Source organism: Sporosarcina highlanderae (assembly GCF_030433715.1).
GTDB classification, from domain to species: domain Bacteria; phylum Bacillota; class Bacilli; order Bacillales_A; family Planococcaceae; genus Sporosarcina; species Sporosarcina highlanderae.
Genome location: NZ_JAROCC010000004.1, coordinates 230686 through 279656 on the forward strand (window position 1 = coordinate 230686; position 48971 = coordinate 279656).

Annotated in this window: 46 protein-coding genes (1 of these 46 running past the window's edge); 9 read left to right on the forward strand and 37 right to left on the reverse strand. The window is 41.1% G+C overall.

The annotated features are described in order from the left end of the window. The 3 genes from P5G49_RS07160 to P5G49_RS07170 form a co-directional block, all read left to right on the forward strand. Positions 1 to 412, forward strand: partial view of a polysaccharide deacetylase family protein gene (locus P5G49_RS07160; protein ID WP_301242802.1) — the 3' end only. 1100 nt of this gene lie to the left of the window's left edge; 412 of the gene's 1512 nt are visible here — the last part of the coding sequence; the start codon falls outside the window, past its left edge; it ends in the stop codon at positions 410 to 412. A 73-nt stretch (positions 413 to 485) separates the two neighbouring features. Beyond that, positions 486 to 881 carry a GntR family transcriptional regulator gene (locus P5G49_RS07165; protein WP_363322163.1) on the forward strand — a complete coding sequence of 132 codons (396 nt, stop codon included), beginning with the start codon at positions 486 to 488 and terminating at the stop codon, positions 879 to 881. Further along, positions 878 to 1984 carry a DUF1648 domain-containing protein gene (locus tag P5G49_RS07170; RefSeq protein ID WP_301242804.1) on the forward strand — a complete coding sequence of 369 codons (1107 nt, stop codon included), beginning with the start codon at positions 878 to 880 and terminating at the stop codon, positions 1982 to 1984. The genes P5G49_RS07165 and P5G49_RS07170 overlap by 4 nt, the downstream gene beginning before the upstream one ends. Before the next feature lie 37 nt (positions 1985 to 2021). Here the strand turns inward: P5G49_RS07170 and P5G49_RS07175 are convergent, their stop codons facing one another. Together P5G49_RS07175 and P5G49_RS07180 are read right to left on the reverse strand one after the other, a co-directional pair. Continuing rightward, positions 2022 to 3005, reverse strand: a complete 984-nt coding sequence (locus P5G49_RS07175; protein ID WP_301242805.1) for an NAD(P)/FAD-dependent oxidoreductase — start codon at positions 3003 to 3005, stop codon at positions 2022 to 2024. 119 nt (positions 3006 to 3124) lie between these two features. Continuing rightward, positions 3125 to 3415 (reverse strand): DUF6509 family protein, encoded by a 291-nt coding sequence (locus tag P5G49_RS07180; RefSeq protein ID WP_301242806.1) that lies wholly within the window; start codon positions 3413 to 3415, stop codon positions 3125 to 3127. Positions 3416 to 3598: 183 nt separating this feature from the next. Here P5G49_RS07180 and P5G49_RS07185 point away from each other — a divergent pair, with 183 nt between their 5' ends. Then, positions 3599 to 5296: a M3 family oligoendopeptidase gene (locus P5G49_RS07185; protein ID WP_301242807.1), complete on the forward strand. Its 1698-nt coding sequence runs from the start codon at positions 3599 to 3601 to the stop codon at positions 5294 to 5296. Between the two features lie 49 nt (positions 5297 to 5345). On the opposite strand, the gene P5G49_RS07190 is transcribed toward P5G49_RS07185, so the two are convergent. The 4 genes from P5G49_RS07190 to P5G49_RS07205 all read right to left on the reverse strand — a co-directional run bounded on the left by P5G49_RS07190 (position 5346) and on the right by P5G49_RS07205 (position 9154). Beyond that, complete coding sequence (locus tag P5G49_RS07190) at positions 5346 to 7025, reverse strand: formate--tetrahydrofolate ligase (protein WP_301242808.1); 1680 nt, start codon at positions 7023 to 7025, stop codon at positions 5346 to 5348. Between the two features lie 200 nt (positions 7026 to 7225). Further along, a complete protein-coding gene (locus P5G49_RS07195; RefSeq protein WP_301242809.1) occupies positions 7226 to 7960 on the reverse strand; it encodes a metallophosphoesterase in 735 nt (244 codons plus the stop codon). Between the two features lie 129 nt (positions 7961 to 8089). Further along, the gene (locus P5G49_RS07200; RefSeq protein ID WP_301242810.1) at positions 8090 to 8584 is read right to left on the reverse strand and encodes a helix-turn-helix domain-containing protein; all 495 of its coding nucleotides are present in this window, start codon (positions 8582 to 8584) and stop codon (positions 8090 to 8092) included. A gap of 84 nt (positions 8585 to 8668) precedes the next feature. After that, a complete protein-coding gene (locus P5G49_RS07205) occupies positions 8669 to 9154 on the reverse strand; it encodes a dUTP diphosphatase (protein ID WP_301242811.1) in 486 nt (161 codons plus the stop codon). 93 nt (positions 9155 to 9247) lie between these two features. Between P5G49_RS07205 and P5G49_RS07210 the strand changes: the two genes are divergently transcribed. Further along, a complete protein-coding gene (locus P5G49_RS07210) occupies positions 9248 to 9631 on the forward strand; it encodes a sigma-w pathway protein ysdB (protein ID WP_301242812.1) in 384 nt (127 codons plus the stop codon). A 26-nt stretch (positions 9632 to 9657) separates the two neighbouring features. Here P5G49_RS07210 and P5G49_RS07215 read toward each other — a convergent pair whose 3' ends face one another. From P5G49_RS07215 to citZ, 20 genes are all read right to left on the reverse strand, one after another. Beyond that, positions 9658 to 9957 (reverse strand): DUF1294 domain-containing protein, encoded by a 300-nt coding sequence (locus P5G49_RS07215; protein ID WP_301242813.1) that lies wholly within the window; start codon positions 9955 to 9957, stop codon positions 9658 to 9660. 175 nt (positions 9958 to 10132) lie between these two features. Next, positions 10133 to 10492: a 50S ribosomal protein L20 gene (gene rplT, locus P5G49_RS07220; RefSeq protein WP_301242814.1), complete on the reverse strand. Its 360-nt coding sequence runs from the start codon at positions 10490 to 10492 to the stop codon at positions 10133 to 10135. A gap of 49 nt (positions 10493 to 10541) precedes the next feature. Next, on the reverse strand, positions 10542 to 10742 hold the full coding sequence (gene rpmI, locus P5G49_RS07225; protein WP_041075504.1) for a 50S ribosomal protein L35: 201 nt from the start codon (positions 10740 to 10742) through the stop codon (positions 10542 to 10544). A gap of 26 nt (positions 10743 to 10768) precedes the next feature. Beyond that, positions 10769 to 11275: a translation initiation factor IF-3 gene (gene infC / locus P5G49_RS07230; protein WP_301242853.1), complete on the reverse strand. Its 507-nt coding sequence runs from the start codon at positions 11273 to 11275 to the stop codon at positions 10769 to 10771. Between the two features lie 653 nt (positions 11276 to 11928). Next, positions 11929 to 13866: a threonine--tRNA ligase gene (gene thrS, locus P5G49_RS07235; RefSeq protein ID WP_301242815.1), complete on the reverse strand. Its 1938-nt coding sequence runs from the start codon at positions 13864 to 13866 to the stop codon at positions 11929 to 11931. Positions 13867 to 14214: 348 nt separating this feature from the next. Further along, the gene (gene dnaI, locus P5G49_RS07240) at positions 14215 to 15159 is read right to left on the reverse strand and encodes a primosomal protein DnaI (RefSeq protein ID WP_301242816.1); all 945 of its coding nucleotides are present in this window, start codon (positions 15157 to 15159) and stop codon (positions 14215 to 14217) included. 2 nt (positions 15160 to 15161) lie between these two features. Then, positions 15162 to 16520 carry a replication initiation and membrane attachment family protein gene (locus P5G49_RS07245; RefSeq protein WP_301242817.1) on the reverse strand — a complete coding sequence of 453 codons (1359 nt, stop codon included), beginning with the start codon at positions 16518 to 16520 and terminating at the stop codon, positions 15162 to 15164. A 32-nt stretch (positions 16521 to 16552) separates the two neighbouring features. Further along, on the reverse strand, positions 16553 to 17017 hold the full coding sequence (gene nrdR / locus P5G49_RS07250; RefSeq protein ID WP_301242818.1) for a transcriptional regulator NrdR: 465 nt from the start codon (positions 17015 to 17017) through the stop codon (positions 16553 to 16555). 174 nt (positions 17018 to 17191) lie between these two features. Continuing rightward, positions 17192 to 18202, reverse strand: coding sequence for a glyceraldehyde-3-phosphate dehydrogenase (locus P5G49_RS07255; RefSeq protein WP_301242819.1), 1011 nt, complete (start codon positions 18200 to 18202; stop codon positions 17192 to 17194). A gap of 126 nt (positions 18203 to 18328) precedes the next feature. Further along, positions 18329 to 18934, reverse strand: a complete 606-nt coding sequence (gene coaE / locus P5G49_RS07260) for a dephospho-CoA kinase (RefSeq protein ID WP_363322164.1) — start codon at positions 18932 to 18934, stop codon at positions 18329 to 18331. A gap of 6 nt (positions 18935 to 18940) precedes the next feature. Next, entirely contained in the window at positions 18941 to 19813 is an 873-nt protein-coding gene (gene mutM / locus P5G49_RS07265; RefSeq protein ID WP_301242820.1) for a bifunctional DNA-formamidopyrimidine glycosylase/DNA-(apurinic or apyrimidinic site) lyase, read from the reverse strand. Positions 19814 to 19822: 9 nt separating this feature from the next. Continuing rightward, positions 19823 to 22447, reverse strand: coding sequence for a DNA polymerase I (polA, locus tag P5G49_RS07270; RefSeq protein ID WP_301242821.1), 2625 nt, complete (start codon positions 22445 to 22447; stop codon positions 19823 to 19825). 83 nt (positions 22448 to 22530) lie between these two features. Then, the gene (hflC, locus tag P5G49_RS07275; protein WP_301242822.1) at positions 22531 to 23532 is read right to left on the reverse strand and encodes a protease modulator HflC; all 1002 of its coding nucleotides are present in this window, start codon (positions 23530 to 23532) and stop codon (positions 22531 to 22533) included. Beyond that, a complete protein-coding gene (gene hflK, locus P5G49_RS07280; RefSeq protein ID WP_301242823.1) occupies positions 23532 to 24500 on the reverse strand; it encodes an FtsH protease activity modulator HflK in 969 nt (322 codons plus the stop codon). The genes hflC and hflK overlap by 1 nt, the downstream gene beginning before the upstream one ends. A gap of 84 nt (positions 24501 to 24584) precedes the next feature. Beyond that, positions 24585 to 25985 (reverse strand): two-component system histidine kinase PnpS, encoded by a 1401-nt coding sequence (gene pnpS, locus P5G49_RS07285; protein ID WP_301242824.1) that lies wholly within the window; start codon positions 25983 to 25985, stop codon positions 24585 to 24587. Next, on the reverse strand, positions 25985 to 26689 hold the full coding sequence (locus P5G49_RS07290) for a response regulator transcription factor (RefSeq protein ID WP_301242855.1): 705 nt from the start codon (positions 26687 to 26689) through the stop codon (positions 25985 to 25987). Before P5G49_RS07290 ends, pnpS begins: the two co-directional genes overlap by 1 nt. Before the next feature lie 43 nt (positions 26690 to 26732). After that, positions 26733 to 27206 carry a MaoC/PaaZ C-terminal domain-containing protein gene (locus P5G49_RS07295; protein WP_301242856.1) on the reverse strand — a complete coding sequence of 158 codons (474 nt, stop codon included), beginning with the start codon at positions 27204 to 27206 and terminating at the stop codon, positions 26733 to 26735. 542 nt (positions 27207 to 27748) lie between these two features. Continuing rightward, complete coding sequence (locus tag P5G49_RS07300; protein WP_301242825.1) at positions 27749 to 28375, reverse strand: SMI1/KNR4 family protein; 627 nt, start codon at positions 28373 to 28375, stop codon at positions 27749 to 27751. Between the two features lie 1151 nt (positions 28376 to 29526). Further along, the gene (icd, locus tag P5G49_RS07305; protein ID WP_301242826.1) at positions 29527 to 30786 is read right to left on the reverse strand and encodes an NADP-dependent isocitrate dehydrogenase; all 1260 of its coding nucleotides are present in this window, start codon (positions 30784 to 30786) and stop codon (positions 29527 to 29529) included. Positions 30787 to 30894: 108 nt separating this feature from the next. Beyond that, positions 30895 to 32010, reverse strand: a complete 1116-nt coding sequence (citZ, locus tag P5G49_RS07310; protein ID WP_301242827.1) for a citrate synthase — start codon at positions 32008 to 32010, stop codon at positions 30895 to 30897. A gap of 184 nt (positions 32011 to 32194) precedes the next feature. On the opposite strand from citZ, the gene P5G49_RS07315 reads away from it, so the two are divergent. Next, the gene (locus P5G49_RS07315) at positions 32195 to 33166 is read left to right on the forward strand and encodes an AI-2E family transporter (protein WP_301242828.1); all 972 of its coding nucleotides are present in this window, start codon (positions 32195 to 32197) and stop codon (positions 33164 to 33166) included. Here P5G49_RS07315 and P5G49_RS07320 read toward each other — a convergent pair. From P5G49_RS07320 to P5G49_RS07355, 8 genes are all read right to left on the reverse strand, one after another. Then, a complete protein-coding gene (locus P5G49_RS07320; RefSeq protein WP_301242829.1) occupies positions 33156 to 33542 on the reverse strand; it encodes an FxsA family protein in 387 nt (128 codons plus the stop codon). The two genes, P5G49_RS07315 and P5G49_RS07320, sit on opposite strands and share 11 nt — an antisense overlap. 68 nt (positions 33543 to 33610) lie before the next feature. Beyond that, complete coding sequence (gene pyk, locus P5G49_RS07325; protein ID WP_301242830.1) at positions 33611 to 35371, reverse strand: pyruvate kinase; 1761 nt, start codon at positions 35369 to 35371, stop codon at positions 33611 to 33613. A gap of 28 nt (positions 35372 to 35399) precedes the next feature. Then, a complete protein-coding gene (pfkA, locus tag P5G49_RS07330) occupies positions 35400 to 36362 on the reverse strand; it encodes a 6-phosphofructokinase (protein WP_301242831.1) in 963 nt (320 codons plus the stop codon). Positions 36363 to 36432: 70 nt separating this feature from the next. Then, complete coding sequence (locus tag P5G49_RS07335; protein WP_301242832.1) at positions 36433 to 37386, reverse strand: acetyl-CoA carboxylase carboxyltransferase subunit alpha; 954 nt, start codon at positions 37384 to 37386, stop codon at positions 36433 to 36435. Further along, the gene (gene accD, locus P5G49_RS07340) at positions 37379 to 38251 is read right to left on the reverse strand and encodes an acetyl-CoA carboxylase, carboxyltransferase subunit beta (RefSeq protein WP_301242833.1); all 873 of its coding nucleotides are present in this window, start codon (positions 38249 to 38251) and stop codon (positions 37379 to 37381) included. The genes P5G49_RS07335 and accD overlap by 8 nt, the downstream gene beginning before the upstream one ends. Continuing rightward, entirely contained in the window at positions 38251 to 38895 is a 645-nt protein-coding gene (locus P5G49_RS07345; protein WP_301242834.1) for a FadR/GntR family transcriptional regulator, read from the reverse strand. Before P5G49_RS07345 ends, accD begins: the two co-directional genes overlap by 1 nt. 175 nt (positions 38896 to 39070) lie before the next feature. Next, a complete protein-coding gene (locus P5G49_RS07350; RefSeq protein ID WP_435877195.1) occupies positions 39071 to 42148 on the reverse strand; it encodes a DNA polymerase III subunit alpha in 3078 nt (1025 codons plus the stop codon). A gap of 10 nt (positions 42149 to 42158) precedes the next feature. Further along, the gene (locus P5G49_RS07355) at positions 42159 to 43100 is read right to left on the reverse strand and encodes a DHH family phosphoesterase (RefSeq protein ID WP_301242836.1); all 942 of its coding nucleotides are present in this window, start codon (positions 43098 to 43100) and stop codon (positions 42159 to 42161) included. A 91-nt stretch (positions 43101 to 43191) separates the two neighbouring features. Here P5G49_RS07355 and P5G49_RS07360 point away from each other — a divergent pair, with 91 nt between their 5' ends. Then, positions 43192 to 43512 carry a YtpI family protein gene (locus tag P5G49_RS07360; protein ID WP_301242837.1) on the forward strand — a complete coding sequence of 107 codons (321 nt, stop codon included), beginning with the start codon at positions 43192 to 43194 and terminating at the stop codon, positions 43510 to 43512. Positions 43513 to 43585: 73 nt separating this feature from the next. Here P5G49_RS07360 and P5G49_RS07365 read toward each other — a convergent pair whose 3' ends face one another. Continuing rightward, positions 43586 to 44893 (reverse strand): DRTGG domain-containing protein, encoded by a 1308-nt coding sequence (locus tag P5G49_RS07365; RefSeq protein WP_301242838.1) that lies wholly within the window; start codon positions 44891 to 44893, stop codon positions 43586 to 43588. A gap of 175 nt (positions 44894 to 45068) precedes the next feature. Then, positions 45069 to 45749: a metal-dependent hydrolase gene (locus P5G49_RS07370; RefSeq protein WP_301242839.1), complete on the reverse strand. Its 681-nt coding sequence runs from the start codon at positions 45747 to 45749 to the stop codon at positions 45069 to 45071. A gap of 104 nt (positions 45750 to 45853) precedes the next feature. Here P5G49_RS07370 and P5G49_RS07375 point away from each other — a divergent pair, with 104 nt between their 5' ends. After that, on the forward strand, positions 45854 to 46951 hold the full coding sequence (locus tag P5G49_RS07375; RefSeq protein ID WP_301242840.1) for a M24 family metallopeptidase: 1098 nt from the start codon (positions 45854 to 45856) through the stop codon (positions 46949 to 46951). Between the two features lie 38 nt (positions 46952 to 46989). Here the strand turns inward: P5G49_RS07375 and ald are convergent, their stop codons facing one another. Next, positions 46990 to 48102, reverse strand: a complete 1113-nt coding sequence (gene ald / locus P5G49_RS07380) for an alanine dehydrogenase (protein WP_301242841.1) — start codon at positions 48100 to 48102, stop codon at positions 46990 to 46992. A 263-nt stretch (positions 48103 to 48365) separates the two neighbouring features. Here ald and P5G49_RS07385 point away from each other — a divergent pair, with 263 nt between their 5' ends. Next, a complete protein-coding gene (locus P5G49_RS07385) occupies positions 48366 to 48812 on the forward strand; it encodes a universal stress protein (protein WP_301242842.1) in 447 nt (148 codons plus the stop codon). Positions 48813 to 48971: the final 159 nt, after the last annotated feature.

Below are 48971 nucleotides of genomic sequence, written 5' to 3' on the forward strand. Positions count from 1 at the left end.
AGTGCACGACGCAGGTCATGAATTGGCAGGCCATACATGGAATCATGCTGATTTGACCAAATTGACTCCTGAACGGATTGCAAAAGAAATTAACGATACTTCTGCAATCATCGAACAAGTGACAGGCGCAAAAGTCAATGCATACAGACCGCCATATGGTGCAGTGAATGAAAAAGTCCGTAAGTTTGCTAATCTACCTACTGTTTTATGGGATGTTGACACACGTGACTGGGAGCATCGTGATTCACAAAAACTAATTCAGAATGTTAAACAACACACTAAAGATGGCAGCATCATTCTTATGCACGACATTCATCAGTCGACTGCTGACGGTCTGGACGCTGTACTCACTTTTTTGGAGAATGAAGGCTATCAATTCGTCACTGTCTCGGATTTAAATACTAACCCTTGAACAAATCGTTCAAGGGTTTTTCTATCTTTTTCGTAACACACCTGTTATAATAAAGTTAGAACAGATTGGAGGGATGATATTGTTCATTCAAATCGAACCGACATCGGAAATCCCGATATATACTCAATTGGCTAATCAATTAATAGAATTGATAGCAACAGGAACATTGCAAACTTCCGAAGCATTGCCATCTGTCCGTTCCCTGGCAGCAGATCTTGGCGTTAACATGCATACAGTGAACAAGGCATATCATGAACTTGAAAAGAAAAACATAATTCAAATCATTCCTAAGTCAGGTGCAGTAGTTAATGAAATTTCAAGCACTGGGCCAAGTGATTCGCAAATCGAGCATATTAAACAAGTCATGAAGCCATTAATTGCAGAATCTATTGTCTATGGAATGGATAAGAAACAAATTTTATCAATTGCAACATCACTCATTTCAGGAATTCGGAGGGATGAAGAATGACAGTATCCATATTTTTGGCAAACATTGTTTTCTTAACACTGATTCAAGCCGCAATTCCACGATTGCTTAAAAAATCAATAGTTTTCGGTGTCACGATTCCGGAAGTAAATGTTGAAGATCAGAAACTCTCCACCTATAAAAAAATCTATTCGGCTATTACTCTTTTAGTTGGATTGATTGGTATACTTCTATTTGCTTTTTTGGGATTAGGAAAACAATTACAGGAAGAAAAAATCGTCATCACTGGACTCATTGTTCAGTTTAGCATTCTTTTTGTAAGCATGATTCTGTATTTATATTTCCATATTCAAACGACTAAAAGAAAACGTAAGATGAAATGGGGAGAAAATCTTAAAAAGGTTAGAGTTGCTGATTTAGCCAGACGCTCCAATGATGAAATGCTTCCTTCAATTATCTTTGCCTTGCCAATGGCGATTACTATCGGGCTAATCGTATATACCATTAGCCAATATTCAGCAATGCCAGACATGATTCCTACCCATTGGGGACCAAATGGTCAACCTGATGCTTTCACTGAAAAAAATCCTTTTTCCGTCATTGCTCTGTTACTAATTTTACTTGTCATGCAAGGGATGATGGTAGCGATCAATACGTTCACAAAGAAATCAGGTGTGAAGTTAAACGCTACAAAAAGAAATACATCCCGTATCCAACAATTATCCTTTAGGAAGTATACAAGCTGGTTCATGTTTTTAACGACTATTTTATTAACAATCCTATTCGGTTTCTTTCAACTGACTACAATCCATGGTGAATTTGCAGGCTCAATGATGATGATGGTATTGCCATTAGCCTTCCTTCTCGTCATCTTACTTGCAACAGCGCTATACGCTTTCAAAGTCGGCCAGGGAGGTTCCCGAATCCGTACAGAAGTCATCGATGAGGAAACAACAGGTATAACAGATTTGGATGACGACCAATACTGGAAAGCCGGTGTATTCTATGTAAATAAAAATGACCCTTCCATCTTTGTTGAGAAGAGGTTCGGGGTCGGCTGGACAATCAATTTCGGTAATCCAATTGGATATTTAATCCTTATCGGTCCATTATTGATCATATTTGTAATTTCATTTTTATTATAATTTTTTCCAAACAAAAAACCGGCATTTGGCCGGTTTTTTAGTTGAATACGCTCGTGCTATGCAATGGTTGAAGTCTTGCTTTCGGGTCGATGAACGCTTTGGCGTGGTTGACGGCAGTTGGCGCTTCCCCTAATCCGACAGCAATTAGTTTCACTTTTCCATCGTAGCTTGTTACGTCACCAGCAGCGTAGATTCCTTCAATATTCGTTTCCATTCTCGAGTTGACAAGGATGGAATTCCGATCCATATCAAGTCCCCACTCTTTGATTGCACCAAGTGAGGAGATATTTCCGTAATTGACGATTACATGATCGACCGTCAATGTTTCTTCCTGACCATCCTTTTGAGCAAGTATTACTTCCTTTACATTACCGTTTTCTCCAACGATGGATTTGACTGCACGGGAAGTAAGTACATTCACTTTTGAAGACATCAGTTGGTTGACGCTCGTTTCATGAGCGGTAAACCGTTCACGTCTATGGACAAGCGACACATTCGAAGCGATATCTTCAAGCATTAACGCCCAATCCACCGCTGAATCCCCGCCGCCGCAAATAAGTACTTCTTTATCTTTGAAGATAGATAGGTCTTTGATGCCGTAATGCAATGTGCTGCCCTCAAAGTCACTTTCTTCCGGCAAACCGATTTTACGCGGTTGGAAAGCGCCAATCCCGGCTGTTAGAAGAATTGTACGAGTTAAATGAGTGCCTTTATCTGTCTTAAGGATGAAATGATCTCCATCACGTGTGGCGGAAATCGCAGTTTCTCCAAGAAGAATTTCAGGCTTAGCATAATGCGCTTGTGTGACAAGATTCGCTACAAGGTCCTTGGCTAAGATTTTTGGAAAACCACCGACATCATAAATATATTTGTCCGGATAAAGTTCGACAAGCTGTCCACCAAGTTGAGGAAGGCTATCGATGATTTTAACGGACATTTCCCGCATGCCAGCATAAAATGAAGCAAATAGTCCCGTAGGTCCCCCGCCTATGATTGTAATATCGACAATTTCATTGTTCATCTATAAACACTCCAATTTTCTTTGACTTAGGATGATTACGAAAACGGTTTATGGTGTATCCCTCACTTATCTACTCTACACATTATCTACTATTTTTCAAATAAATTCACGTAATGTGTTTAGTATTCTTCCGTCAGATGCTCTTCACAGAAGGTGGCAATTACGTCTTCTTCATCCTCTTCAAGTGCAAAGTCAAGTACCTCATCAGTTGCACGATTAAACAGATTATAGGAAACAACTTTTCCTTGATCTCCCTCTGTTGCATAGATGACCCTTATACCAGTACCCTGCTCTGAATACAGCTCATCTTCCTCATCGAATTTAACATAGATGCGGAACTCAAAACGTTTTCCCGATAGTATCCCTGTAGGATCAATCAGTTCTCCCATACTGTATTCAATTATTTCCATCTCGCTCACCCTTACATTTTATTTATGCTCTTATTTTACAACAAACTGGAAGGAAGAGTTCATTTATTGTCTTTTCAATTAAAAAATCCTTGGTTAACAATTTTTCTTTTGCATTTTCTGATTGATTGATGAACAATGAAGATAGTGAATAAATTTTCACATTAAACAGACGGGGGTATGATGATGCTGAAATTTGAAGAGTACCAATACACAAGGCCAGACATGCAAAGGATTAAAAGTGAATTCAATGAGTTGCTTGAACATTTCCGTTCTGCAAATTCATTTGAAGAACAAAATGAAGTTATTGAAAAGCTAAATGCAATTGGAAGTAATTATTCAACGCACGCTAACCTAGCGTATATTCGCTCATCCATCAACACGAATGATGAATTCTATCAAAAGGAACGCGAATTTTTCGATGAAATCGGACCGGAATTCCAGGAGCTTGGGACTGCCTTCTACAAAGAATTGGTCGTCACACCTTTTCGTAAGCAACTTGAAGAGAAATGGGGCTCGCAATTATTTGCATTGGCAGATAATGCAATCAAATCCTTCTCGCCTGAAGTCCTTCCATTACTTCAAAAAGAAAATAAGCTGACTACTGAATATGCCAAACTTGTTGCGTCTGCTCAAATTGAGTTCGACGGCAAAACTTTGACGCTTGCACAGATGGGTCCTTACGCTGAATCCACTGATCGCGATGTAAGGAAAAAAGCAATGACCGCTTCCTATTCTTTCTACTCTGAAAATGGCGAAGCGTTTGACCGTATTTACGATGATCTCGTTAAAGTCAGACATGAAATCGCGACGAAACTTGGATTCGATAACTTTGTAGAATTAGGGTATGCGCGCATGAACAGGATTGGTTATAATGCCGAAATGGTAAAGAATTTCCGCGACCAAGTCCGTGATTATATCGTTCCTCTTGCTACAATATTATACAAACGCCAAGCGGAGCGCATTGGTGTAGAAGAATTGAAGTTTTACGATCAATCCCTAAACTTCCTCAGTGGAAACGCTACACCTAAAGGAACACCCGAGTGGATTATTGAAAACGGTAAAAAAATGTATGAAGAGCTTTCACCTGAAACAAATGAATTTTTCAAGTATATGACAGACAAGCATCTTCTTGACCTTGAAGCGAAGAAAGGGAAAGAAACGGGCGGCTACTGCACATTCATCGACGACTATGATTCGCCATTTATCTTTTCGAATTTTAATGGAACATCAGGTGACATCGATGTGCTGACTCATGAAGCGGGACATGCTTTCCAAGTATATTCCAGCCGAAATATTGGTATTCCGGAATACGTTTGGCCGACACATGAAGGTGCCGAAATCCATTCAATGAGTATGGAATTCTTCACATGGCCTTGGATGGAATTGTTCTTTGAAGATGAAACGGAAAAGTACAAGTTCGCTCACTTAAGCAGCGGATTGCTATTTTTACCGTACGGAGTCGCAGTAGACGAATTCCAGCATCTTGTTTATGAAAACCCTGAAATGACACCTGAAGAGCGCAATGCTGCATGGAAAAAGCTTGAGAAAACGTACTTGCCAATGCGGGATTATGATGGCAATCCATATCTTGAAGCTGGATCCATATGGCAACGCCAATCGCATATTTACGAAGCACCATTCTATTACATCGATTATACATTGGCCCAAATCTGCGCGTTCCAATTTTGGAAGCGTTCGTTTGAGAACCGTGAAGAAGCGTGGAATGATTACTTGCACCTTTGCAAATTGGGTGGATCGAAAAAGTTCACTGAGCTTGTAGCGGAAGCTAACCTCATTTCACCGTTTGAAGATGGCTGTGTTGAATCGGTAGTAGGCTCTATCGAAGCTTGGCTCAACTCGGTTGATGACAAAGCATTATAAATGAAGACAACAAAGGGCTGCCTTTTTACTTGGCAGCCCTTTAAGTTTTTTACATTAATCCCACTGCATTCCCGTTTTCATCGATATCCATATGAAGTGCGGCAGGTGTTTTCGGTAAGCCAGGCATTGTCATAATATCGCCTGTTAAGCAAACAAGGAATCCGGCTCCTAATTTTGGAATGATTTCACGAATCGTAATCGTGAAGTCTTCAGGTCTTCCAAGTTTTTTAGGATCATCCGAAAATGAGTATTGAGTTTTCGCCATGCAAACAGGAAGGATATCCCAACCGTTTTGCTCGATTTGTAAAAGATCCTTTCTTGCCTTATCCGTCAAGACAATTCCTTTACCGCCGTAAACTTTTGTAACGATTGTCGTGATTTTCTCAATGACAGATTGTTCAACATCGTAAAGTGGTGCAAAGTCATTTGGCTCATCTAACAGCTCCAAAACTTGCTTCGCTAAGTCTAATCCGCCTTCGCCTCCACGGCCCCATACATCTGTCAATGCCGCACGGACACCATTTTCCTTACACCATTTCAGTACATAATCAAGTTCAGCTGATGAATCTGTTATGAACCGATTCAAAGCGACTACTGGATGAACACCGAAAGCCCTGACTGTTTCCAAATGCTTCTCCAAGTTGACGATTCCATCCATGACAGCTTGGACATTTTCTGCACCAAGATCCGTTTTCTTCACTCCGCCATGCATTTTCAATGCACGGATTGTTGTTACAACTACGACAGCATCCGGTGCAAATCCGCCTTTTCGTGCTTTGATGTCCATAAACTTCTCAGCACCTAAATCGGATCCGAAGCCCGCTTCTGTTACAACAACATCTGCAAGCTTCCTTGCTGTGTTTGTAGCCATCAATGAGTTACAACCATGTGCAATATTCGCAAATGGCCCTCCGTGGATTAAGGCAGGTGTTCCTTCGATTGTTTGGACGAGATTCGGTTTGAATGCTTCCTTCAACAACAACGTAAGAGCACCCTCTATTCCAAGGTCCCTTACCGTTACTGCCTCTTTTTCATACGTATATCCAATCACCATTTGCGAGAGACGTTCTTTCAAATCCTGCAGGCTCGTAGCCAAACAGAATACAGCCATAATTTCAGAAGCTACTGTAATATCAAATCCGTCTTCCCTCGGAATTCCTTGACCGGGACCGCCGAGGCCAATTGTAATATGTCTCAATGCACGATCATTCATATCCAGTGCGCGTTTCCAAGTGATCCTTCTTGGATCTATCCCTAAGACATTCCCTTGGTGAATGTGATTATCTATCATTGCACTAAGCGCATTATTTGCTGTTGTAATCGCATGGATATCCCCATTGAAATGTAGGTTAATTTCCTCCATTGGCAAAACTTGAGCATACCCGCCCCCTGCGGCGCCGCCTTTTACCCCCATGACAGGTCCAAGTGATGGCTCCCGCAAAGCAATCATTGACTTCTCACCCAATCTTGACAATGCATCAGCTAAGCCTACAGTCACAGTGGATTTTCCTTCTCCCGCTGGTGTCGGACTTGTTGCCGTCACTAGAACAACCTTTCCATATGATTGGGAAACAGGCAATTTGCTCACATCAATTTTCGCTTTATAGCGGCCATAAGGTTCTACTGCCTCTTCAGGAATACCCGCATTTTGCGCAATTTCTAAAATAGGTTTCATGACTGCTGCGTTTGCTATTGCTAAATCTGTTAATGGTTTTGCTTTTTCCGTCAAAATGACCCCAACCCTTCCCTTTTACTCTCAGTATAGTTTAAAAGACGAACAATGACCCTCAAAAAAATCAACTTAATCATGACAATTGAAATATATTCTATTTATTTAATTGTCTGCAATTCTATCATACAACATTACTGTAATATTTTCATTCGGATAATAAAAAACGCAAAGATGATTCTTTGCGTTTTAGTGTATGCTTATTTAGTTGAAAGTGACTTGAGCGTAACTACCACTATTTCAGGTTGATTGAATATCCTTATTGGGACAATACTATTCCCAAGACCTCGGCTAATGACCAGATGACTTCCACTCTTCTCATGAACGCCTGAAGTATATTCGGGAAACCATCCTTGACCCGGAGCAACAAGGCCACCAAGCCCTGGGATTCTTATCTGACCGCCATGAGCATGGCCGCTAAAAACGAGATCGATATTTCGCTCTACATATCTATCCAATTCATACGGACGGTGCGCCAAGAGTAGTTTATACATTTCATTCGGGACATTCTTAAAAGCCTTACCTAAGGCCTCTTCTACAAACTGATCCTCGGGTAAAACACTGGATAACGGATCCTCTATGCCTCCAATGGCAATTTTTTCTTCGTCGCCAATAAGTAGTGATTCATTTGATAAAACGTGTACGCCTAACTGGATTAGTTCTGACTTTATTAACTCGACATCATTCGTAGAAACTTCATGATTGCCTGTAACATAGAAAAAGGGTGCGACAAACTGAAGCTGTTTAATAATATTTAGGCTCTGTTCAAGATCATACCGATTTCCATCGATAAAATCTCCCGTGATAAATATTGCGTTTGGGGAAAGTAACTTAACTTTATTCACAAGTTCCGAGTTGTTATCTCCGAAAACCGAATCGTGAATATCCGATAATTGTACAATCCGATAATTATCAAAGTACTTTGGTATCCTCAAAGACTCTATTTCCAAAAAGGTGACCCCGATTGAGGAGTTTTCTTTATAAATATATAGGCCAACTAACATTATAAGTATAATAATAAGTAGAATTCCTTTTAATTTCCGGTGGCCCCTGTTCATTAATCATTAAATCCAACGTTTCTTTATTTTAGCGAGTTCCAGTAATTCTAATACATCCTTTTTAGGTAACTCCGTCAAAATTGTAAGTAGTTCACGCTCAGCCAAGCGTCTTCCCCTACCACTGCGGTATCGATCTTTATTCATCGCGTCAACTGAACTGTATAATTCTGTTAACTTTCCATCCTGTTCCTCTACACCATTACCAATACTTAAATTTTCACGTAATCGTTCATAGAGCATATCCACATTCGAAGAACTATTTGTCGTAAATGCACGGGATGTATTCGGGTCCCCTAAAATCAGTTCATCGGTTGAAATATTAAACCTGTCTGAAATCTTAGCAATCCAGGCGGCCGAGGGGGCATTCTTTCCTTTCTCCCAATCTTTAATTCTACTCGCTGAAGTACCTATTGCCGCGCCAAAGGCCATCATCGATAAGCCTCTTTGCTCCCTTAGAGTCTTTAGTCTTATACCAAAGTCTTCTTTACTCCAATCATTCACGGTAATGCCTCCTCCTATATACTTATCTCTATGATATTTTCCAAGAGTCCCCATGTCAATATTAATTATTTTTCTATTAAATCTTTAATAACCTGTACGCTGACGTGTATAATTTTTTTCATTCTTTTCTATATATGCATTAATTATTTCAGAATAAGAAAAACCGATTCTTGAAGCTATTGACCCATAGTGAATCCATATACTTTTATAGTTTTCCATGGTCGGATCAAAGATGAAAGTTTGGATCGATGTAATCGTTTCGATAAAAATCTCCGTCAGTTCGCCATTCACTTTGCCCTCTGGCCATTCATTCAGAACGTCGAAACCTTTTTCGATGCCAATTGATAAAATAAAATGGATTGAATCCACATATTCCTCTAAGATGACATCTCTTTCGGATGGACCTTTTGTGCTCCAGAATTTAAAACATCTTGTTTCGTTCGCTAATTCTGCAAGTTCCACTACAAGGGCAAGGCCTTTTTCTCGAAATACGTCTTTTTCTATTGCTTGATTTGTCTGTATGAAGTTATCTAATTCTCGTTGCATCGTAAACAAGGTTGAAAAGTTCATTTAAATCCTCCAAAAATAAATTATCTTGAAACCAAACTGAATCTCATCCGTATAGGTATGAGACTATATCTAAATTTGTGAGGGGATGCTAGTATGGCTTTGATAATACGTTTTGTCATCATTGCATTCATCGTCTATCTATTCTACAGAGGCATTCGATATTTGATTGACCCTAAACGGAAACTGGACGAGGCGTATGAACAAGAACAATATTATTTTTATGATGATGTTAAAAATGTAAGGAAGAATTTCTTTATCACATATAAAGGTGCCCTCTTTGAAGGAGAAAAGTATTTAGGGACAACGGAAGATTCCTTTGAAGTCGTTTCAATCTTTGTCTGGGTGAAGGATGAAACAAAGCTACAAGGATTCTCTAAGGATGACTTCCACTTCTTATCTTCTGAAATCAATTCAAATTATCCAAATGCTGTCATCAGCTGGAAAAATCCAATTGAAAAGTTAATGAAGGCCCGTTAAGTATTGACGGGCTTTTTTTCATTATTTCAAGAGAATTTACTTCGTCCTATTCCAAATAGATCGATGCCCAAGCTGTAAACGATGATGCTTATGTAGATAATCGCTAATACTAGAAATCCGATGCGAAATGTTGTATGTCTTGTTTTGTGATTAAATACCATCATCCCAATATACGCACCAATGCCTCCCCCGACAAATGCCAACAGCCAAAGGTTCTTCTCTGGAATTCTTCTTCCTTTTCTTTTCGCCTGCCTCTTATCATAACCCATTGCTGCAAATGTCCATATGGATAGGAAGACAATCCAACTAATTATCACTGTTTGCATCGATTCTCAACTCCCCTACCCCTATTCTACACTTTATTGAATAGACAAAGAAAGAAGAACTATAATTACTTTTATTTTTATTTTTCTATTACTTTTTGGTACTGTTCATTACTTTTCTATGTAAAAAAACCTCGCATCCGAAAATTCGGCACGAGGCTTTGTAAGAATACATCGCTTATTTTGCGACAGAGTTTTTAGCTGTTTCTGCAAGTTTTGCAAATGCTTGAGCATCTGTTACTGCAAGGTCAGCAAGCATTTTGCGGTTCACTTCGATGCCAGCCACTTTAAGACCGTGCATCAATGTGCTGTATGAAAGACCATTCATACGTGCTGCCGCGTTGATACGTGTGATCCATAGTTTACGGAAATCACGTTTTTTCTGACGGCGGTCACGGTATGCATAGTTGAATGATTTCATGACCTGTTGGTTTGCTACTTTGTAAAGTCTATGTTTTGAACCAAAATAACCTTTGGCTAATTTCAATACTCGATTACGGCGCTTGCGCGTCACTGTTCCACCTTTTACGCGTGGCATAGTTCATTACCTCCTGCTATTCCTAAAGAATGTTTTAATTGTTCAAAGCTTATTTCATGTATGTGATCATTTCACGGATACGTTTGTAGTCGCCTGAAGAAACAAGTGAAGCTTTGCGCAAGTGGCGTTTCGCTTTTGTAGACTTGTTGGCAAAAAGGTGACTTGTGTAAGCACGGCCGCGTTTCACTTTACCAGTCGCAGTTTTTTTGAAACGTTTCGCGGATCCGCGGTGAGTTTTCATTTTTGGCATGATCTGTTCCTCCTAAATCGTTCGCGTTACTTTTTTTCGGCAGTCGGGGCAAGTATTAGGAACATGCTCCGGCCTTCCATTTTCGGCTTAACTTCAACCGTTGAGACTTCCTTGCATTCTTCTGCAAAACGGTCCAAAACACGTTGCCCGATTTCCTTGTGCGTAATTGCACGACCACGGAATCGGATGGACGCTTTAACTTTGTCCCCTGCTTGCAGAAATTTGATACCGTTGCGAAGTTTTGTTTGAAAATCATGCTCGTCAATTGTCGGGCTTAGGCGCACTTCTTTGACGTTGATGATTTTCTGGTTCTTTCTCACTTCACGTTCTTTCTTTTGTTGCTCAAACTTGAATTTACCGTAGTCCATTACACGGGCTACTGGTGGCTTTGCTGTTGGTGCGACTAGGACAAGGTCCAAATTTGCACGCGCTGCGATTTCAAGTGCCTCGTTGCGTGATTTGATTCCAAGCTGGTCACCATTGTGGTCAATAAGGCGAAGCTCGCGGGCACGGATGCCCTCGTTTACGTACATGTCTTTGCTAATAGTAATCCACCTCCGAATGTTGTCTCGCGAATACTCGGTTTGGGTACACCGTCCAGCATTCCGACGGTCCCATAGTTCATTCGTTTTATAAGAGCCGGACAATAAAAAAAGTAGACAAAAGTGACTTTTGTCTACCCGCTTATGTGTACGCGCAAATGTAAGCGCGGCACGTTCACTCATGTGCTGACCTGTCAACAACGTAATGCGTCGATCAGGTGAGAAGCGGGCAGCTCCTTCTTATACCACAAACTGTATTCATTAACCTTAATAAGTCTATCATCTTATTTATTCATTGTCAACAAGAAAATTAAACTGTTGATTTCCGCTACGGGCGGACGCTTTCCGGGGGGCGGGCGGTGAGCCTCCTCGGTCGCTGCGCGACACTGCGGGGTCTCACCTGTCCCGCTAATCCCCTCGGAGTCGCCGCCCTGCGCTTCAATCAACGGAAAGTATTAATATTTAGTATCTCTGTTTATAAAAAAGCTACCGAAAAACGCATAATACGATTAAAAAGCTTATAAATCGTTGTAGAGACGCATAAATGCTACTTTAATAATAATTTTTAAGTGCTTTTATTTGTTTAAGGGCATTTAGCGCGATTTTGGGTATTGATTTACTTTTCACTTGCCTGCGTCCACGGATTATTGTTCGTGGGAAACGTCTGCTTGTATTAGTTTTAAGAAGTCTGCGAATGGCATGCTTTCGGATTTTTGTTCGCCGTATTTTCTTACGTTTACTTCACCGGATTCGACTTCTTTGTCACCAAGGACTAACATATACGGGATTTTTTGAACTTGGGCTTCACGAATTTTATATCCGATTTTTTCGTCGCGGCTGTCAAGGTCAACACGGAAACCTGATGCTACTAGTTTCTCACGTACTTCATTTGCATAGTCGAAGTGGGCTTCAGGTGAGACCGGGATGACTTCAACTTGGACTGGTGCAAGCCATGTCGGGAATGCCCCTTTGTATTCTTCGATCAGGAATGCTACGAAACGTTCCATCGTTGATACTACGCCTCTGTGGATAACGACAGGGCGATGTTGTTTGCCGTCCTCTCCGACGTATGTGAGGTCGAAACGTTCAGGAAGAAGGAAGTCGAGTTGGACAGTCGATAATGTCTCTTCCATACCAATTGCAGTTTTCACTTGTACATCAAGTTTTGGACCGTAGAATGCAGCTTCTCCGTCGGCTTCTACGTATGGAAGACCAGATTCGTCCATTGTTTCTTTCAACATGCTTTGTGCGCGTTCCCACATTTCGTCATCGTCAAAGTATTTTTCAGTGTCTTCCGGATCTCTATAGGAAAGACGGAAGGAATAATCCTTAATACCGAAATCTTTATAAACATCGATGATGAGTTGAACTACACGTTTGAACTCTTCCTTGATTTGGTCAGGACGGACGAAAATGTGAGCATCATTAAGAGTCATTCCACGGACACGTTGTAGCCCGGAAAGTGCTCCTGACATTTCATAGCGGTGCATAGTGCCTAACTCAGCGATACGAATCGGTAAGTTCCTGTAGGAGTGAATACCGTTTTTGTAAATCATCATATGGTGCGGGCAGTTCATCGGACGAAGTACCAGGTCTTCATTGTCCATGCTCATTACCGGGAACATGCCGTCTTGATAGTGGCCCCAGTGTCCTGAAGTTTTATAAAGATCTACACTTCCCAATACTGGTGTGTAAACATGGTCATAACCAAGTTTCACTTCTTTGTCTACGATATATCTTTCGATGATGCGGCGAATTGTAGCACCCTTTGGCAACCAAAGTGGAAGTCCTTGGCCTACTTTTTGGGAGTTTGTGAATAAATTCAGCTCTTTCCCGATTTTACGGTGGTCACGTTCTTTCGCTTCTTCCAACATACGAAGATGCTCTTGAAGCTCTTCCTTTTTAAAGAATGCTGTTCCGTATATACGTTGCAACATTTTATTTTTGGAATCCCCGCGCCAATATGCACCTGCGATGCTTAGAAGTTTGAATTCCTTCAGCTTGCCTGTTGATGGGACGTGTACGCCACGGCATAGGTCGAAAAATTCGCCTTGCTCATAGATAGATACTTGCTCGCCTTCAGGGATTGCTTCCAAAAGCTCGATTTTATACGGGTCTTCAATTTCATTGAAACGTTTTTCTGCTTCTTCGCGGGATACTTCGACACGCGTTACTGGTAGGTTTTCACCGATGATGCGTTTCATCTCTTTCTCAAGTTCAGGCAAATCCTCAGCTGTGATTGGTGTCGGTGAATCGATATCATAGTAGAAACCGCTGTCGATTACTGGACCAATTCCTAATTTCGCGTCAGGGAATTTACGTTTGACTGCCTGTGCAAGTAAATGGGCTGTACTGTGACGTAGAATTTCGAGTGCTTCTGGAGATTGTGGTGTGATGATTGCAATATCTCCATCTTCATTAATCGGTGTTTTCAGATCGATTAACTTGTCGCCGATTTTACCTGCTAATGCGCTTTTACGTAGTCCTGGACTGATAGAGCCTGCTACTTCTTCAGTTGTTGTGCCTGTTGGAAATTCCTTTATCGCACCATCTGGAAATTTAAGTTGAATATTTTCTGCCATTGCCAACACTCCTCAATTTATTTTTTTACACAAAAAAGCCCCATCCCAATAAAGGGACGAGGCTGTTGCTCGTGGTTCCACCCTTCTTCCTTCTATCCAGTCATACAAAAATAACTGGAAAGATGAAGCTCGAAACGGCTAACGGGCCGGGTCCGTCATCGGTTACTTGAAGGTTCGCCGATGCTGCTCCAAGGTGGTAAACCGATCATCTTCACTTCAGGGCTTCCAGCCAAACGACCCTGTTCTCTGGTAGTGGATTAATCGATTCATGTCCTCTTCTACACATTTCGAATATAATATCCATTAGTATAAGGAATGTTTAAGAAATTTGCAAGTGGATAAATCATCTTACATGTTTCTTCTATTTTTCCCTTTCAACTGGATAGGTTTGGAAACTGTTTTAATGCGTTCCATAATACGTGCTGCTTTGACCTCTTCCTGCTCGCCACGTTGAGTGTACGTCAAATGGTGCTGCAGTTCATCGTAGTTGAAATTGGATGTGAAGAATGTCGGTAGTTTTTCCGCCATACGGTATTGTAAGATCGCTCCTAACACTTCATCACGCGCCCAAGCGGACATTGATTCCGCCCCAAAATCGTCCAACATAAGGACGTTTGCTTTTTTCACAAAGTCAATTTTTTCATTTAACGTCTGATCCTGGATTGATTGCTTCATTTCCCTTAGGAATTCAGGGAGATAGACGACAACAGTCCGTATGCGAAGATTGGCAAGCTCATTTGCGATCGCGCCTAAAATAAAGGACTTTCCTGTCCCGAAAGGACCGTGAATGTAAAGGCCCCTTTCGGGTAACTTTCCCGTTTCGCTAATTTCGCCAAAGAATTGTGCTGCGGCCTCAGCAACAATATACCTGCTTCTATCGTGTTCGAGATCCACATTATTCAGTCGTGCTTCCATGACATCCTTCGGCATGTACATACTATCGATCATGTTGGATACATTTCGACGTTCATCGTCGACAAGTTTATTCGGACATTTTACGTAGTCGAGATCGATGTATCCTTGACTCATTACAAGTTTCGGCTCGAAGCCTTTCATTACATTGACACACCCTTCGATATTCGGGCATTTCTCGCAATGATGGGAAGCCGTTGTATATTCATATAACTTCCCTAAACTTTTATCAACGACTGCCTTGTCGATTTGATTCGAATGATCGGAGATGAACTGTTGGACGCCTGGGGACTCCATTACTTCATTCCTTAATTGTTCATATCTCGCTGTTAGGCCCGAAGCGTTGAACACACGCTTCATTGTATTTCCGATTCTCTCCAACTTTATTTCACCCCGCTTGATATTGCATTAAGTCTCTCCTGCAGCAGTCGCTTGCGTTCTTCGTCAATTGAAGGATCAACATCAGATGCCGGTTGCTGATCGTTTTCTTCATCTTTTTGATAAAACCATTCTGGAACTTTCTCAATCCTTGTCGGTTTCCTTGATGGTGATTTCTTACTTCCTTCATTTTGCCATTTAATGTACTGGTCATGTTCTTTCCGCGAAATTTCCATCGCTTCTTTTGCCGTTCCAATTTTCTTATTTGCCCAATGAGATGCGATTCTTTCCGCATAATTCTTTGTGATTTTGCCGTCATTGCGAATAATTATATAGTGCAGTAACACATTTACTACACCAACTGGGAATCCGTGGACGGTAACAAGTCTTTCGGCAAGTTCCACGTCTACAGGTAGCGGTTCATTTCCAGTGTAGTCTTTCAGCATTTCTCGAGGAGCCGTATTTTCCATATAGAAAATGAATTTATCTTCACGTGATTTCGGCTCCTTGCTTGGTACAGCTATTTCTTTCGTAAAGACTTTTTCAATCGTTGGAACAGTTTGTGAAATATTCGTCTTATAATAATCCACAGCGGCTTTTCGGACTCTGCTTTCAGGTAGCCTTAAGTTTTCGTCTAACGCCATCATGACAACTTTTTGCATATCAATCGGTGTTAGGGAGTAGAGAAAAGCCAACTTCTGTATCAATTCCTTAGGTACTGATGCAAGAGAAGATTTCGGCACCATCTGTTCCGAGAGACCGGCATGCAGCAGATTAAAATCGAAATCGGAATAGGCGAATTGAATTCCAGTCGATTCATTCCGTCCTTGAATTTCGCTATTCTCATCTGTCTGTTCTATTGCTCCAGGACGTATAGGTTTGTAAACATCTAGGAAGGTCCGGGATACTTCTTTATAATTATCATCTAATAAATTTTCGTTCAAAAAACGATTCCTCAATCCACGGTATGCTTGTTCCCCAATTTTACTGAAGAGGAAAGTTGATAATAGTGGATCATCGAAGAAAGATTTTGCATCCATTGGTGCTAGTAGTTCGTACACGAAAGAGCGGTCATCGCCTTCTTGCTTGCAGTATGTACGCAGCAATCCGATCGCTTCGAGTGAGATTCTTGCTTCAAAAACTTGTCCCAATGGCATTGTTAATAAATTCATTAAATAATAGTGGTTGAATTCCGTTTCTTTTTCTCGTTCAGCATCTGCCCAAAAAGACATGAAGAGACTCATTGCATGCGGACCGATCAACGGTTGGTAGAACAATGTGAGGAGTTGCCGGTCATAATCCGAAAACGGACTTGCCATCTTTAGTTTGAATGTGTCTACTGGTTGAAGTTCTTGATAAAGCATATTGGCGGAACCCCCCCTTTCATCCTTTTAGATCAATTTCCATCTTTTTTATTTTGTAGATTTTGCAGTTCTTCTATAAAAACTGTTATGTCCTTATATTGGCGGTAGACAGATGCGAATCGAACATATGCGACTTCATCAACATCGGCCAATTTCCCCATCACCATTTCACCGACGTCCTCGGAATTGATCTCAACAACCCCAGAACTTCTTAATTCTTTTTCTATTAAATAAACAATATTTTTTAACGCTTCTAATTCGACAGGTCTTTTTTCACAAGCTCTAATTAGCCCTCTAAGCAGTTTTTCTCCATTGAACTCTTCCCGCGTCCCATCTTTTTTTACGACGATAAGCGGCATTTCCTCCACTTTCTCAAAAGTCGTGAACCGAAAAGCGCATTTTTCGCATTCACGGCGTCTTCGAATGGATCGATTCTCCTCAGCCGGTCTGGAATCGATTACCCGTGTGCCATTGTAATGACAAGCTGGACATATCATTTCGTTTTCCTCCGAATTTCCGTATAGTATATTGATTATAACAGAAGTTTGTCGAAAAAATCGAAAGGGAATCGAAAGAAATTGCTGATATGACGTTTTCACCATTAAGAAGGAAAAAAGCCGCTCAAGTCATGCATTGACTTGAGCGGCTTTTCATTACATTTATTAATTTAATTAAGCGTTAAGTGCATTAGCAACTTTTTGAGTTAATTCGACAACACGTGCAGAATAACCCCATTCGTTGTCGTACCATGCAAGAACTTTCACCTTGCGGTCACCCATGACGATTGTAGACAATCCATCAATTGTTGCAGATTCAGTCGTTGTATTGAAGTCAACGGAGACTAAAGGTTCAGTAGTAAAACGAAGAATTCCTGCAAGTGCGCCGTTTGCCGCCTCTTTGAATGCTTCATTCACTTCTTCAACGGTTACGTCTCTCTGTACATCTACAACTAAGTCGACTAACGAAACGTTAGGAGTAGGAACTCGAAGTGCCATACCGTGGATTTTCCCTTCAAGCTCAGGCAATACGAGCGATAACGCTTTTGCAGCACCTGTTGAAGTTGGGATAATCGACTGAGCACATGCACGTGCACGGCGAAGATCCTTATGCGGATTATCCAAATTCTTTTGGTCATTCGTGTAAGCATGTACAGTTGTCATCAATCCGTTTTCAATACCAAACGTATCATTGAGAACTTTCGCAACAGGAGCAAGACAGTTTGTCGTGCAGCTTGCATTCGAAATGACATCGTGCTTCTCAATATCAAGCTTATCGTCATTCACACCCAAAACAATGGTGATATCTTCATTTTTACCAGGTGCTGTTAAAATTACTTTTTTAGCACCTGCTTCAAGATGAAGGGCTGCTTTCTTACGTGAGTTAAAAACTCCAGTTGCTTCAATTACGATATCGACACCAAGGTCTTTCCATGGCAATTTAGATGGGTCGCGTTCTGCTATTAATTGGACACGTTTACCATTAACAATCAGAGCATCTTCCTCTACAATGACTTCCCCGTCAAATATTCCATGATTTGTGTCATACTTAATCAGATGGGCCAAGGTTTCAGCCGGATACGATGCGTTTACTGCAACTACATTCACGTCGTCCTTCGAGATAATTTGGCGGAAAACCATACGTCCAATTCTCCCAAATCCATTTATCGCTATAGAAGTAGTCATGTACTATATCCCCCTGCTTAATGTTATACTTTATATCTTTTATCCGTTAATTAGTATAGCACATTTTACATGGGTGAAAAGAGTTTGTGAACCAATTGACAATGTTCCACTTTTCAGAGAATACAATCACGGCAATGCATGCCATTTCGCTAATATTACATCAAGTTGTCGTTCCGTTTCTTCGAGAGTATCGTTATTATTAATTACCGCGTCCGCACCTTCTTCTTTTTCAGTGATTGGGAGTTGGGAATTGATTCGCGCATCTGCTTCCTCACCGGAAAGACTATTTCTTGCGATTAAACGCTCTCGTTGAATGGCAGGTGTTGCAGTAACGACAATGATCTTTTCGACATAGGATTCAAGCTTACTTTCAAATAGTAAGGGAATATCCATAATAACAGTATTAAACCCTTTCTCCAGCCATGATTCCTTTTGCCGGATCATTTCTTGGCGAACAGCCGGGTGCATGATTTCATTAAGTTTTTTGCGTTGGCTTTTATCTTTGAATATAAGGCTTCCTAACTTTTCACGGTTCAGCCTTCCATTCTGATCAATAACATCTTCTCCGAAAACATCAGCTATTTTATCTAAAACAATACTTCCCGGTTCTACAACCTGTCTCGATATCTCATCCGCATCGACGACCGGGTAGCCTTTTTCTTTCAACATACGCGAAACGGTGCTTTTACCGGTAGCAATGCTTCCTGTCAAACCGATGATCATCGGAGTCATCCTTTCTCACCTTTGGCATTTTGGACAATAGACGGAAGTTCTTCCGGCTATCTTCATGCTTTTTGTTGAACTTCCACAATGACTACAAACTTTTTTCCCATACATTTTAAGACGAGTTTGCATCGTTCCAGCTTCACCATTAATGTTTCGATAATCAGAAATGGAGCTTCCGCCTGCATCAATGCTTTCCTGCAGAACATTAACAATTACGTTAAATAATTCCCTTTTCCTTTTTTCGCTTATCCGTTCGGTTGTTCTATTGGGATGTATTTTCATTTTGAAAAGGGCCTCGGTGGCGTAAATATTTCCGCACCCTGATATAATATGCCCGTCCATAATTACTTCTTTGATAGGTTTCCGGGCATATTTCGGTGTTGAAGCCATTGCGAGAAAATGATCGATCGCCTCTCTTGAGAAAGGCTCTGGTGCCATTTTCAATAATGGAGAGTAGTCCTCTTCCTTACCTAACAGACGTAATTCTCCAAACCTGCGTATATCTGAATAGACAAGCATACCGCCATCATCCATCGTAAAAATGACATGGATATGGTTTTTGAACTTCCGTTCTACCACTTCATCCAATGAATTTACGACAAACCATGCTCCTGACATTCCCAAATGGCTGACTAACAAATGGGGCTGACCTGCTTTTTCCAAATGGAAATAAATATATTTACTTCTTCTTGTAACATCAATAATCGTCATATCCGAAAGTTCTTCAATAAAATCCTCAAGTGTTTTTCCTTTGACAATGGCTTCTTTACCCAATTCCTTTGAACTTCTAATCACTTCAGAAACCTTCACTTCAGAAATGGTACGACCTTTTGACGCAGGTGCCAATTCACGAACAACACCTTCAACTTCAGGTAGTTCCGGCATACAAATTCCTCACTTCGTTTCATACCAGGATAGTCCGTATGCCCACTCGACTTTCAGTGGAACGTCAAGTGTTAATGCGGATTCCATCACTTCAGGTACAATTTGCTTCAATTTTTCTATTTCATCTTCAGGAGCTTCAAATATCAATTCGTCATGTACTTGTAGCAGCATTCGTGTTTGAAGACCTTCTTCTTTCAATCTTGCATCCATGTCAATCATTGCTTTTTTTATGATGTCTGCGGCTGTTCCTTGTATCGGTGTATTCATCGCCGTTCTTTCAGCAAAACTTCTTAGATTAAAATTGGAGCTTGTTATGTCAGGTAAATACCTTCTTCTGTTCATCATTGTAACGACATAACCTTTCAATTTTGCATCCGATACAATGTCTTCCATGTATTGTTTAACGCCAGGGAACGTCGCCAAATACGTATCGATGAATTTCCCTGCTTCTTTACGGGTTATATTCAGACTTTGAGATAGGCCATAGTCACTTATTCCATAGACAATACCAAAATTGACTGCCTTCGCCGTCCTTCGCATATCCGAAGAAACTCCGTCCTTGTCGACACCAAACACGTCCATTGCTGTTTTTGTATGAATATCCTCATCTTCCCGGAACGCGGAAATCATTTTCTCGTCTTGCGACATATGGGCTAACACTCGTAGTTCGATTTGCGAGTAATCCGCTGCAAACATTACCCACCCCGGTTCGGATGGAACGAATGCCGCCCTTATTTTCCGCCCTTCCTCCAAACGGATTGGGATATTTTGCAGATTTGGGTTGATTGAGCTCAACCGACCTGTTTGGGTCAAAGCCTGCTGAAAACGAGTATGAATTTTACCATCTTCATGTATTTCCTTCGTAAGTCCTTCAATATAAGTCGAATTCAATTTTCCAAGCTGTCTATACGTCAGGATAAAACTTATGATTTCGTGTTCGCTTTCAAGTTTCTCCAACACGTCTGCAGCAGTGGAATAACCTGTCTTCGTTTTCTTGATTGGCGTTAAACCAATTTTTTCGAACAAAATCTCACCAAGTTGCTTCGGTGAATTAATGTTGAACTTTTGTCCCGCCATTTCATAGATAATCGATTCCAATTCTAAAAGCCTTGCGGATAATTCAATTCCAATTTGCCTTAAAATGCCTAAATCCGTCTTGACTCCCGTAGTTTCCATCTTTCCAAGGATTTGAGCTAAAGGCATTTCAAGCTCCCGGTACAACCCGAACTGTTCATTATCACGTAACTTGCCTTCCAATGCAGGCTTTAATTTCCATACGGCTTGTGCTTTCCTGCCTGCATGGTCCGCAAGTATTTTTTCTTCCGGCAATGCTTTTTTAGCGCCTTTTCCATAAATGACTTCGTCGGATTGAATGTCGGAGTAGTTGAATTCCTTCGCAACTGAAGCGACATCCGTGTACGTCGAAGAAGGGTTTGCAATATAGGTCGCCAGTAATAGGTCAAATTCGATGCCATTCACTTCAATGCCATGCCGAAGCAGAGAAGCATACGATGCCTTGGAATCAGTTGTGAACTTCTTCTTCTGTTCATCCTGCAACCAGTTTTTCAATTTATCCGATTTGATGACAACTTCAAACGGGATAAAAATGATGTTGTCACCGTCGGTCATGCCGATACCAGAAATCTCCGATGCTAAATAATTCTCATCCATCATTTCGACATGTAGTGCCATTTCCTCCGCAAGTTCAATGGATTCAGGATCATTTATGATCCGAACATCGATTTCCTCAATAGGTCTACTGTCAGTTTCCGGTGACATTTTTTCAAGCAACGTTTTGAATTGTAATTCTTCATAAATAGCTTTCACATTTTCCTCAGAAGGTCCAGGATAACTCAAATTACCAATCGAAATCGTGATTGGAGCATCTACATCAATCGTAGCAAGTTTTTTACTCATGTACGCTAGCTCTTCATTTTCCGTCAAATTCTCTTTCAGTTTTTTTCCGGAAACCTTATCCAATGATTCATAAACTTTTTCGACTGAACCGTATTCCTTTAATAGTTTAATCGCAGTTTTTTCTCCAACGCCTGGGACTCCGGGAATATTGTCTGAAGGGTCTCCCATAAGACCTTTCATATCAATGATTTGAGATGGTGTAAGTCCATACTTGTCCATAACATGAGCAGGTGTATACTTTTCAAGGTCAGTTATCCCTTTTCGTGTAATGCATACTGTTGTTTTATCGCTTGCAAGTTGTGTTAAGTCCTTATCACCCGAAATGACGACAACTTCCATGCCTTCTGCGTCCCCTGTCTTGCTCAATGTTCCGATAATGTCATCGGCTTCGTACTGATCAAGTTCGTATTGCGAGATTTGAAATGCATCAAGTAATTTCCGTAAATACGGGAATTGCTCAGATAGTTCAGGTGGTGTCTTTTGGCGACCGCCTTTATATTCGCTGAATGTTGAATGCCTGAACGTTGTTTTACCTGCATCCCAAGCGACAAGTATATGTGTCGGTTTTTCTTCTTCCAAAATGTTTTGCAGCATCATTGTGAATCCATAGATAGCGTTTGTATGGATTCCCGTATCATTTGTTAATAATGGCAAAGCAAAAAATGCCCGATATGCCAAGCTATTCCCGTCCAAAAGCACAATTTTCTCTTTCGACAAATCCGCTCACTCCCTTGATAAAAAAACGTCATCTTCCTTTATTCTACCATGATGGTTCGAATAAATGAAAATGACGTCTTCTGTTATTCCAAGTATCCTGTCAATATCTTCGCGTATGGCGAGTTAGCAGGCATGATGATCATTGTGTCGTTGCCGATCGTGCGGGAATACGACTGTAGAGTTCGGTAGAGATTGTAGAACTCGGGATCCTTGGAGAAGGCATCGTTGTAGATTCTTGCCGCCTCTGCCTCTCCCTCAGCATGGATGATTGCTGCTTCTTTTTGAGCTGTCGCCAATAATTCTTGTACTTCGCGGTCCGTTTCCGCTTCAATCTTTTGCTTTTCTGCATCTCCCTCAGATAAGTAGGCCTGTGCAGTCGATTCCCGTTCGGAGATCATCCTTGTGTAGATAGAATGCTCGTTTTCTTCCGGCAGATCGATTCGTTTCATCCGGACATCAATTACTTCAATTCCGTAATTCCCTTCGTCAAGGAACTGATTCACTTTTTCTGCGACACGGTCATTTAAACTTCCTCGCTCTGAGTTCTCATCATTAACAACATCAACGTAATTCAACTGACCCATTTCATTACGGATAACGGAGTAGATGAACTCTTCCATTCTGGATTCTGCATTGATGATATTACGAGCGTTGGAAATCATTTTTCTTGCATCCGTAATTTTCCAAACGGCATAGTTATCGATAATGATCCGTTTTTTGTCTTTTGTAGTGATTTCAGCCTCAGAGACGTTATAGATCATTTGGTTTTTCGGTAATGTCGATACAGTTTGAATGAATGGGATTTTCATATTTAGCCCTGGATCTTTAATGATTCTTGTAATCTCTCCAAATTGCCGTACAACCCGGTATTCGTCTTCCTTCACGATAAAAGTGTTCGCTATAAGGATGACAGCAATCGCGAAGATTATTGTAATACCAATTGCTGACTTTACATATTTCTTCGTATTGAATGGGCGTTTCGGTTTGATGACATTAGTCGGTTCAGGCCCTTTGTTCTGTTTAGCCCGTTGTCGTTCCATAAACTTCTCTTCTATGCTTTTAAATGGATTATTTTCATTTGACATCAGTTTCCGCCCCCTTCCGTATTCTGACTAACCGGTGGTGGTGTTTGATTTTCCAGTTGTTGCAATGGCAGATACTTCAACGTTTCTCCATCGTCATTCATAATATAGATTTTAGCCTTTGGTAATACTTGTTCTAACGTTTCGATGATTAAACGTTGGCGGGTAATCGCTACATTTTTCGAGTATTCTGCATGAAGATCGTTAAAGAGAGCGACATCTCCAAGGGCCTGCTCAATACGGGCTGTTTTTTGACCCAAGGCACGTGATTGAATCGCATTCTTTTCCCCAATTGCTTCGTTTTCTCGTTTGTTTTTATACTTTTGAGCTTCGTTAATTTTCGTGTTTTTAGTTTCCCTTGCGTCTGTTACGGCAGTAAAAGCAGCCCTAACTTCAGCGTTTGGAAGCTCAACATCTTGCAATTTGACACCTTGAATTGCAATTCCAATGTCATAATTTCCAACAAGAGTAGTTAGCAATTCCCGTGTTTTCCCTTCTATTTCTGCCTTCCCATCCGTTAACGCGGCATCAATTGTCGAACTTCCGATTACGGAACGAATTGAAGCAGAAGTAGCATCATGCAGGATTTGCTCCGGTTTTTGGGAATTAAATAAGAACTTTTGTGGATCCGTAATTTTCCATTGAACTACGAGATCCGCTAGGACGATATATTCATCCCCCGTGATCATTTTCGTTTCTTTGTCAAAAGAGACAAGTTCCCCACTTGCATCTTGTTTGTATCCAAACTGAAGACTGAAGGTTTCTTTTGAAAGCTTTTCTACATGCTGGATTGGCCACGGAAGTTTAAAATGCAATCCTGATTCGGTTACGGGTGTATCCGCCTTTCCGAAAGTAATAACAACAGCTTGCTCGGACTCATCCACAGTATACCAAGTAGTAAAAGCGATAACGACTAGTAAAATTCCTGCGATAATTAAGCCTGCAGCTATCGATGCTCGGCGTGTGCTCATATTTGTAATTCCCCTTTCTCTTATGTATCTACTAATCATACGGACTTGTTTGCAATAAGTTTCAAAAAAAAAAAAGAAACCGCGTTATGCGGCTCTTTTAGGAAGTGTAACTGTAAATTCTGTACCAACGCCCAATTCACTTTTTACCGCAACTTTCCCACCATGTGCTTCAATCAGATGTTTAACAATGGCTAAACCAAGTCCAGTACCACCCGACTCCCTACTCCGTGCACGGTCAACTCTGTAAAAACGTTCAAACAGTCTTGATAGTTTATCTTGCTCGATTCCAATTCCTTCGTCCTTAACTTGAATAATGACATGATCATTCGTCTCCGATGTCGTAACATAAATTTTAGTCCGTTCTTTGGAATAATTAATGGAATTTGCCAACAAATTAACCATTACCTGGATAAGACGATCTTTATCAGCTTCTAAACTGATCCCTGTCTGACCTTGTAGAATGATATCCATTCCCTTGTTCTCAAGTGGACCAGAGATAATTTTCAATGCATCATTAACTACATCTGAAATGGACACTAACCTATTTTGTAATTGAAAGCCCACTCTTTCAATTTGCGACAGTTCCAATAAGTCATCGATCAGCAATTTAAGTCGATCACTTTCCTTATGAATGATTTCTAGAAAATCCTTTGATATTCGCGGATCATTCATAGCACCATCCAACAATGTTTCCGCAAAGCCTTTAATGGAAGTGATGGGGGTTCGTAATTCATGTGATACATTCGCAACGAAATCTTTGCGAATTTCTTCAAGTTGCACTAACTTCGTTATATCATGGAGTACTACGATAATACCAAGCCAATTGCCATGTCGACCGATAACTGGTGCTCCATACCCATTGAAAAATGCCCCGCCGCTCCTTATTTGACGTTCCGTAACTTTTTCAGTCAGGAACACATCCTCTATCAAGTTTTTGATTTCGTCGGGAATATTTATTTCTTTTACAGTCTTTCCAATCAAACTATCGCTTGGCAAACCAAATGTCTTTTCAAATACGCCATTCAGCATATTAACTGTACCTTCCCGGCCGAAAATCAAGAGTCCGCTCCCCATACTCTCAATTAAGGTTTTTAATCGTTCTTTTTCCATCGTCCGTAAAATCGATGTTTCCTGCAAGTTCCTGGCAATTTGATTTAAAGCAACACCTAACTCATTGTCGCTCCCAAGTTCCTCAATTGAAGTCCTTGCCAAATAATCCCCTTTAGCTAGTTTTAACGCTGTTCTCGTAACTAAGTCAATTGGATTCGTGTATTGGCGAATGACACGGGACGCTATAAAAATGGCAATGAAAAATATAATTGAAAGGATAACAGCAAGGAAAAGCCAATACTTTCGCTCAACTTCTGATGTGATTTGCTGATCAATCAGATTAAAAAACTGGCCAAGGACAATCCCCAGACCAGTCAATAAAATAAAGAAAATGACGGCGAAGGCAACTAAAAGTCGATAATAATAGGTTTTCATTAGACTTTTTGCTCCTCGAATTTATACCCGATTCCTCTAACCGTTTTAATGAAAACAGGTTTTCTTGTATTTTCTTCAATTTTTTCTCTTAGGTGACTAACATGCACATCAACAATCCGTGTATCTCCCACAAAGTCATAATTCCAAACTGCGCTTAATAATTGCTCGCGAGTAAGTACACGGTTTTTATTTTGCATGAAGTAGAGAAGCAGTTCAAATTCTTTCGGAGTAAACTCCAATGCTTGGTCACCCAGATAAACCTCATACTGCACGGGATGGACGGTTAGTGGACCCGACTTGATGATCTCGTCATCAACCATCTCCACTTCTGTTCTTTCTTGACTTCGACGCAGGACAGCCTTCACACGCGCAATAACCTCGCGAGGACTAAACGGCTTTGTCATATAATCATCTGCACCGATTTCCAAGCCTAAAACCTTATCTGGCTCCTCACCTTTCGCCGTGAGCATAATAATCGGAGTATTGATATTACGATGTCTAAGGGTTTTGCAAACTTCAATGCCATCCATCTTCGGCAACATAATATCAAGTAATATCAAATCAGGTTTTTCCTCTTCAACTTTCAAGATAGCTTCGGCTCCATCCACCGCCATAATGGTTTCAAAATTGGATTGTTTAAGATTATATTCGAGCAACGTACGAATTGGCTGCTCGTCATCTACAATCAGTATCTTGCTTACGATACTCGTCTCCCCCTAACAAATTTTTATTTGCTCATCATGAAATTTAAAAATTATCCATAGCCCGAGCAGTGAGATTTTTCTCTTGGGAAGGAGGTATCACTGTTACAGTTCCGGAAATAACTGTTTGCTCATTCTCATTTGTAGCTACTATCTTAATAATTATTGAATTTTTTTCGTTTTCAACTTGTATTACTTCGAAAAGGAATTCAATCGTTTCATAATGAAACACAGGGTATGGGAATAGTAAATGCTGTTCTGTTATATGGGAGCCCGGTCCTGGCAAGTATTTCGATATTGCAGAAGTGACGAAACCGGTTAACATGATCGATGGAACTACTGGTTTTTCGAATTTTGTTTGTGAAGCGTAATCATGTTGTATGTATAGCGGGTTTGCGTCATTCGTTAAGCCAAGGTAGAGGAGAAGATCTTTGTCTTCTATTTTCTCGGTTAGCTTCAGTTTCTCACCAACGTCTATTTTGTCGATTTCCCTACCGATACGCCTCTTTTTCCCTAATATCAACCTTTTTTCCTCCTTCATTTATAGAGCAATGATAGTTGTTATAGAAAGTGTATCAATTTTCACTTGGAAAGGGCAAGCGACTTGGCTAAAGCACACACGGCAAACTGTTGCTTTCCGTTTCAGGCGGACGCTTTCCGCGGGCATGGCTTCAGTCTCCTCACTTCGCTACGCTTCGTTGCGGGGTCTTCAGCTCATGCTATTCCCGCAGGAGTCGCCGCCTTCCACTTCAAGCAACGGAGTCACAATTAAATATAGTATTCTATTTCACGTATTAACAATGAAAAGATCGTGAACTGTGCCTACTTCTACGTATCATCCTTACAATCCGCAAGATAAAACCAGCGGAGAATTTACAGCAATGTCCCTGGTTTTTGAAGATCTGAACAGCAAATAAGCGACGGCATTATAGAAACGGGTTCGGTTGATGGAGAAAAAAATTAAAACGTAACACAATTAACAACCGAATTAGCGTATGATTCGCCACAGAATTGAGGGTAGAAAAAGCAAGAATAGGATTTGACCCATTCTCGCATTTTATTCTAATCATCATAAAAGCATAAATTAACCAGCTTTTCCCGCTCCCAATGATCAGGGACAAGTATTTGGAAGGTCGATACCATCATTTCATCTTCTTTGTCTTTGTTACCTTCCCAGAATATCTCTAACCACTTCTCGAAACTTTCAACTACTTTTACAATCTTAAGAGCGGATTGTGCAACATAGCCTAACCTGTAATCGATTGCATTTTCCTCACATATAAAAACCCAATGATCATTACTTATATCGCCTTGATCACACATAGTAAGAGAAATGAGTCGATTCGATTCTACAAATTCATATTCATCACTATCTAAAACCTGTACATGATTAGGAATGTTTGGGATAATCCTCTCCACTTTGCCAATCTGTCCAGGGAGGACATCTGGACCAACTCCTCCAATGGGTTCCCAACCTAAAAGAATAATCCCATTAGAAAATTCCATTAAAAATCCCTTGAAAGAAGGTGGGAATCGAAAGCCAAGTTTTTCTTCGTGAGCGCTAATCATCTCTTCTGTTGCTACCTCACGCCGATCACCATATGCAAATCTACCTCCGAAACGTTCACTGCTGAACTCTTTGTTAGGATATCGTTCTTTGTATTCCTTAATGAACTCTTTGACTTTCATATTCTAACTCCATCCATTATTAATAATATTTTCTCGGTATAGCTGCACTGGGCCAATTAAAAAAAGGTGGCGATCACCACCCCTTTAATTATTTTTTCCACAATCGCGCCCGTTGACGATATAGTGTGTAACACGTTGATTTGCGCTCTATACGGTACGCTTTCCGAAGGGCGTGCCACCAAAAAGTGATTTTTCGCGGGTGGACTCCATAGTCGAAAAGTCACAAAACAACGATAACTCCGGTTATTTGATCGATAACTTTGTGAGTTTGACCGATAACTTGCGGAGATTGACCGATAAACTTGTGAATTTGACCGATAACACTTCGAAAGTGACCGATAACTCGCGGACGCGGCTATGCATTCTCTCCAAAAAACCACCCAACCGCGTCAAATGCTTTTGGCTAGGAACTCGTACGCCTGGAACAGAAAGCAACAGTTTAATTATGCCATTAAATGGCCCGTTAATTGAATAAGCCGATTTCTTATATCTCAATTTTAGCACAAAACCATTTGTTCCTTTCTACGTTTTCAGTTATTTTCAAAAAGCTCTTCAACCTCTTGTGAACAAACTTATTAGCAGTGAAATTAGCAAAGGCACACAAATTTATGTGCTGCTGTTAATTAGTTTCCCAATTGTATTGTTATTTCTATTGAAAATTGCTTTAAGCATTGATAAAACAACAAATCTTTTAACAGCCTAAACTAATTAGATATAGGTAACTCTAACGGCAGAACCCCGTTTACGTATCAGACAGACGGTCTTGAATCTATAGATAGTATCTCCATCTGTTTTAGTTGATTTGATTGTCATCTTATCCATCACCTCATCCATTTAATAGGAAACACCGTTGATTGTAGCTGAAGGCGGCGACTCCTGGGGAGCAGCGGGACAGGTGAGACCCCGCAGTGAAAGCCGTTACGAAGAACGGCTTTTGCGAGTAAAAGCGCAGCGTTACGAGCACCTGGGGTAGGATGCCTTAATTTCTGCAAAAACGCAGAAATTAAGGCAAATCGAACCCTTCGCTGTTCGATTGGCTCACCGCCCGCCCCCCCGGAAAGCGTCCGCCTGAAGCGGAAATCAATTTATTACTCTCTATAGATAATATAAAAACCGGGAAGCGTGGAAGCTTCCCGGTTTGTTTGGTTAAATTATAGGTTTTTGATTAGTTCATCTGCAAATTCAGATGTTTTTACTTCTGTTGCTCCGTCCATTAGACGTGCAAAGTCATACGTTACGACTTTAGAAGCGATTGTTTTTTCGATGGAAGCTGTGATCATATTCGCAGCTTCGTTCCAGCCCATATGCTCAAGCATCATAACACCGGAAAGCAATACGGAAGAAGGGTTTACCTTATCAAGGCCAGCATATTTTGGTGCTGTACCGTGAGTTGCTTCGAAAATTGCGTGGCCAGTCACATAGTTGATGTTCGCTCCTGGAGCAATTCCGATTCCGCCTACTTGTGCAGCAAGTGCATCAGAAATGTAGTCGCCGTTCAAGTTCATAGTTGCAACAACGTCAAACTCTTTCGGGCGAGTCAAGATTTGTTGTAGGAAGATATCAGCAATGGAATCTTTTACGATGATTTTACCAGCTGCTTCTGCGTCAGCTTGTGCTTTGTTTGCAGCGTCTGTGCCTTCAGCTTCTTTAATTTGATCGTATTGGTTCCATGTGAATACTTTGTCGCCGAATTCTTGTTCAGCCACTTCGTAACCCCAGTTTTTGAAAGCTCCTTCTGTAAACTTCATGATGTTGCCCTTATGGACAAGTGTCAAAGATTTACGGCCTTCTTTGATAGCGAAGTTTAGCGCACCACGTACAAGGCGTTTTGTGCCTTCTTCAGAAACTGGTTTGATTCCGATTCCTGAAGTTTCAGGGAAGCGGATGTTTTTAACGCCCATTTCATCTTGAAGGAATGCGATCAATTTATTAACTTCTTCTGTACCTTCTTTGTACTCGATACCAGCATAGATATCTTCTGTATTTTCACGGAAAATGACCATGTCACAATCTTCAGGTCGTTTAACCGGTGAAGGCACACCTTCGAAGTAACGTACTGGACGTAGGCAAGTATATAGATCCAATTCTTGACGAAGAGCAACGTTCAATGAACGGAATCCACCACCGATTGGTGTAGTTAATGGACCTTTAATCGCGATTAGGTACTCATCGATTGTGTCAAGAGTTTCTTGAGGTAGCCATTCGCCAGTTTCATTGAATGCTTTTTCTCCAGCAAGAACTTCTTTCCATTCGATTTCCTTTTTGCCATCGTATGCTTTTTCAACAGCCGCTTCAAGTACTCGTGAAGCTGCATGCCAAATATCAGGACCTGTACCGTCACCAATGATGAAAGGGATTGTTGCTTTGTCTGGAACGTTTAGAACGCCGTCAGTTACTGTGATTTTTGCCATTTTGTTATTCCTCCGTTTCATGATGAGAGGGCTGGTATAGATCTATACCGCCCCGTGTATTACATGTTCAACTGTCCGATAGAATATCTATCAAGGAATTTTTAAAAGTTATCGCTCATTGATCGGTACATATTTTTGCATACCTGGTCCGACATATTCCGCACGTGGACGAATCAGCCTGTTATTGGAGTATTGCTCCAAAATATGCGCTGTCCAACCGGACATACGGGAGACCGCAAAAATCGGTGTGAATAAATCATGATCGATACCAAGTGAATGATATACCGAAGCTGAATAGAAATCAACGTTCGGAGGCAAATTCTTCTCGCCTGTCACAATTGACTCGATTTTTTCAGACATGTTATACCACTTTTCTTCACCGCGTAGTGCTGTCAACTTCTTCGACATTGCACGAAGGTGTTTTGCACGCGGGTCACCTTTTCTATAGACACGGTGGCCAAAGCCCATGATTTTTTCTTTATTATCAAGTTTTTCTCTAATATATGATTCTACATTTTCTTCAGATCCTATTTCCATCAGCATCTTCATAACTTGCTCATTCGCTCCACCATGAAGTGGGCCTTTTAGAGCTCCGATAGCTGCCGTCACGCCCGAATAAATGTCGGAAAGAGTAGCTACACAAACACGTGCAGTGAATGTGGAAGCGTTTAACTCGTGGTCAGCGTGGAGAACTAAAGCTTTGTCGAATGCCTCGATAGCAATTTCTTCCGGCTCTTCGCCTGTTAACATATAAAGGAAATTTGCTGCGTAACCAAGCTCTGCTTTAGGCGCAACAGGCTCTTGTCCTTTGCGGATACGGGAAAATGCAGTAACAACAGTTGCAACTTTCGCTTGTAATTTAATAGCTTTTTCATAGTTTGCCTCATCGGACATATCTTCAGCTTTTTCGTCGTATAATCCAAGAAGTGAGATTGCAGATCGCAATGCAGCCATTGGGTGCACATCACCTATTGGATATGTTTTAAAATGATTAAGTACTTCTTGAGGAATTGACATATTGTCTGCAAGTTGCTTCTTCAATTCAGCAAGCTCGTCCTCTTTCGGTAAACGTTGGTGCCATAAGAGATAAACAACTTCTTCAAAACTTGCATTTTCTGCGAGGTCATCGACATCGTAACCAACGTATGTAAGGGAGTCATCAATAATGGAACTGATGGCGGACTGTGTAGCTACGATTCCTTCCAAACCTTTTGATGCTGTCATTTAAATCGCTCCTTCAGTCAATTTTGCCTACTATCTACAACAAAATCTTGTGAATCTAGGCAAATCTACTTTTTATTTAGTACTGCCTGAAACGCTTACATGACCATTATAAGCAAATAGTACAGCTTTGTGAATGGAAACGCTTGTTTTCGCAGAAAAATAATTTATGAAGGATGAAACATTGTTGAAAAACCGCATTAAACAGCAACCTTTCCAATCATTGGCATTGCAATGGATTCCTGCAATTATCGCCGCCATCTTACTCTTTATGGTTCCTCCAGTCGGCGTGGCAATTATTATCGCTTACTTTACCGCTCCCATCTTAACGGCCATAAGAACTATGACACGCCTTCCTTTAACGTTAGCCACACTCTTTGTTATGCTTTCAATCCTATTCATTTTCAGTACGTTTTCATTTATCGCTTTACAAGGCTTGATGGATACAATTCCACTTGTAGAGCAACATCTTGCTCAGTACACTGGGAAGACTGATTTAACGGGAAAAGTTTTTTCATTTCTTGAAGAAAAGTTTGTCGAATATGGACATGCATTGTTAGAATATGCCATCTCATTTACGGCGTCATTGTTCCAGAGAATATTCAGTCTCTTTATTTTTCTTGTTGCCTATTTCTTTGCTTTACGTGAATCAGGTAAGAATCGGTTTTGGTTTTTAATTTATTTCCCAAATCGGATGCGCGCTTCCGCCAAGAGAATATTCACAAAATCAGGTGAATTGATTGGCACGTTCTTTTTTGTAGAGGCAAGGCTGTTCCTACTAACGTTTATTGTTCTATGTGTCGGGTTTTCTTTCCTTGGCTTTGAATCTCCTATCGGAAGCGCATTCCTTGTCTCGCTCGTTGACAGTCTGCCTCTATTAGGAATCGGACTGTTTTTAATCCCGATGTCTGCGTTCTTTCTCTATTCAAACCAATTATTCATCGGAATTTCCTTAATCCTTCTCTATATTTTCGTAATCACGACAAGACAATTGGCTGAATCTTATATGTGGGCCTCTGCTTTTCGAGTAAAACCCATACACGCGTTCTTTATAACGGTCTGCTCATTTTATCTTTTCGGGCTCGCTGGCATACTATTAACACCGTTTCTTCTTTTTGCAGCCCTTAAACTGAAAAAAAACCCGTATTTCACCGGATAATAATCTGTCCGTTTTTCATTTTTTTGTAAATCCATTTGACGATAAAAGGACGTATCATATTTCTTGGCCATTTCAATAGAAGCAATAACCCCACTATATCTGTGATGAAGCCAGGCATGATCAAAAGTATTCCACCAATGAATATACAAACGCCATCAATAACAGCATTACCCGGTGTCTCCATCGCAGCCATTCGATCACGTAAATCTTTCCAAGCTTTAAGTCCTTGTCTTTTAGCCAAGTAGGCCCCTCCGACTCCTGTTGCAATGATCAGGAATATCGTTGGTCCAACCCCAAGAGTCTTACCTGAGTAGAGGAGCAATGCAATTTCAGCCGTAGGTATGAGAATAAAAGCAAAAATTAGCCATCTCATCATTAAAACAACTCCATTCCTAAAAAGGCTGCCTTCGAGAGGAATCGAAAGTCAGCCTTTTTGATTGAGAATTATAATACTCTTGCATGTCCATTGTAGATTACACCAGACTCAGCATCCATAGTAATCTCTTGTCCGCTGTTAATTACTTCGGTCGCTTTTTCAACACCTACTATGACAGGGATTCCGAGACTCAAGCCAACTACAGCCGCATGACTCGTCAGTCCAGCTTCTTCAGTAATCAATCCTGCACATTTTTCAATCGCAGGCATCATATCCCGATCAGATGAATTGGTGACAAGAATTTTACCTTCCATGTTATGAATCAATGCTTCTTTTGCATTTCTTGCAACGACTGCTTCACCAAACGCAACAGATTTTCCAATCCCCTGACCTCGGGCAAGCATATCGCCGATAACATGGATTTTCATAAGATTCGTAGTACCTGCCTCACCAACAGGAACACCTGCCGTTATAATTACGACATCACCATGAGTAACATATTGATGCTTAACACTCTCTTCGACAGACTCTTGTAAAATCTCGTCGATGGAATGGACTCTCTCCCCAATAATTGGATAAATTCCCCAAACGAGAGTTAACTTTCTGGAGCATTCCTCAGAGGCGGTAATTGCGATTACGGGACAACCTGGTCGGTATTTAGCGATCATTTTTGCGGTTTGTCCACTTTCGGTTGGTGCTAATACCGCTTTTACATTTAGATTGATAGCTGTATAGGCAGCCGCTTGACCTATTGACTCTGTCATATTTCCTTGCTTTTCACGACGACGCGTCGATACGACCGAACGATAATCGACAGCTCCCTCTGCAGTGCGTGCAATGCGATCCATCGTACGGACTGATTCTACAGGATAAAGACCCGCCGCTGTCTCACCCGAAAGCATGATTGCATCCGAACCATCCAAAATAGCGTTTGCGACGTCGCTTGCCTCTGCTCTTGTTGGTCGCGGATTACGTTGCATCGAATCTAACATTTGTGTAGCAGTAATGACCGGTTTTCCAACTTGATTACATTTTTCTATCATGTTTTTTTGTACAAGTGGAACTTCTTCGGCAGGAATTTCAACGCCAAGGTCTCCCCTTGCAACCATTAGACCGTCCGAGACATTCAAGATTTCATCTAAATTATCGACACCTTCTTGGTTTTCGATTTTAGGAATAATATGAATAGATGCACCGCCGTTTGTTTCAAGTAACTCCCGGATTTCCATAACATCCGAAGCGCGACGTACGAAGGATGCTGCTATAAAATCCACACCTTCTTCAATACCGAATAAGATGTCCTCTTGATCTTTTTCAGTGATACCAGGTAGTTGTACGGATACGCCTGGAACATTGACACCTTTTTTATCTTTCAAAATACCAGAGTTTACAACAATCGTACGAATCAGCCCATTTTCCTTATCCAAACCAACAACTTCAAGCTGGATCAGTCCATCATCCAAAAGTATGACTGAACCTTTGTCAACGTCTTCAATCAATTTATCATATGTAACAGAAAAGGCTTCGTCCGTCCCTTCCACTTCTGTCATCGAGATATCGATATGTTGCCCCGTTATCAATTCGACTTGTCCATTTTTCATGGAATGTGTACGAATTTCAGGCCCTTTCGTATCTAACAAAATCCCCACAACTTTTCCGGTTTTCCTCGATGCTTCCCGGATAGCCGAAATTCGGGCTCTGTGCTCTTCATGTGATCCGTGAGAAAAGTTCAACCGTGCTACGTTCATTCCTGCCTCGATCAGTTGCTCAAGTATTTCTGGTGATTCACTAGCTGGTCCAATGGTACAAACAATCTTTGTCTTTCTCATTACAATACGCCCTTTCATATTGTTCTTCTTAAATCGACAATTCTTTTGACAATTTGTATAATTCCATATCTAAGGAGTGGTCTGTTGGTTTAAATACCACTTCTAAATCATAGTCTACCACCACATTGTTTTGCATACCAATTGCAACACTACCTCGCCCTTCATGCAATACTTCTACAGCCCTTGCCCCATACTGACTTGCAATGACCCGATCCCTTGCAGATGGCGAACCTCCACGTTGAATATGCCCTAAAACGGAAACCCTTGTTTCGATCCCAGCTTTTTCTGATAATAATTCTGACAAGCCCGAGCCTGACATGACCCCTTCAGCAACAATGATAATACTATGCTTTTTCCCACGACCTGTACCGCTTTGTAACCGTTTTATGATCTCATCCATATTAAAACCTGCTTCTGGAATGAGAATTGTTTCTGCCCCTCCAGCCAATCCAGCCCAGAGTGCAAGGTCTCCAGCATCTCTGCCCATCACTTCTATGATGAAAGTACGTTCATGAGAAGTCGCTGTATCTCGGATTTTATCAATGGCGTCAATGACAGTATTTAATGCCGAATCAAACCCGATTGTGAATTGGGTTCCATTAATGTCGTTATCAATAGTAGCTGGTACACATGCACATGGAATACCTAATTTAACCAATTCATATGCTCCCCTGAATGATCCATCGCCACCGATAACAACAAGCCCATCAATTCCGTGCAATTTCAATTGACGAACCGCTTTGATACGACCTTCCTCAGTCATAAACTCCTCCGAACGGGCAGATCTTAGCATTGTTCCTCCACGTTGAATAATATCACCGACGGAACCTAATTGTAGTTGTTCGATCTTCCCTTGAATCAGCCCTTGATATCCGTTGAATATACCACAGACCTCAAGACCATCATGGATGGCCTTACGAACAACAGCACGAACTGCAGCATTCATGCCCGGTGCGTCTCCTCCGCTTGTTAAAACGCCGATTTTTTTCAACAAGAACACCCCTTGGTATGTATTTCATAAAAGGCGAAAAAGATGCGAAAACAATCGCATCCTTCCTTATTCATTCGGTAAATACGCCTAAGTTTCTATATTTGGAGTACCGATCCTCTATCAAGCTTTCTCCATCCATTCCCTCAAACGCAGCCAAAGAATTTCTAAGAGCCTCTCGTATAAATTCAGACTGTTTTTTAGGATCGCGATGGGCTCCTCCCATCACTTCAGGGATGATATCATCAATTATACCCATTTCTTTAAGATGTGGTGCAGTGATTTTCATCGCTTCGGCCATCTGCTTTGCAAGTGAGGCATCTCTCCAAAGAATAGAAGCTGCCCCTTCAGGTGAAATAACCGAACACCATGAATTCTCAAGCATTAGAAACTGATTGGCCACGCCGATTGCAAGCGCACCACCACTCGCTCCCTCACCAATTACAATTGAAATAACAGGTACTTTTAGTCCAGCCATTTCAACAAGATTACGGGCAATGGCTTCACTTTGCCCACGTTCCTCTGCTGCTTTTCCTGGGTAAGCCCCTTTTGTATCAATCAGGCAAATGATTGGGCGTTGGAACTTTTCAGCCTGCTTCATTAACCGCAACGCTTTACGGTATCCATCTGGGTGAGGCATACCAAAGTTCCTTTTAAGATTTTCCTTTGTATCTCTACCACGTTGTTGACCAATAATCGTCACAGGTTTATTGTCAAAGAAACCAATACCGCCAACAATGGCAGCATCGTCTCCGAATACCCGATCCCCATGGAACTCAATAAAATCTTCGAATAATTCGCCGATGTAATCGAGCGATGTAGGACGTTCTGGATGTCTTGCTACCTGTACACGTTCCCAAGGATCCATATTCTCATATATATCTTCTTCAAGGTTCTTTAAACGGATTTTAAGGTTTTCAATTTCTTTTGACAAATCGACCTCTGATGAATTTGTAAATTCCTCTAATTCTTTAATTTTCTCACGTAGTTTAATGATTGGTTCTTCAAACGTTAGTGTCTTACTCATGTACCTTTTCCTCCCTAACATGAAGTCGAATAATCTTGGAAAGAGTCTCTTTCATTTTTTCCCTGTGAACAACAGCATCTAACTGACCATGATTTAATTGGAATTCCGCTGTTTGGAAATCATTCGGCAACTTTTCCCTAACAGTCTGCTCAATAACACGTCTACCTGCAAAGCCAATTAACGCTTTTGGCTCCGCTATATTGATATCTCCTACGGATGCAAAACTTGCCGAGACACCGCCTGTTGTGGGATACGTCATCACGGAAATAAATAACAATCCTCTCTCAGAGTGACGTTTTAGTGCCACACTTGTTTTCGCCATCTGCATTAACGATAAAATACCCTCCTGCATCCTGGCACCGCCACTTGCTGAAAATATAATGATGGGTAGACCTAAATCGGTTGCTTTTTCCACAGCACGTGTTATCTTTTCACCGACAACTGAACCCATGGAACCCATGCGGAAATGTGAATCCATAATGGCAGCTGCAACTTCAATTCCGCCAATTTTTCCAGTACCGGTCAATACAGCCTCATTCAGCCCAGTCTGTTCCTTATCAGACGCCACTTTCTCCATGTAAGACGGAAAATTCAATGGATTCTCGGTCTTCAAATGATTATCCATGGATTCAAAAGTATCCTCGTCAAATAAGCATTCCACGCGCTCCCATGCAGTCATTTTGAAATGATGGTCGCATTTCGGGCATACTTTGGCTGTTTTCATTAGATCTTTAGTTAAGATGATTTCTTTACATTCTGGACATTTGGTCATGATTCCTTCAGGTACGTCATTTTTAGCTTCCGCTGAAGGTATCGTTATTGCTTGCTTCCTTTTATGCTTTGTAAAAAGTTCTCGGATCATCATTATTCTTCCCCCTCAATTTCTTCAATCCATCGTTCATATGCGTTCAACGCCTCGAAAACGTGACCTTCAATCAATTGTTCAAGCAATGTACTTACAATTTGATTTTCCTTCACTTCAGTCATTTTCCCATAAGGAACTCTGCTATATTGTTTCAATAAAAACCAGATTTTCAACGATAATCGGTTATCCGTCGCTACAATCATTTCCCGGACAATATCTTCTCTTAATACCGAACCTTCTTCAGCCAACTTCATTAAAAGGCTTTTCCAAACAGGTAATTTCTGCTTTCGGGAATCACTACATATTGATTGGATAGCCGCCTTTTCGTGGATAATTCGAGTATCTCTTGCATCCTTGGCAGAACCGGTCTGCTGCATAATGAATGGAGATAGGACCTCAACAAGCTGATGTTTTTTGAAATCGGCTAGAAAAGTACCTTCTCCTCGTCGTGTTTCAATTAGTCCCAATAGCTCAAGACTTCGTAGTGCTTCGCGGACAGTCGATCTTCCTACTTGGAGACGCTCGGCTAATACGCGTTCAGACGGTAATTTGTCACCAACCTCTATGCCTTCCGCCTTGATCATGAGCCTCAGTTCTCCTACTATATCAAGAAACATCTTAGATGTTGGTTTTGTATTTTGCATACGGGCCCCGCCCCTTTAGGTATTTCATCGTTCGAAAAGTGGTCTGACCACTCATGTCTATAAGCATACAGAAAAATGGGGTTTGCGTAAAGCAATTTTAAGGAAAAATGGCTATAAAAATAATAAAACAGGTAAGGGATAGCATTTGCTTTCCTTTACCTGTTTAACCGTAAATCTAAATTCTATTTACATTTTGTACAAGCAATTGGGTTTGGCCATTTCGTTTTTCCATTGTTCCGGCAAGTTGTACCATAGCAAGTTCTTGTAAATGAACGTTGGTTATGGCGTATTGTTTAGGAAATATTGTGCAGGATAGTTCGCCGGTTTCGTCTTGAAGAGTTAGGAAAGCCATTGCTTCACCTTTTTTAGTACGTATGCGTTTGATTTCTCGAATTAAGCCTGCGACTTTCAACATACTTTTTTCCTTAGCAAACGAAACGTCAACAAGGTCCACAACTTGTTCACCCAACTGCTTTTTCATCTCCAATGCCGGATGCTCTGACAAATAGAATCCTAACACTTCGCGTTCGTATTCCAACATTGCGAATCGAGGCATAGTTCCGCCTGGAGTGTATTTTGGTTTCGCGATGGAGAAAATGATATCATGAAGCAGATCACCCTCTTCTTCTGAGCCGATAAACATTGCATGGTTGCGGGCCGCTTCGATGGAGGCTAACAGCACGGATCTGTTTTCTCCAAATTCATCAAGAGCTCCTGCTTTTATTAATGGGACTAGTGCCTTTTCAGTGAAATGAGTTCCTCCGATTGCAGCTGAAAAATCAAACAAGGACTTCCAACCACCTGCTGTTCGCGCAGACTTTACAATATTATAAAATGATGGCGTCACGCCTTTAATGGCACCAAGTCCAATTCGAATCGCGCCATTTTCAACGATATGTGAAAACTTGCTTCTTTGGATTGATGGTGGAAGGATTTTAATCCCTTTTCTTCGTATTTCATGAATGTACTCCATCATTTTATCTTGGTTCCCTGTTGTTAAGGACAATAAAGCTGCGTAAAAGTATTCGGGTTCATTCGCCTTAATGAAAGCCAATTGGTAGGAAATTAAAGAGTATGCCACGGCATGGCTTTTCGGGAATCCATAGTCCGCAAATTTAACGATTAAATCATAGATTTCACTGGCCGACTTTTCAGGGAAATTATTATTTACTGCACTCTTGACGAAATGTTCTCTTTCCTGCCTTAAAATCTCCCTTTTTTTCTTACTAACGGCTCTTCGCAAAAGGTCTGCTTCAGCCATTGAAAATCCTGCAATCCGTACGGCTATTTGCATGATTTGCTCCTGATAGACGATGATTCCTTCTGTCTCGCTCAAAATCGGCTCAAGTTGCGGGTGAATATATTGGATTTTTTCATTATTATTCTTTCTTCTGCTATAAAGTGGGATGTTTTCCATCGGGCCGGGACGATATAATGCGTTTATTGCATAGATATCACTGAATTCATCGGGTTTTATAAGCCTTAGGGCGTCTCTCATTCCGTCAGATTCAAACTGAAATACTCCAGTCATATCCCCTTCTCTGAATAATTCAAAGGTCTTTTGATCATTTAAAGGAATGTCTTCGTAATTCAACACGACTCCCCGATCATGCTCAAGCATGGATTTGATCCGATCCATCAGTGTCAGATTTCGTAAACCAAGAAAGTCCATTTTCAATAAGCCAACTTCTTCAACATCTCCCATCGCCCATTGCGTCAAATAGATATCTTCTGAGCCATTTTGAAGAGGAACTGTTTCGACAAGCGGCACTGGCGAAAGGATGACGCCAGCTGCGTGGGTGGAAGCATTTCTCGGTAACCCTTCCAGAGCTTTAGCTGCTTGGAACCATTTGTTCCGAATAGGGTCCATGGCAATCCAATCTTGAAGCGCTTTAGATTGTTTAACGGAGTCTTCTAGTCTTTTGCTATGACCTTCTTGTATTTGTTTTGATAGAAATGCCATTTCCTCGTTTGAAAAATTAAATACCCTCGCAACATTCCGGGCAACAGATTTGGCTGATAAGGTGCCGAAAGTGATGATTTGTGCAACATTTGATTTACCATACTTTTTTGCAACATACTCGATCACTTCAGAGCGACGGTTATCTGCAAAGTCGATATCGATATCGGGCATTGTAATTCTTCCTGGGTTCAGGAATCGTTCAAATATAAGTCCGTATTTGATCGGATCCACGTCTGTAATACCGAGTGAATAAGCGACAAGTGAACCCGCGGAAGACCCCCTTCCTGGACCTGTAAGGATACCTTGCTCCCTTGAAAAGCGCATGAAATCCTCGACAATTAGAAAGTAATCGGAAAACCCCATCGTTTCGATGATTTCAAGTTCATAATGCATTCTTTCCAAATAGGTTGCGTTTGCAGCGCTAAGTCTTCCCCGCAACCCTTCCTCACACTGTTTTTTTAACAATGAAGCTGAGGTAACGCCCTCGGGAACTGGAAATGCGGGCATTTGGGAATGACTTGGCGGCAATTCAGCATTGCAGGACAGCATAATCTCTGACATATTTTCAATCCAGTCTTGATGATCTGAAAACCATTGCTGGAACTCTTCCTCTTCAGGGAGATAAGCATCATAGATTCTGTTTTTTGGTCTGGATGGATCATTCAACTTATAACCGGATTGAATAGCAGTAGCAACTTCAAAAGCGAAGGCATCCTCTTTCACCAAATACCTTGACTCATGGAACGCTGTAATCGTTATTCCTGTTGTCTCACTAATCTCCTGAATCTCTTTTTCAGCTGGATGAATGACCCCCCCTGGCCTTGATACACCCATGTAAACCGTTCGGCATGCATTTCCGATAAGCTCTACGTAGTCAACAGATCGGTAAGTCTCCCACGATTGGTCAGTCAATGGGCAAATTAGGACACAGCCTTCACTGTAAGCCTGCAGCCATTTCAGCGGAAGTGTTTCCTGTTCCCTTGTCGCCATCGCACTGCTGATTTTAAGTAGATTGCCATATCCCTTATCATCTTTTGCATAGGCAAATAGAAGGACATCTGCTCCTTCCTCAATTTCAAGACGAATTGACAGGCCGATAACTGGATGGATATCGTATTTCTTCATTACTTTACAAAATGAACGTACGCCGTACATTTTCGAATTGATGATTCCTACGGATTTAGCCCCTCTCCTTTTCAGAAGGGGGGCTAACTGATCGAGTTTAATAATCCCGCGCAATAGATCTGCGCCAGTTACAATTTGTGGATAGACAAGAACCAATGACAACACCTCCGACCGGTTAATGTGCCGCGCATAATTCTTTCAATTTTGCAATGATCTCGTCTGCTTCTTCCCATGTGTGAACGGAGGCACCTGATGCCAACGGATGTCCTCCGCCATTATACTCAGCGGCTAATTTATTGATGATTGGACCCTTCGAGCGTAGACGAACTCGTATCTGGTCATCTTCTTCAACAAAAATAACCCATGCACATATTCCTTTTACATCGCCAAGAGCACCGACAAGTTGAGAAGTTTCGCTAACAGATACGTTATATTCAGTTAAAATCGACTGATTGATTTTAATGAAAGCTGATCCATTTTCATCAATCGTGAAATTTTGATACATATATCCTTTTAAATGTAGTAGCCTGCGATCCTCTTCATACATTTCAGCAAAAAGGCGAGTTCGATCGAAATTGTACTTAATTAGACTGCTTGCAATTTCAAACGTCCTTACTGTTGCACTGGGAAAGAGGAAGCGACCGGTATCCCCGACAATTCCAGCGTAGAGCAGACGTGCGCATTCATCCGACATCTTCCATCCATAGTGTTCCCTGCCTTCCTCGAATAGAAGATAAATCATTTCTGAAGTGGAGCTGGATTCTGTATCAATCCATCTTAAATCCCCATACGGGTCGACGTTTGGATGGTGATCGATTTTCAATATGAACGAACCATTCAAGTAATTTTCCGCATCAATCCGCTCGGTATTTCCGGTATCCGTAATGATTACAAGAGCATTATCATAATCAGAAGAGCTTACTTCATCTTGATTAGCCAAATAGGATAGCATCTCATCATGGGTTCCCGATGCATAGACTTGTTTGTCGGGATAGTTAGTTTTTATCAATTCCTTCAATCCTACTTGAGATCCGTATGCATCTGGATCTGGTCTGACATGCCGATGGATTATAATTTTGTCATACTTTTCAATTGTGTCGATGATTTGTCTTTTCAATTTCTGTTTCCTCCGCGTTTTAATGATTTTTAGTCGCAATCTTAAAAATAAGCCGCTACAATGGAAGAAGTTCTTTGATGGAGGCCTTTATATGAAAACTATAAATTTCTTTTTAGTCTTTTTTATTGTAGCATCTGGTGTTTTTTATTTTTATTTTAAAACTCGTCAATTCAGGACAAGTTATGTATTTCCAATTCGAAAAAAAATGTTTGCGAGCAAAGCTGGATCCTTCTTGGGCGGACTCCTTCTTTTCTTTGGAATCAATCAGCTTATTCTATTTCAAGGAACTACTACCTATTTAGTTTCTGGCTTATTCATCGTATTTGGTGCATATATCATCTTTTTCAATACGAAAGCAACAAAGCATTATAAACAATTTGTCGATGAAGAGACAAGATTGAACGAAAACTGATGCCTCAGCATCAGTTTTTTTGTTTTCCGTCTAGCTTTAGGTGGCAGCTAACCGTCTCCTGGAACATTTGTCATTATCGTTCGAACAACTGGTACATAACCATCGCTTTGGCGATTAATTCCGATTCCGAGAAAAGGTCGAAATCCACTTTAACGAATCTACGGCTCATATGAAGGATACGTGGCTCCACAGTGACTACGCTGCCAAGTTGGACGTGCTTAATGAAATAGATCGTCATGTTTTCAGGTACACTTTCACCGCGCTTACGCATTTTAATCGCCCGATTGCCGACATCTGTCAACAGTGTCGTCAACGCCCCGTATGATAAGGATCCGAATTGATTTGTCATTTGTGGAACGACAGTGAATTCAACATTTTGAGGGTGATCAGGTACAGCCTTCATTTGGCCCTTGACGATGTCATCTATTTTCTCACCTTGTTGTGGTTGCCTTTGTGTCATTTGAAATGCCTTCAATACATCCTGTCTACTAATGATACCTTCCAATATTCCACTATCACTAACAACCGGCATTAAGTCGATACCTTCCCAAATCATGCTATGTCCCGCCGAAGCGACACTTGTTTTACCACTTACCGTTATCGGATGTTGAGTCATCACTTTTTCAATGAGATCTGATTCATGCTTTCCTACAGCATCCCGCGAAGTAACGATTCCAATCAATTTACCGTTTTTTTCAATAACGGGATACCCGGAATGAGCCGTTTTTTGATTCACTTCATTAAAATGACCTACATTGTCCTTTGGGAAGAAAGTGATTGTCTCTTCAAGTGGAGTCACAATATCCTCAACAAGTAAAATTTCCTTTTCTATCAATTGATCATAAATAGCCCGGTTCAACATTGTTGCAACGGTGAATGTATCGTAGCTGGATGAGATGATAGGCAAATTCAATTCATTTGCAAGCTTTTTTGCTTCATCAGCAACATCAAACCCCCCGGTGACGAGCACCGCCGCTCCTGCGCTTAATGCAAGCTCATGAGCCCTTGGTCTGTTTCCGACAATCAGCAAGCTTCCTGCATCTATGTATCGTCTCATATCCTCAAGTTGCATGGCTCCAATAACAAATTTAGTTAATGTTTTATGAAGCCCATCGCGTCCTCCAAGAACTACCCCATCAACAATATTGACAACCTCTGCAAAAGTGAGCCGTTCGATATTCTCCTTCTTTTTCTTTTCGATACGGATTGTTCCCACTCGCTCAATTGTATTGACGAGCTTCTGATTTTCAGCTTCTTTTATAGCCCGATATGCCGTGCCCTCACTAACTGACAAAGCTTTTGCAACTTGCCGGACAGAAATTTTTTCGCCGACCGCTAACCCTTCGATATAGCGTAAGATCAATTCATGTTTAGTCGACATCTTTTCACCTTTTTCTCTTTTTACCTATCCTTATTTTAACATAAATCAAAAAGAATAGCGTTTTCAGAGGCATGACCGAAATTTGAATAGAGTAAAAAACCGATTCGGAACAAGTACTCACTGTCCGAATCGGCTAGTATTCTACGTATAGACTTCGGGCGCCCTACGTTTTTGTTTATAATTCGATTGATTCTCCGGCTTTCATAATGTTCACTTTATGAGAAGTTACAAGATCCTTAAAGTTATGCGGATTTTGCCTGATTGGCGGGAAGGTATCGTAATGGACCGGTACAACAAGTTTTGGGTTTAACATTTCTACTGCAATCGCTGCGTCTTCCGGACCCATTGTGAAATTATCCCCAATCGGAAGGAAAGCCACGTCAATTGCATGACGTTTTCCTATTAACTCCATATCCCCGAAAAGGGATGTATCTCCGGCATGGTAAATCGTTTTACCTTCCGCGGTGAATAAGATCCCTGCTGGCATACCCGTATAGATGATTTCGTTTTCGTCTGTAGTGTAGGAAGAACTATGGAATGCTTGAGTGAATTTCACTGTTCCGAAATCGAACTCATTCTTGCCGCCAATATTCATGCCATGAACATTTAGCCCTTGCCAACCAAGGTATACCGCAAGTTCATTAGGCGCTACAATTAGCGGATTGGATTCTTTCGCGATGTCGATCGTGTCACCAACGTGGTCATTATGTCCATGCGTTAGCAATATGACATCAGGTGTCTGATCCGATGCCTTCAAGTCGGTCAATTCATTTCCAGTGATGAATGGGTCGATTAATATCGTCTTCCCATTAGTTTCAATTTTAACTACGGAATGTCCATGATAAGAAATTTTCATTTTTAAAATCCCCTCCATATGCGTTTATTTTATACATCTTTCGATTTTTAAACAAATAAACCTCTTTTTTGGTATGATAAAATTACTTACAGAGGAGGGTCAAAATGAAAAAGATTGATGACATTCAACAATTCTTGTTAGATGAAAATTTAGATGCAGCGTTCATTACAACTCCAGATAACGTTTTCTATGTTTCCGGATTCAAAAGTGAACCACATGAAAGAGTATTAGGCGTCATGGTATTCAAAGAAGCCGAACCATTTGTAATTTGTCCACTGATGGAAGTTCCTGATTTGAAGGCAAGCGGTTGGACATTCGAAGCCGTCGGACACCAAGATACGGAAGACGCTTGGGAAGTGCTTGCTACAGCCGCATTCAAAAGGAATGTTCCTCTACAAAAAATCGCTGTTGAAAAATCTCATTTAACAGTTGAGCGAATGGAACGTATGGTTGAGCTTTTTGAAGATGCAACATTTTCACGTCTCGATGAAAAACTAAATTCACTAAGAAACATTAAAAGTGAGGACGAGCTTGTAAAGCTGCGAAAAGCTGCGGAATTGGCTGATTATGCTATTGAGGTTGGTTGTAAGGAAATTGCTGAAGGTAAGACTGAACTGGAAATCCTTATGGCAATCGAGTTTGAGATGAAGCGAAAAGGCGCGGAAAAGATGTCATTCGATACGATGGTTCTATCAGGCCCGAAAACAGCCTCACCACATGGCAAGCCAGGTGATCGTAAAATCCAGAAAGGTGATTTCATTCTTTTCGACCTTGGTGTTGTTTATGAAGGCTATTGCTCCGATATTACAAGAACAGTCGCATTCGGAGAGCCTTCCGAAAAACAGCGTGAGATTTATGAAACAGTTAGAAAAGCTGAGCAGGCTGCAATCGATTTAGTCCGTCCGGGCGTGAAAGCACGTGACTTGGACAAAGCCGCAAGAGATGTAATTACGGATGCAGGATATGGCGAGTACTTCACCCATCGTCTTGGGCATGGTCTTGGTATTTCTGTTCATGAATTCCCATCTATTACGGGGACAAATGATCTTGAACTTCAAGAGGGCATGGTCTTTACAATTGAACCCGGAATTTATAACCCGGAAATTACAGGTGTCCGAATCGAAGATGACGTTGTCGTTACAGCTGACGGCGTTGAAGTATTAACGAAGTTCCCGAAAGAATTGAAAATCATCCAAGGATAAAAAAATGCTGTCCGGAATTTCCGGACAGCATTTTGTCATTACCCTAATAATTTTTCAGCTGGTACATATTCAAGGCCTTGTGCTTCTGCTACTGCCTTGTAAGTTACTTGACCTTCCAATGTATTGATTCCCTTTTGCAATGCAGGGTTGTCCAAGCACGCTTGTTTATATCCCTTATTTGCAATTTGCAACGCATATGGAACCGTAACGTTTGTCAATGCCATCGTTGAAGTCCGTGGAACTGCACCTGGCATATTCGCTACAGCATAATGGACGATACCATGCTTTTCATACGTTGGATTGTCGTGAGTCGTCACTCGATCTGATGTTTCAAAGATTCCGCCTTGGTCGATAGCAATATCGACAAGAACTGATCCCGGCTTCATCGATTTAACCATTTCTTCAGAAACCAATTTCGGTGCCTTCGCACCCGGAACTAATACACATCCGATAACAAGGTCAGACTCCTTTACCGATTCGGCGATATTGAAAGGATTAGAAACAAGTGTCTGAATGTCGTTTCCAAACATTTCATCCAATTGACGAAGTCGTTCAACTGATAAATCCAAGACAGTTACTTGAGCTCCCATACCAACTGCAATTTTCGCCGCATTTGTACCTGCTTGTCCCCCACCGATTACAGTTACTTTACCGCGTGATACACCAGGAACGCCTGAAAGAAGGATTCCTTTACCACCTTGAATTTTCTCGAGATATTGCGCACCGATTTGAGTAGCCATTCTTCCCGCCACTTCGCTCATTGGAGCTAATAACGGCAAAGAATTACCAACTTGTACGGTTTCGTAAGCGATTCCAATTACTTTGTTATCAAGCAATGCTTTAGTCAATTCCAATTCAGGAGCAAGGTGAAGATATGTGAAAAGAATTAACCCTTCACGGAAATAACCATATTCCGATGCAAGCGGTTCCTTTACTTTCATGACCATATCCGCTTCCCAAGCTTCACCCGCAGTTGCAACAATTTTCGCGCCCGCTTCGACATAATCTTCATCCGTAAAGCTCGATCCAAGACCTGCACCTGTTTCAATCAACACCTCATGTCCTGCAGATTTTAAGTTAAAAGCCCCTGCAGGCGTCATTGCAACCCGATTTTCATTATTCTTGATTTCTTTCGGAACACCTATGCGCATTTCTAATCCCCCTAAATTTAGATAATAAGTTGGTCCATTCGACACAAAAACGAAATGACCAATGTACAATTAATTCTATCAGATATTTTAATACATTGCTCAATTTTCTATTATAGTTAGAACCTTCAGTTTACCCGATCAGTAATCCCTTTTTTATTGCTGTGATATTTTTGTCGAATTTATCAGGATAAAAAAAGGGTAATTGTGATTTTTGTAGAATATAATAAGTATGTAAGAAAAATCTACAGGATGGAGTGAAGGACATGGTACTAAAATATGACCAAATTATTGTGGCTGTTGATGGATCCAAGGAATCTAAATGGGCTTTCAAAAAAGCAGTGGGCATAGCTCAGCGAAACAATGCTACCTTGAATTTGGTGAATATCATCGACACACGTTCTTATGCAGCTGTAGAGGCATATGATCGGTCCATCGCTGAACGTGCTCAGAAATTCGCCGAGGAATTGCTTACTGAATATAAGCAAGAAGCCGAAGTTGCCGGCTTGCAAAAAGTGAACATCATCGTAGAATACGGCTCCCCTAAAACAATGATTTCCCGTGAAATTTCGAAAAAAATCGAGGCAGACCTTATTATTTGCGGAGCAACCGGCCTGAATAAAGTAGAACGCTTCTTAATCGGCAGCGTGTCAGAAAGCATTGTTCGCTCATCATCATGCGACGTCCTTGTTGTACGAACGCCGGAGGAATAATATATATTAGGGGCTGTCCAGAAAGTCAGTGAAACTGACCTTTCGTGACAGCCTATTAAATTACCCGTGTTGATTTGCGCTTCAGGCGGACGCTTTCTTACCTGTAGTCAAGTGTTTACCTAAATTATCTTTCAATATAAAACAAAATTAATGGACATT

Coding starts and splice junctions, on each gene's coding strand:
- hflK (WP_301242823.1), bottom strand. CDS start 24,500: ATGAGCACACGCCGAGCATCGATAGCTGCAGGCTTAATTATCGCAGGA.
- P5G49_RS07175 (WP_301242805.1), bottom strand. CDS start 3,005: ATGAACAATGAAATTGTCGATATTACAATCATAGGCGGGGGACCTACG.
- rpmI (WP_041075504.1), bottom strand. CDS start 10,742: ATGCCAAAAATGAAAACTCACCGCGGATCCGCGAAACGTTTCAAAAAA.
- infC (WP_301242853.1), bottom strand. CDS start 11,275: ATGTACGTAAACGAGGGCATCCGTGCCCGCGAGCTTCGCCTTATTGAC.
- ald (WP_301242841.1), bottom strand. CDS start 48,102: ATGCGCATAGGTGTTCCGAAAGAAATCAAGAATAATGAAAATCGGGTT.
- P5G49_RS07215 (WP_301242813.1), bottom strand. CDS start 9,957: ATGCAAACAGTGATAATTAGTTGGATTGTCTTCCTATCCATATGGACA.
- P5G49_RS07385 (WP_301242842.1), top strand. CDS start 48,366: ATGGTACTAAAATATGACCAAATTATTGTGGCTGTTGATGGATCCAAG.
- rplT (WP_301242814.1), bottom strand. CDS start 10,492: ATGCCACGCGTAAAAGGTGGAACAGTGACGCGCAAGCGCCGTAATCGA.
- accD (WP_301242833.1), bottom strand. CDS start 38,251: ATGATGATCCGAGAACTTTTTACAAAGCATAAAAGGAAGCAAGCAATA.
- P5G49_RS07375 (WP_301242840.1), top strand. CDS start 45,854: ATGAAAAAGATTGATGACATTCAACAATTCTTGTTAGATGAAAATTTA.
- pyk (WP_301242830.1), bottom strand. CDS start 35,371: ATGAGAAAGACAAAGATTGTTTGTACCATTGGACCAGCTAGTGAATCA.
- P5G49_RS07180 (WP_301242806.1), bottom strand. CDS start 3,415: ATGGAAATAATTGAATACAGTATGGGAGAACTGATTGATCCTACAGGG.
- icd (WP_301242826.1), bottom strand. CDS start 30,786: ATGGCAAAAATCACAGTAACTGACGGCGTTCTAAACGTTCCAGACAAA.
- P5G49_RS07345 (WP_301242834.1), bottom strand. CDS start 38,895: ATGCAAAATACAAAACCAACATCTAAGATGTTTCTTGATATAGTAGGA.
- P5G49_RS07365 (WP_301242838.1), bottom strand. CDS start 44,893: ATGTCGACTAAACATGAATTGATCTTACGCTATATCGAAGGGTTAGCG.
- P5G49_RS07320 (WP_301242829.1), bottom strand. CDS start 33,542: ATGATGAGATGGCTAATTTTTGCTTTTATTCTCATACCTACGGCTGAA.
- P5G49_RS07205 (WP_301242811.1), bottom strand. CDS start 9,154: ATGAACTTTTCAACCTTGTTTACGATGCAACGAGAATTAGATAACTTC.
- coaE (WP_363322164.1), bottom strand. CDS start 18,934: ATGACTCCGATGATCATCGGTTTGACAGGAAGCATTGCTACCGGTAAA.
- P5G49_RS07210 (WP_301242812.1), top strand. CDS start 9,248: ATGGCTTTGATAATACGTTTTGTCATCATTGCATTCATCGTCTATCTA.
- nrdR (WP_301242818.1), bottom strand. CDS start 17,017: ATGATATGTCCAGCTTGTCATTACAATGGCACACGGGTAATCGATTCC.
- hflC (WP_301242822.1), bottom strand. CDS start 23,532: ATGTCAAATGAAAATAATCCATTTAAAAGCATAGAAGAGAAGTTTATG.
- thrS (WP_301242815.1), bottom strand. CDS start 13,866: ATGGCAGAAAATATTCAACTTAAATTTCCAGATGGTGCGATAAAGGAA.
- citZ (WP_301242827.1), bottom strand. CDS start 32,010: ATGACAGCATCAAAAGGTTTGGAAGGAATCGTAGCTACACAGTCCGCC.
- pnpS (WP_301242824.1), bottom strand. CDS start 25,985: ATGAAAACCTATTATTATCGACTTTTAGTTGCCTTCGCCGTCATTTTC.
- P5G49_RS07165 (WP_363322163.1), top strand. CDS start 486: ATGATATTGTTCATTCAAATCGAACCGACATCGGAAATCCCGATATAT.
- P5G49_RS07300 (WP_301242825.1), bottom strand. CDS start 28,375: ATGAAAGTCAAAGAGTTCATTAAGGAATACAAAGAACGATATCCTAAC.
- P5G49_RS07245 (WP_301242817.1), bottom strand. CDS start 16,520: ATGCTTTATCAAGAACTTCAACCAGTAGACACATTCAAACTAAAGATG.
- mutM (WP_301242820.1), bottom strand. CDS start 19,813: ATGCCGGAACTACCTGAAGTTGAAGGTGTTGTTCGTGAATTGGCACCT.
- P5G49_RS07170 (WP_301242804.1), top strand. CDS start 878: ATGACAGTATCCATATTTTTGGCAAACATTGTTTTCTTAACACTGATT.
- P5G49_RS07255 (WP_301242819.1), bottom strand. CDS start 18,202: ATGACTACTTCTATAGCGATAAATGGATTTGGGAGAATTGGACGTATG.
- P5G49_RS07360 (WP_301242837.1), top strand. CDS start 43,192: ATGAAAACTATAAATTTCTTTTTAGTCTTTTTTATTGTAGCATCTGGT.
- P5G49_RS07185 (WP_301242807.1), top strand. CDS start 3,599: ATGCTGAAATTTGAAGAGTACCAATACACAAGGCCAGACATGCAAAGG.
- P5G49_RS07370 (WP_301242839.1), bottom strand. CDS start 45,749: ATGAAAATTTCTTATCATGGACATTCCGTAGTTAAAATTGAAACTAAT.
- P5G49_RS07335 (WP_301242832.1), bottom strand. CDS start 37,386: ATGAGTAAGACACTAACGTTTGAAGAACCAATCATTAAACTACGTGAG.